Origin of the sequence: Chelativorans sp. J32 (genome assembly GCF_000518985.1) — a bacterium.
In the GTDB taxonomy this organism is placed as follows: Bacteria; Pseudomonadota; Alphaproteobacteria; order Rhizobiales; family Rhizobiaceae; genus Chelativorans.
Map to the genome: position 1 here is coordinate 1 of NZ_JAEQ01000012.1, position 56,558 is coordinate 56,558.

Genomic DNA, 56,558 nt, shown 5'->3' on the forward strand with positions numbered 1-56,558 from the left:
GCCATGCGTGCCGACAAAACCGACCAGAGCTTCAACGCCATCATCCATCTCGCAGCAGCCGTCATAAACTCCCGATGAATCTCAACAGGCCTTAGCACATCGGCCAGAAAGCCGAACCTGGACAACGCGGCTTGTGCGTCCTTATGGGCGCACAGCCCTGTAGATCGGAAACGCGGAATGGAACGGGACGAGCATCGTACGGCCTCTGACGCCGTTCACCGCTCCTCTTTCTCGGCATCGTAGGCGTAGAGCCAGTCCAGATCGGCGGCGAGGCTCTGCTGGCTTTTGAGCTTCAGCGCAAGATTGCGGGCGAATGCCACCACACCGCCGGCGTGCCAGACGAGCCGGTTGAAATTTCCGCGCCGGATCACCTTCTGGACGCGGGCTTTGCGCGTGCGTTCGAATGCGGTCAGTGCCTCCGGTAGGCTCTCCCTGGTGACCAGAAGCGTGGCCAGAGCCGCCGCATCCTCTATCGCCATCGCTGCGCCCTGTGCAGCATAGGGCGTCAGCGCATGGGCTGCATCGCCGATGAGGACGAGGCCTTGGCGATCGACCCAGGGACCGCCTTCCGCAGCGGCGTAAATGGGCCAAGCCGTCCAGCGACCGGAATCTCGTATAAAATCCAAAAGAGCAGGCGCGGCCCCTTCCATTTTCTTCAGTAGGTGATCGGTATCCACGTTGTTGGACCAGCCGCGCGCGGTCTCGGCGCCCCGCGTCACCGCTACCAGATTGGTGGCTGCACCTCCGCGCAAGGGGTAGGCGACAAGGTGGAAGCCGGGCGAAAGAAAAGCGTTGACGGCACCCGGGCTGAGCGCGCCGTGACTGGAATGGGTAAGGATCGCGCGGTAAGCGATATATCCGGTGAAGTGACTGGCAGGCCCGCCGACGAGCTCCCTAAGCTTTGACCACACCCCGTCGGCAGCAACGAGGAGATCGCCCTCGACTCGCCTCGTGCCGCCCTGTTCACGGATTTCCACCATTACGCCGCTTCCGGTGAATTCAGCCCTGCATATTTCAGCGCCGGTAATGAGCTTGATGGAAGGAAAACGCTGCAGGGTCCGCAAAAGCGCGCCTTGGAGATCCGCCCGATGGGCCACCAGATAGGGTGCGCCCCATCGCTCCTCGGCTGAAGGCCCAAGGGGAACGCGCGCCAGCTTCGCAAGGCTGGCCGCATCCTTCAGAATGACCGCTTGCGGTCGGACTGCTTCTTTCTCCAAATGGTCGAGCACCCCCAGTGAGCGGAGGACGCGGGTCGCGTTTGGGGAGAGTTGCAGGCCGGCTCCTGCTTCCTGCAGGTCTTCAGCCTTTTCGAATACGGTAACGGCGAACCCCTTGGCTGCAAGGGCAAGCGCAGCCGTCAAACCGGCGATGCCGGCACCGGCGACAACGGCGCTTGTCACCGCTCGATCACACCGCTTCTTGCTGGAAGAGGCAGTCGGCCGGCACGCTTTCCTCGGCCTTCAGGTTGGGGTTGTAGCGGTAGAGCGTCGAGCAGTACGGGCAGACGCGCTCGCTGTCGTCACCCATATCCAGGAAAACGTGCGGATGGTCGAAGGGCGGCTTGGCTCCGACGCACATGAATTCCTTCACGCCGATTTCGATAGACGGGTATCCGTTGCTGTTGTGGAAGTGCGGTGTCGGATGGCCGGCCATGATTGTCTCCGCGGCTGCTTCAAAGCTGTCGCGCCCGGTTTGTAGGCATTATTGGCGTCTTTGCAAGCCACGCTTTGGCAGCGGCACCCGGAATGCCGGCATCAAAAAGGAACATCAACCATTCCGTGATATGAAACTGTCGTAAAATGCTGCCAACACATACATTATGTGAGCGGGAGAAAGCCCGTGGGCGGGAGCAAGCGGAAAACCATGAACGAACTGAAGCCGGTCAAGACTGAGTTTCCGAGTACGCCGGAAGGTGCGGATCAGATCGCCCTCACGAGCCCCGATCGCTTCGTCAACCGCGAGTTCTCATGGCTTCAGTTCAATCGGCGCGTATTGGAGGAGTCGCAAAACGCGTGCCATCCGCTGCTGGAGCGCGTCCGCTTCCTTTCCATTTCAGCCGACAATCTTGACGAGTTCTTCATGGTCAGGGTTGCGGGCCTTGCAGGCCAGGTGCGCCAGGGCATTCTGGAGAAGAGCGCCGATGGCCGCACGCCGGAAGAGCAGCTGGAACACATCCTGCGGGAAGTGAGCAGGCTTCAGGTCGAGCAGCAGCAAAGCCTGGTTCAACTCCTGGAACTTCTGAAGAAGGAAGGCATCGCCATCGTTGGACCCGAGGCGTTATCCAAGGATGACCGCGCCTGGGTCGAGCAGCAGTTCATGGAGGAAATCTATCCCGTACTGACGCCGCTCTCCATCGATCCGGCCCACCCTTTTCCGTTCATCCCCAATCTTGGTTTCTCGATAGCGCTGGATCTTGAGCACCTGTCGAACAAGGAGACGATGACGGCGCTCCTGCGTCTTCCCGTGACGCTGCAGCGCTTCATTCCGTTGCCGGAGCGGCCCGGCCTCGTGCGGTTCATCACCCTTGAGGATGTCGTGGAGATGTTCATCGGCAAGCTCTTTCCGGGTTACAAGGTGAATGGCTCCGGAACCTTCCGCATCATCCGCGACAGCGATATCGAGGTGGAGGAGGAGGCGGAGGACCTGGTCCGCTTCTTCGAGACGGCATTGAAACGCAGACGTCGCGGCTGGGTGATACGCATTGAATTCGAGAGCTCGATGCCCGAGGAACTGCGTCATTTCGTGGCGACCCAACTGGGTGTCGCAGGCTCCCGCATCAGCGTTCTGGAGCGGCCGCTCGCAATCAATCAGATCTCCGAAATCGTCAAGCTGCCCCGCGACGATCTGAAGTTTCAGCCCTACAATCCGCGCTTCCCCGAGCGCATCCGCGAGCATGGCGGCGATTGCTTTGCGGCGATCCGGGAGAAAGACATGATCGTCCATCACCCGTATGAATCGTTCGACGTGGTGGTGCAGTTCCTGCGGCAGGCCGCGCAGGATCCCGATGTGGTGGCGATCAAGCAGACCCTCTACCGAACCTCCAATGACAGCCCCATCGTGCGTGCCCTCATCGATGCGTCGGAGGCGGGTAAATCCGTTACCGCGCTGGTGGAGCTGAAGGCCCGTTTCGACGAGGAAGCAAATATTCGCTGGGCGCGGGATCTGGAGCGTGCAGGCGTTCAGGTCGTCTTCGGGTTCCTCGAGCTCAAGACGCATGCCAAGATGTCTCTGGTGGTGCGCAGGGAAGACGGGCGCCTGCGCAATTATGTGCATCTCGGCACGGGCAATTACCACCCGATCACCGCGCGCATATATACCGATCTCTCCTTCTTCACCGTGGATCCGGCCATCGCCCATGATGTGGCGAAGGTTTTCAACTTCATCACCGGCTACGCCGAGCCGGATGTGAACATGAAGCTCGCGGTATCTCCGTTCACTCTGCGCAACCGCATTTTGGAGCACATTCGCGGCGAAATCGAACACGCAAAGGCAGGACGGCCTGCCCAGATCTGGATGAAGATGAATGCCCTCGTCGACCCTGAGGTGATCGATTCCCTCTATGAGGCGGGCCGGGCTGGCGTTGAGATCGATCTTGTCGTGCGCGGCATCTGCTGCCTGCGCCCGCAGGTGCCGGGCTTGTCCGAAAACATCCGCGTGAAGTCCATCATCGGCCGCTTCCTCGAGCACAGCCGCATCTATTGCTTCGGTAACGGACACGGCCTGCCTTCGGACGAGGCAATCGTCTATATCGCCTCGGCGGACATGATGCCCCGCAATCTGGATCGTCGGGTGGAATGCATGGTGCCGATCACGAATCCGACTGTGCATGAGCAGGTCCTGGGGCAGATCATGCTCGGCAACATCATGGACAACCAGCAAAGTTTCGAAGTATTGCCAGACGGAACCTCCCGGCGAATGATGCCTGAGGAGGGTGAGGAAGCGTTCAACGCCCAGGAATATTTCATGACGAATCCCAGCCTCTCAGGTCGCGGCGAAGCTTTGAAATCTCACGCCCCAAGACGGATTGCCGCTTTCAAGCGGCGAAGGAAAGCCGTTGCCGTCGGCTGACCGCGTGGGAATCGAGAGCTCGCAGGGCCGGCTGCAAGACCGGCGTCCCGTATCCGTCATCGACATCGGCTCCAACTCGATCCGTCTCGTGATCTATGAGGGGATCGCACGGTCGCCGACGGTGCTGTTCAACGAGAAGATGCTCGCAGGCCTCGGCCGCGGCATCGTCACGACGGGCGAACTCGACCCGCAGGGCACGCGCCGTGCCCTTGAGGAATTCCGCCGCTTCCGCGCGCTTTCCGAGCAGGCGGGGGCTCAATCCCTCCACGTCGTGGCGACGGCCGCGGCTCGCGAGGCGAAGAACGGGCCTGATTTCATCCACCGGGCGGAAGAGATCCTGGGAACTCCGATCAAGGTGTTGTCCGGGCGCCAGGAGGCGTATTACTCGGCGCTCGGCGTCATTTCGGCCTTCTATAAGGCCGACGGCATCGTGGGAGACCTGGGCGGCGGAAGTCTCGAACTGGTCGATGTGAAGGCCGAGACAATCGGCGAGGGCATCACCCTGCCGCTCGGCGGGTTGAGACTACGCGACATGGCAGGCGAATCCCTCAACGCATCCATCGAGATCACGCAAAGGGAAATCGCCCGCGCCACCTGGCTGGACCAGGGCGAGGGCAGGCCCTTCTACTGCGTCGGCGGGACCTGGCGAAATCTTGCCCGGCTTCACATGTGCGCCAACCATTATCCTCTCGAAGTGATGCATCATTACGAAATGGATCCCGCCGGATCCATCGCGTTCCTGAAACGGGTGGCGCGGGGCGACATCGACAAGATGCGAGGCATCGAAGGTGTCTCGAAGAGCCGCAGAGCCTTGCTTCCCTACGGCGCTACGGTTCTTCTGGAAATCATCCGTGTCGCCAAGCCCTCGAAGATCATCCTTTCTGCGAATGGAGTGCGCGAAGGCTATCTCCATTCCCTCCTTTCGGAGGAGGAGCAGAAGGCCGACCCCCTGATTTCCGCTGCCGAGGAACTGGCGCTTTTGCGTTCGCGTTCCGTAACCCATGCGCATGAGCTTGCAGAATGGGCTGGAGAAGCCTTCAAGGCACTTGGGATCGAGGAAACCGAGAACGAGGCTCGCTACCGCAGGGCCGCCTGCCTCCTGGCAGACATCGGTTGGCGCGCGCATCCGGAATATCGTGGTACCCAATCGCTCAACATAATCGCGCATGGATCCTTCATCGGTATCGACCATCCGGGCCGCGCCTTCATCGCCCTCACAAATCTCTTTCGCCACGAGGGTGTTTTCGACGACTCGCTGTCGCCGGAATTGCGCAAGCTCGCCACTCCGGTCTATGCCGAACGGGCACGCCTTCTGGGCGGATTGATGCGCGTGGTTTATCTGTTGTCGGCTTCCATGCCGGGCGTCATACCGCGCCTTAAGTGGCAGCACAGACCCGACGGGTCTCTGGCGCTTTTGGTGCCGCGCGATCGTGCGGACCTGATGGGGGAACGCCCGCATGGGAGAATGGCGCAACTTGCCAAGTTGACGGGCAAGAACCTCGTTCTGGACGTGGCGGAGGAATAGCTACTCCGCCGCGCTGCGCAGATGTTCAGCCGGCGTGAAGGTTTCGATCCGGCGGTTGGCGAAGCGCAGCGCGATTTCACCGCGCAGCAGTTTTAAGGCTTCCCCGCCGAAGACCTCGTGCCGCCAGCCATGAAGGGCTGGGACGTCAGCCTTCTCGCCTTCTGCCGCAATTTTTTCGATGTCATCGGTAGAGGCGAGCATCTTCGGGGCCACGCCTTCTTTTTCCGCTACCAGCTTGAGCAACACCTTGATGAGCTCGGCCGCGGCTGCTGCCCCCTCGGGGGCCTGATGATGCTTCGGTAATTTCGGCAATGCCTCCTTCGGCAAGGCCAATGCATCATTGACTGCCTTGAGGAGCGCAGCGGCGGAGGCGGATCGCTCCCATCCCTTGGGAATGGTCCTGAGCCGGCTCAGCGCCGTGACATCCCGCGGCTGCTGCTGCGCGACCTCGTAAAGCGCGTCGTCCTTCATTACGCGGCCGCGGGGCACGTTGCGTTCACGTGCCTCCCTCTCGCGCCAAGCCGCAATGTGTTGCAGGACAGCCAGTTCGATTGGCTTGCGAGCGCGCATTTTCAGCCGCTTCCAAGCGTCGTCGGGATGCGGATCATAGGTCTCCCGCGCCGTCAGCACGTCCATCTCTTCCTTTAGCCAAGCTTCGCGGCCTTCCCGCGCCAGCTTGTCCCTCAGATGTTCGTAGACCGGGATGAGATGCGTAACGTCCGCCAGCGCATAGCGAAGCTGCTTTTCCGAAAGCGGGCGGTGCCGCCAATCGGTGAAGCGCGACGTCTTGTCGATGTGCTCGCCCGTGATCCGGTTCACCAGTTGGTCGTAGGAGATGCTGTCTCCGAAGCCGCAGACCATCGCGGCAACCTGGGTGTCGAAGATTGGGTTAGGGATCAGGCCGCCGCGATTGTAGATGATCTCGATATCCTGCCGAGCGGCATGGAAGACCTTGACCACTTTTCCGTTCTCCATGAGGCGGAAAAATGGAGCAAGGTCCATGCCTTCGGCGAGCGGATCCACCAGTGCCGTGACCCCTGGAGCAGCCATCTGGATCAGACATAATTCCGGCCAGAAGGTCGTCTCGCGGATAAATTCGGTATCGACAGTGATGAAATCGGATTTCTCGAGCGCGGCGACCGCTTGTTCCAGCTCTGAGCGCGATTTGATCAGGTCCATGCATCTTCTTTAGGCGCTGGAGGAGCAAATGTGAAGAATATCTATGGTGGCTTTCTCGCTTCGGCGGCGGCACTTGGCCGACACTCGGCTTGTGCGCCTTGACAAAAGCGGACGCACATGCGCTTTTCGCGCCGGATTTTGGACGGGCAATCGGGCCCGCTTCCGGTCACCTTTCAGGATACGGAAAAGAATAATGCACCGTTATCGCAGCCACACCTGCGCAGAGTTGAGGCCATCGGATGTGGGTATGACCGTCAGGCTCTCGGGCTGGGTCCACCGCGTGCGCGATCATGGCGGCCTGCTTTTCATCGACCTGCGCGACCACTATGGCATCACCCAGATCGTCGCGGACCCAGATTCGCCTTCCTTCAGCACCGCAGAGAAGGTGCGCAGCGAATGGGTCATCCGCGTCGACGGCGAGGTCAAGGCGCGTACGCCGGAGACGGTCAACCCCAATCTGGCGACCGGCGGCGTGGAGGTCTTCGCCCGCGAGATCGAGGTGCTGAGCCAGGCCAAGGAGCTTCCGCTGCCCGTCTTTGGCGAGCCCGATTATCCCGAGGATATCCGCCTCAAATATCGTTTCCTCGATCTGCGCCGCGAAACTCTGCACAAGAACATCGTCACGCGCACGAAGATCATTGCCGAAATGCGTGAGCGCATGGCGGCCGCGGGGTTCACGGAATTCTCGACGCCTATCCTGACAGCCTCGTCACCCGAGGGCGCGCGGGACTTCCTGGTTCCGTCGCGGCTTCACGAGGGCAAGTTCTATGCCCTTCCGCAGGCGCCGCAGATCTACAAGCAGCTCATCATGGTTTCCGGCTTCGATCGTTATTTCCAGATCGCGCCCTGCTTCCGCGACGAGGACCCGCGGGCCGACCGGCTTCCCGGCGAGTTCTACCAGCTCGATCTCGAAATGAGCTTCGTCACGCAGGAGGACGTGTTCTCCACGATGGAGCCCATCATGCGCGGCATCTTCGAGCGTTTTGCCGAAGGAAAGCCGGTCACGCAGAACTTCCCACGCATTCCCTATGACGAGGCCATGCGGAAATACGGCTCCGACAAGCCGGATCTGCGCAACCCGATCGTGATGGAGGAAGTGTCAGAGCATTTCCGCGGCTCCGGCTTCAAGGTCTTCGCCAACATCCTGGCGAACGATCCGAAGGCGGAGGTCTGGGCCATTCCGGCGAAGACGGGCGGCTCCCGCGCCTTCTGCGACCGTATGAATTCCTGGGCGCAAGGCGAGGGGCAGCCTGGCCTCGGCTACATCTTCTGGCGCAAGGAGGGTGAGGCGCTGGAAGGCGCCGGTCCCATCGCAAAGAATATCGGTCCTGAGCGGACCGAAGCCATCCGTAGCCAACTTGGCCTGGATGACGGCGACGCATGCTTCTTCGTGGCAGGCGACCCCAAGAAATTCGTTTCCTTCGCGGGTTCTGCGCGCACGCGTGCCGGTGAGGAGCTGAACCTTGTGGATCGCGATCGGTTTGAGCTCTGCTGGATCGTCGACTTTCCCTTCTACGAATGGAACGAAGACGAGAAGAAGATCGATTTCGGGCACAACCCCTTCTCGATGCCGCAGGGCGGAATGGAGGCGCTCGAAAATCAGGAGCCCTTGTCCATCAAGGCCTTCCAGTACGATATGGTCTGCAACGGTTTCGAGATCAGCTCCGGCGGCATCCGCAACCATATGCCGGAGCTGATGGTCAAGGCGTTCGAGATCGTGGGATTCGACCGGCAGACGGTGGAAGAGCGTTTCGGTGGCCTTTACCGCGCCTTCCAGTATGGCGCACCGCCCCATGGCGGCATGGCGGCCGGCATCGACCGCATTGTGATGTTGCTCTGCGGCGCCCAGAATCTGCGCGAGATCACGATGTTCCCGATGAATCAGCAGGCAATGGATCTGCTGATGGGGGCACCCTCGGAGGCGACACCGCAGCAACTGCGCGAACTGCACCTGCGGCTTGCTCCGAAGAAGGATTAGAAGGCGGCCTGCGGGCGATCCTGCCCGCAGGCGGTCAATCAAGCCTACTGGTTGGCCCTTACCGTCAGCCCGATCTGCTTCACGAGCATCTCCGGTGACGCCATGGCGGCTGCTGCCAGCATGGCAAAGGGCACGGGATTTTCCGGCCTTGCGCTGATCTCGATGTTCCCGGGATTCTCAAGGAACGTCCCGACCGCCTGAGCGATCGAGTCCGCGGTGTCTGCGCCGACATAGGGGCCAAGCTGCGCCGGGATCATGGCCTTCACCTGCGCGATCAGAGCATCGGGGGAACTGCCCATCTGCTCGGCCTGGTAGTCGAGCAGCTTGCCCGTGAGCGAATCATCCGTAAAGCGAATGGCCGTGCCGTGGAATGTGAGCTGCTGCAGCAGCCCCAGCATCGCCATGCCCTGGGCGGCTTGTTGCTGGTCGCCCTGGTTCTGTTCCATTTGCTTGGCAATCTCGGTGGCCGCTTTGATGAATTGCGGTGTGTAGCCGCCGAGGTCGAAGAGCAGGCTCAGCGTCCCGGCATCATCGATCACCGCTTCGTAGCGCGATAGCGTGAGCCTGCCGTCGGATGGTTGCCACCGGCCTTCCATGAAAGCGCTGCCAGTGATCTGCTGGTAGCCCAAATCCTCAAGCGCGCCCGCACTGCTGCCGCTTTTGACGAGCGAGTGGAGATTGAGGCTGAAGGATTCGGCCGTACCGTCGAAATCCACCACGCTGTTGTCGTCAGCGACCTCAAGATCGGCAGTGATGTTCTCGATCGTGGCAAGGGGGCCGGTTTCGTTCTCGACATCGATTCGCGAAATGGACGCGTGATCGTAGCGCATGAACCCGCCGAAGGGGTCAGAGGCTTCATCCTGCGGCAACACCAATCCCTCGATCGTGGGCTCCACCATCGAAATTTTGAGGTCGCCTTCCTGATGCTCAAATGCATCGAGGGCGAATTTCCCCACGCGATATGTTCCGTCGGGCTCTTCCGTCACCTCCTCCAAGGTAATGTCGCCGAGGTTGACGGACTTGCCGGCCTCAGGCGCCTTGATGGCCGTGCCCGTAAGGGTCACGTCGCCGCCGGCGATCTGTGCGTCCTGATAGGTGAGATCGATGCCCTGATTGGCGAGCAGTGTCTTCAGGCGCTCCCCGACCGCCTGTGCCTCGACCGCGAAAACATGGGACGAGGTTGCCGTAACCAGAAGGCCGGCGAGGAGGAGAGGGCGAAGGCGAGGGCGTTCCATGGTCTTTCCCATGTTGATGGCTGGTCTTGAGACGAGCCTTGTTGCGCGAAATCCGCGCCAGAAGATGGCGGTGGGCCGGTGGGCTGTCAATTTCTCCGCTTGGATATCCTAAGCTCATAAGCGCACCGCTGATCGCGCCATTTGGCCGTGGACAGGCTATGGCCGCGCCACAACGCGCACTTGTCCTGGCGGGCGATGTCCGTTAACCCCAAACCATGGGAAAAGAGGTGCTTCCGCCCGGAGATGGTGATTCGGCGCTTCCGGTCGACCTGAAGAAGGCGCTGGAGGAGCGTTACCTTGCCTATGCGCTTTCAACCATCATGCACCGGGCGCTGCCCGATGTGCGCGATGGCCTGAAGCCCGTGCATCGGCGCATCATGCACACGATGCGGCTCCTGCGTCTCAACCCGGAGCAGGGTTTCGCGAAATGTGCCCGCATCGTGGGCGACGTGATGGGTAAATTCCATCCGCATGGCGACCAGTCGATCTACGACGCCCTGGTTCGCCTCGCGCAGCCCTTCGCTATGCGCTACCCGCTGGTCGACGGGCAGGGCAATTTCGGCAATATCGACGGCGATAACGCCGCTGCCATGCGCTACACCGAGGCACGCATGACGGAGGTGGCGGCGGAGCTGCTTTCCGGCATCACCGAGGATGCGGTCGATTTCCGGCCCACCTACAACGAGGAAGACGAGGAGCCGATCGTGCTCCCCGGCGCCTTCCCGAATCTGCTCTGTAACGGCTCTTCCGGCATCGCGGTCGGAATGGCGACCTCCGTCCCGCCGCACAATGCTGCCGAAGTGTGTGACGCCGCGCTCGCCTTGATCGATGATCCCGATGTGCCGGTCTCCCGCCTGCTCGATTTCGTCCAGGGTCCGGATTTTCCGACCGGCGGTATCATCGTGGAAAGTCGGTCGTCGATCCGCGAAGCCTACGAAACCGGACGGGGCGGTTTCCGGCTGCGCGCTCGCTGGTTCAAGGAGGATCAGGGCCGCGGCACGTGGCATGCCGTGGTTACAGAAATTCCGTATGGAGTTCAGAAATCGCGGCTAATCGAGAAGATGGCCGAGCTGATCCTGGCCCGTAAGCTGCCGCTTCTTGAGGATGTGCGCGACGAAAGCGCCGAGGACATCCGCATCGTGCTGGTCCCCAAGAGCCGGACGGTGGAACCCGAATTGCTGATGGAATCGCTCTTCCGGCTCACCGACCTGGAGACGCGCTTCCCACTCAATATGAACGTTCTCTCGCGCGGCAAGGTGCCGGCGGTGCTGTCGCTCAAGGATGTGCTGCGCGAGTGGCTCGACCATCGCCGTGAAGTGCTGATTCGTCGGTCGAAGCATCGCCTGGCCGAGATCGAAAGGCGGCTTGAGATCCTCGCGGGCTATCTCATCGCCTATCTGAACATCGATGAGGTGATCCGCATCATCCGCGAGGAGGACGAGCCGAAGCCGGTGATGATGGAGCGCTTCAACCTGACGGACAATCAGGCCGAAGCCATCCTCAATATGCGCCTGCGCGCTCTGCGCAAGCTCGAGGAGTTCGAGATCCGCACCGAGTTCGACAAGCTCTCGGAAGAGAAGGGCGAGATCGAGCAGCTGCTCGGATCCGAAGCCCGCCAGTGGAAGACCGTGCGCTGGGAAGTGGCCAAGGTTCGCCAGACCTTCGACCCGGAAAAGAACCCGACACTCGGACGCCGCCGCACCACTTTCGGCGACGCACCTTCGCATGACCTTGAAGACGTGCAGCAGGCGATGATCGAGCGCGAGCCGATCACCGTCATCCTCTCGGAGAAGGGCTGGCTTCGCGCGATGAAGGGCCATCTGACGGACCTTTCCGCCGTGGCGTTCAAGGAGGGAGATAGTCTGAAGCTGTCCTTCCACGCCCAGACGACGGACAAGATCCTGCTCCTCACCACCGGAGGCAAGTTCTACACGATCGGCGCCGATAGGTTGCCGGGCGGCCGTGGCCATGGTGAGCCCGTGCGCATCATGGTCGACATGGAGAACGACCAGGCGGTCGTCACCGCTTTCGCGCATGACCCCGAGCGCAAGCTGCTGCTCGCCTCCCATGCGGGTAACGGTTTCGTCGTGCCGGAAAAGGAAGTCGTGGCGAACACCCGCAAGGGCAAGCAGATCATGAACGTCAAGGCGCCGGACGAGGCTCGGCTATGCGTTCCCGCCACGGGCGACCACGTCGCGATCGTGGGCGAGAACCGGAAGCTTCTCGTTTTCCCCTTGTCGCAGATACCAGAGATGGTGCGCGGCAAGGGCGTGCGCCTCCAGCGCTACAAGGATGGCGGCGTCGCCGACATCAAGACCTTCGCCATGACCGACGGGTTGACTTGGCTCGATTCGGCCGACCGCACCTTTACGCGCGGTCAGGCGGAACTCGCAGAATGGCTGGGTGACCGTGCCTCCGCTGGTCGTATGGCTCCCAAAGGTTTCCCCAGGACGGGCAAGTTCGGCTAAGCCGCTTCGGCATAACGTCTGATCGCAGAATATGGACCTCCGCCGTAGCGGAGGCCCAAAGCTTAGTCCTGTATATGCAGGTCGGTGCGCGTTCAGCACTGGCCAGCTTGCTGCGCCTGCGGCGTGCATTCCCCGGCAGGCGCTTGTTGTCCGCCCTCCGCCGGAGACTGCGCACCGTCGCCAGCTGGCTGTTCGGCCTGACCGGGAGACTGTTCCGACTGTCCGCCGGCAGGAGATTCCTGCTCGGCTGCTCCAGCAGGCGTCTCCTGGGTCGGCGCCTGCTCTGCCTCGCCTGAGGGGGCTCCCTGGGCTGGAGTTTCCTGAGCGGGAGCCGATTGCTCCGCTGGCTGCTGCCCCTCGGACGTGTCGCTCTCCGCCGGCTGGCCTTCTGCTGGAGCTTCCTCGGACTGCGGCTGAGCCGCGGAACCTTGACCGGAACGCTCGCCCGCAGGCGCCTCTTCTTGTGCCGGCTGTTGCTCGGCAGGCTGTTCGGCAGCAGGTTCTTGATCCGAAGGCTGCTCGGTGGATTCTTGTCCTGCCGGTGCCTGCTCGGTCTGCCCATCCGGTGCCTGGTCCGATTCTTGGCCGGTGGATTGCGCACCTGCATCGGGTGCCTGTTGGGTGTCGCTGGCGGGTGTTTGCTCGCTCTCACTTGGCGAGGGTTGCTCGGTCGTCTGGGCCGGTGCTTGCTCCGTGCCCTGGGCTGGTGTTTGGTCCGTGGCAGTGCCTGGAGCCTCGCCCGTTGCCTCTATCTCCTGGCCTTTGGTCGGCGATTCGACCTGCGCCGCCTCAACGGCCTCCGTAGGCGCCGCATCCTGTTCAGCTGCAATCTCACCCGTGAACGCGACGACGCTGTCGCTGCCGGCGGCTTCGGACGGATCCTGCACCTCCTGCACTTGAGTGACCTGGATATCCCGATCGACATGCTCGCGGACGAAATCCACGTCGATCACATTGTTGACGACGATATTGTTTTCGACTTCGACTGGGCCCAGAACTTCGGTCCGCTGATAGATGACCGGTACCTCCTGCCGGTCGATGACCACGACGGTCAGATCCGGAGCAACGAACTCTTTGACGGGCACGAAGACCCAATATCCTTCGGGCGGCTCGGCCGAGGAAATTTCGACGCTGACGGCAACGCCGTCCCCTTCGGGCGGGAGGGGTGCCCAGCCGACATAATCGTTGCTACGTCTCCAGGACACCCAGGCCGGAGCCCAACGGGTTCCCGGTACCCAGTACCAGCCGATCTCCGGGTCATAGCCCCAGCGGCCATAGTGATAGACCGCCCATCCGAAAGGTTCGTCGGACGCGAAGTACCAGCCATATTGCTCGGTGTAGACCCAGTGGCCGTGTGAATAGGGAACCCAGCTTGCATCGACATCGGTCGGCACCCAGACATAATGGTGCCGGGGGTGGCTCACCCATGACCCGTGCTCGGCCAGCCGGTCATAAAACACGCTGATGCTGATTTGAGCGTCCTGCGCATGCGCCTGTTGAATGCCCGGAAACGAGATATGCGGAGCGAGAACAGGGGAAGAGAAAAGCGCGGCAGCCGCTACGCCGACAAGAAATTTGTTCACGAGAGTATTCCTCCAGGATTCAGACTGCTGTCGAACTCTCCAGAAGAAGATTTGTTCCACATGATCTGATCGTAATTCGCCGCTGCATAGCAGAAGAAAGAATATGGGGAGATGTCATCTTGTGCTGTCTAAACTGCGATTAATATTGAGGCGTGAAATCAAGATAAAGCTGGGGTGTATCCATGGGCGAGATTCGCTCCTCCTAGCAAGCAGACAAGGGACGAGCGCTAGTTTTTTTGTTGGGTGTGTCGGATCGACCGTGAGAGGATCGTCCTCGGGGCACGACAACGACGGAGTGACAGATGACCGCCCATCCAACCGCGATTCCTTCCGAAGAGCGTGAACTCGTTCTCACCCGACTTTTCGATGCGCCGCGCGAGAAGGTCTATCGCGCCTGGACCGATCCGGAGCTTTTGAAGCAATGGTTTGTGCCGAAGCCCTGGACGATCGCAGAGGCCGAGACCGATGTGCGGCCAAGCGGCGCGAGCCGCATCGTCATGCGCGATCCGGACGGTAACGACTATCCGAACGAGGGGGTCTATCTGGAGGTGGTGGAAAACGAGCGGCTCGTCTTCACCGACGCCTATACCGCAGGCTGGCATCCGACCGAGAAGCCATTTTTTACCGGCATCATCACCTTCGAGGATGAGGGCGGCAGGACCCGCTACACCGCCCGTGCCCGTCATTGGCGGGTGGAAGACAAGAAGGCTCACGAGGAAATGGGTTTCCACGAGGGATGGGGCCAATGCGCCGACCAGCTGGCGGAGCTGCTGGAGCGGATCTGATGCCTGCAGCATCGGCGCTCGGAACAGGGGCGGCAAGTGACTGAACCTCTGCGCTCCTGCCGAAACGGCTTCGGTTTTTCGTCCTACGCGCTAAGTGGGGTGGCGCAGCGCGGCTATTTCGCGCTGCTTACGCCCTGAGTGAAGCTGCCAAAGCGAATGGGCTATCAGCGCCGCGACAAGAATGGTCCCACCGACCAGACTCTGGCTTGTCGGCACCTCCGAAAAGATCATCCAGACCCAGATCGGCGCAAGAACAGTTTCCAGAAGGTAGAACATCGCCACCTCTGGACCGGAGAGATATTTCGGCCCGTTCGCCAGGCAGAAGAACGAGAGCGGCATCACGACCGCACCATTAAGGATGATCCACCAGGGATGATCGATGCGATAGCCTGTCTTTGCCGTCATGAACACGGCGAGCAGGAAGGGCAGCGCGACGGCGACGAGAGCAGCAAAACCCATGTCTCGCCCACTCGCGCGCGAGATGGTGATTGCGCTGGCGACCAGAAATGCCGAGCAGAGTGCCAGCACATCCCCGAACAAATTGCCCGTGCCGACGCTGCTTCCGACGATGATGAGCACCCCGACCAGCATGGCCGCCATGGCCAAAAGCGTTGCCGGCTTTGGCCGCTCTCGAAGGAAAATCCATGAAAGCAGTGCGGCGAACATGGAGTTGAACGCCAGGATAAAGACGATGTTGGCGGTGGAGGTGTTGTAGACCGCGCCGATGAAGCAGATCGACGAAATGCCATAGAGCAAAGCCACCACCAGCCCACTCTTGCCCGGGATGAGCGCCGGCACATCGCGTGAAAAACGCCGCCAGATGAACCAGACGATCAGTGCGGTAAAAACGGTAAGGCCGCTTCGCCACATCAGGATCGGCCAGTGATCACCATTGGCAAGGCGGATGAGCGGTATGTCGATCGTAAGAACCAATCCGCCGGCAGCGGTCAGCAACAAGCCTCTGGAATAACCGATCTCGCGGGTGGACAAGGTGGAGGAGCCCGCTACCGGCTATTCATAGCGTTCCCAGCCGTTCGGGCCGAGATGCTCCTGGGGCGTGAAGCGCACCTTGTAAGCCATCTTGCGCGAGCCGTTCACCCAGTACCCGAGATAGACATGCGGCAGCCCGGCTGCATTTGCCCGCCTTATATGATCCAGAATCATAAATGTGCCGAGCGAGCGCTCCTGCATCTCCGGATTGTAGAAGGAATAGACCATGGACAGACCATCCGCCATCTGATCGGTCAAGGCAACCGCAATCAGCTCGCCTTCGCCCTTGCCGGTGACAAAGGAATCCGGACCCCGCCGCCGGTATTCGATGATCTTGGTATCCACATGGCTGTCCTCGACCATCATCGCGTAATCGAGCACCGTCATATCCGACATGCCGCCACGCCGGTGGCGTGCATCGAGATAGGCGCGGAAAAGTGAATACTGCTCCGTCGACGGCTCGGCCCGGTGCGCCGTACCTATCAGGTCGGCGTTGACCTTGAGGACCCGCTGCATGTTCTTCGACGGCTTGAACTGCTGGGCGAGGATGCGCACGGAAACACAGGCACGGCACGTCTCGCAGGCGGGCCGATAGGCGATGTTCTGCGAGCGCCGGAAACCGCCCTGCGTCAGAAGGTCGTTGAGTTCGGGAGCCTTTGCACCCACGAGGTGGGTGAAAACCTTTCGCTCAAATTGTCCTTCGAGATAGGGGCAGGGCGAAGGTGCGGTGAGAAAGAACTGCGGCGATTGCGTCGGGTGCTGCGTCATCGTTTGCGGGCGTTCTCCTGTGCCCCTTAGCTGGTGGATCCGATCCTAAAGCCTCCCGGAACGGATCCAGGGTCTTTCTCCTACAAGACCGATATTACCATGAACTCTAGCTCAAAAAGGTCAATGGGATTGTTGCGGCCCTGCCGGGCTGCAACAGGGTTTCCCAATCAATTCGCGCGCACGACGACGGTTCCAAGCAGGATATCGTGCAATGTCCGCTTGTAATCGGTGAAAAGGGCGACCAGCAGGATGAAGGGAGTGAGGATCGCGTTTCCGGCCCAGAAAAGCACCGTGTGCACCACGGCAAGCATCCAGTCGACCCGTTCGCCGTCCATCCGCTCAAGCCGGATTCCCATCATCCTCATTCCAAGCGTTGACTGGTGCCGGCCTCCGAGGGTCCATGCTACGTAAAGGAGTGCCGTGAGAGGGCCAAGAATGCCGAACAGCAACCATCCAAGCCCGATGGTGAAGACACCGAGGACGAAAACAAGAAGCCCGACCGGGATGAGTAGCAAGCCGATCAGCAGGTAATCGATAAAAAATGCCACGGAGCGGCGCGTCAGCACCCCGCTGAAACTCCGCGCGTCGAAACGCTCCTCCCGGGGAGCATGATCAATTGTTTTTGCAACCATAATTACGCCTTTAAAAACCAATGCAACGCGGAAGAAATGGTGATGCCGCGGGCGTTTTCAAGGCGCTAGTCGCGAAGAAGCTGGGCCACCTCGGGGGCGAAATAAGTAAGAATGCCGTCGCAGCCCGCGCGCTTGAAGGCAAGCAAGGTTTCGAGCATCGCCTTCTCGCCGTCGAGCCAGCCATTCGCGGCGGCAGCCTTGATCATCGAATACTCGCCCGACACCTGATAGGCGAAGGTGGGGATGGAAAATTCGTCCTTGAGCCGGTGAATGATATCCAGATAGGGCAGGCCGGGCTTCACCATAAGCATGTCCGCGCCCTCGAGCAGATCTTGCTCGGCCTCCCGCACCGCCTCGTCCGTATTGGCAGGATCGACGTAATAGGTCTTCTTGTCGCCCTTGAGCAGCCCGCCGGTGCCGATCGCTTCACGATAGGGACCATAGAAGGCGGATGCGAACTTGGTCGCATAGGACATGATCGCCACGTCCTGGAACCCGTTGGCATCCAGTGCGTCGCGGATAGCGCCGATCCGCCCGTCCATCATTTCCGAAGGGGCGATGATATCGGCGCCGGCCGCCGCCTGGAGCACCGCTGCTTCTGCTACCTGAGCCACCGTCTCATCGTTGACGATGATGCCGTCGCGCAGGATGCCGTCATGGCCATGGTTGGTGAAGGGATCGAGCGCCACGTCCGTAATGATGCCGATCTCCGGCACGGCAGCCTTGATGCTGCGGCTTGCCTGGTTAATGAGGTTATCGGGATCAAGGATGGCGGATCCTGTGGCATCGCGCTTTCCAAGGCCGATATTCGGGAAGGTCGCAATGGCGGGAATCCCGAGCTTCGCCGCGCGTTCGGCTTCACGAACGGCCAAATCGACCGAGTAACGGAAAACGCCGGGCATCGCCTCCACCGGTTCTTTCCGGTCTTCGCCTTCCACAAGGAAGATCGGCCAGATGAGGTCATCCACACGCAGGTGGTTTTCTTGCACGAGCCGGCGCGACCAAGGCGCCTTGCGCATTCGTCTCAGCCGCCTGCTTCCGGTAATCTCGTCGACACTGCGGATTGTGTCTGTTTTGATGCGGCTGAATTTGTTCAAGGCACTACTCCTGCTTGCGTGGCTTTTATCACGCTCCCGCGGCGACGAACAACAACAGCCGTGGAACGTTTTTGCCGCAGGAAGTGAAAGGAAGGGATCGGATTGACGCGACTCGGCCCCGCCCCTAATCACCTTCTATGATAACCTGGCGTCGCGGGGAGGAAATCTGATTTGGCCCAGGAATTCGTCAGTGACGATGAGGTGCTCTTTGAGCGACGGGGTGGAACGGGCCTCATCACGCTCAACCGGCCTGCTGCGCTGAATGCTCTGAACCACAACATGATCAACGCCCTGAGCGGGAGGCTTTCCGAATGGGAGGCTGACGAGTCCATCCGATTTGTCGCCATCCGGGGCAACGGGCGCGCTTTTTCGGCGGGCGGGGATATCGTCGAGGTCCACAAGGCAGGTCTTGGCAACGCTTCGGCTGCATTCTTCGCCGACGAATACCGCCTCAATGCCTATATTGCCCGCTACGCCAAGCCCTATGTGGCCCTGATCGACGGTGTCGTGATGGGCGGAGGCGTGGGAGTGTCGTGCCACGGCTCGCACCGGGTGATGACCGAAAAGGCCGTCTTCGCCATGCCGGAAGTGGGCATAGGCTTCTTTCCGGATGTTGGAGGCAGCTATCTTCTTTCGCGCCTCGGCGCATATGGCATGTATCTCGGGCTGACGGGTAACCGCATCGGTTATGGTGATGCCCTAAGGGTCGGGATTGCCACTAATGCGGTGGCTTCGGCCGATATGCCCGCTCTGCTTGAGAAACTCGTCCAAGCGGGGGATGTGGAGGGGGCGCTGGCTGAATTCTCGAAGGACGTTCCCGCCGAAGGCGACGAGGCGAGCTTCCATGCCATCGAGCGGCATTTTTCCCTGGGCTCCCTAGAGGACTGCATCCTGAGCCTTGAAGGGGCTGCGGGCGAAGGCGAGGAATTCGCTAGCGAAACGCTCCGCATCATTCGAATGCGCTCGCCGACCAGCTTGCATGTGGCGTTTCGTGCTATCAATTACGGCGCGATGCTCTCCATGGACGAGTGCATGCGCATGGAGTTCAGGATTCTGAACCGTATGCTGGCGAACCGCGATTTCTATGAAGGGATTCGTGCCGCCGTCGTCGATAAGACCAAGGATCCGGACTGGAGTCCGGCTTCCATTGACGAGGTCGATCCGGCGGTCATCGAAGGCTTCTTTGCGCCTCTGGAAGAAGGAGAACTGGAACTGTGAGCGACGAGGTCGCCACCCGGCTGCTGATCCGGCCATCCCCTTATGAAAGTGCGCTGGAACTGCTGCAGCGTACTGTGGCGCTCGCCTGCCTGGTCGAAGGCATCGGCTATTGGGTGCGGCTGCTCGGCTTCTTCGACGGCCCAGCCTGGCGGTTCGATTTGATGCCATATTATTGGCAGGTGGCAGCAGTTCCCCTTGCTGTCCTTTTTCCTTTTGCCGCTGTCGGGCTGTGGATGCTTGCATCCTGGGGGCCGGTCGTCTGGTTCATTTGCGCCGCGGCGGAAATCGTCATGTACGGGTTTTTCCCGGAACTATACGGGCAGCATTATCTCGTCCTTGTGCTCCACCTCGCCGTGGCGCTCTGCTATACCGCCCTGCGGATCCTTTATCACGTGGAGCGGCGGCGGATTAACCCAGGTTAACGCCTTTTTAGCCCTATATGCAGGCTTCCTGGTGTAATGCGTTGTTAAGCTTGGCGTTTAAGTCGAATTTTAGGTGCCCTCGCTACGGTGGCCCCAGGTGAAAAACAAAAAAATCACCGGCGTCAAAACGAAAGGCACCAGTTATGATCAACTCGCGATCCGCGACCCAGGACGGGTCTATCCATGAAGAGCGCGAAACAGGGCTGCGCTCCCTCTATCTCGAAGCCCTGCACCTCGTCGAGAAGCTGCATCGTCGCCTTCTCGATGTCATCAAGGACGAGTTCGAGCGGCAGGGCCGCAGCGACATCAACGCCATTCAGGCGCTGTTGCTCTTCAATATAGGCGATGCGGAACTGACTGCCGGGGAACTGCGCTCGCGCGGTTACTATCTCGGCTCCAACGTCTCCTACAATCTGAAGAAGCTCGTAGACATGGGTTTCATCCATCATCAGCGCTCGCGCGTCGACCGGCGTTCGGTCCGCATCAGCCTGACCCCGAAGGGCCAGGAGATCGCGGATGTCGTCTCGCGCCTTTACGATCGGCATATCGGCTCGATCGAGCAGGTGGGCGGCATCAAGGTGGAAGAATTCCAGCAGATGAACAAGGCGCTTCAGCGGCTCGATCGCTTCTGGAACGACACGATCGCATATCGCATGTAACCGGGTGCCTGTTTGACAGCCGGGGGCGACCGGTTACTGCAACTTGTGATCATTGATTTAAGGCCGGTGTCCGAAAGGCGCCGGCCTTCGATTTGCTGCGGGGAACCGCGTTTGGCTGGGGGAGTTGTCCCGCGCGTCACGCTAATAACACAATTGAGCGAAATGGAGGAATACGCCGTCGCTGATGGAATGTCGCAGTTCCAAGTCGCCACGCGGCACTCTGTTGGCGAAAAATTAACCTTATTTCGGCGAGTCTCGGCCGCAGGCCATTGCCCCTGAGTTAGAGGATCGGAGATGAAGACCAGTCGCCGTGTATTCCTGAGCGGAGCCGGAGCTGCTGCAGCTGCGGCTGTTGCGGGTTCTGCGAGTGCGCAGTCCGCTTTCGACGCCATCATCAACGCCCCCCGCAGAGGCGCGTGGGACGATCAGTTCGATGCCCAGGTGAGCAGCGGCAGGGACAGGGTGGTGTCCACTCTCCCGGTCCTCAGCCCGGAAACGGCGAGCTATGTTGAGCAGGCCATCGTCGCCTATTCCAACATCGTTGCAAGCGGGGGCTGGCCTATGGTCCCTGCGACAAAGAAGCTGCAGCTCGGCGTCATCGATCCCGACGTGGAGGTGCTGCGCCGCCGCCTGATGGTCTCCGGCGACCTTTCGCCGCGCGCCGGCATGTCGCCTGCCTTCGACTCCTATGTGGATGAGGCGTTGAAGCGCTTCCAGGTTCGTCACGGCCTTCCGGCCGACGGTGTCACGGGAAGATACACCTTCTCGTCCATGAACGTCTCCGCTCCGGTGAGGCTTGGTCAGCTTCAGACCAATCTCGGCCGCCTGCGGGAGATGACGACGAAACCGCTGGGTCAGCGCTTCGTGATGGTGAACATCCCGGCCGCGCAGATCGAGGCCGTGGAAAATGGCCGTGTCGTTTCGCGCCACACTGCCGTGGTGGGCAAGATCGATCGGCAGACGCCGGTCCTCAGTTCCAAGATCAATGAGATTATCCTCAATCCCTACTGGAACGCGCCGGTCTCGATCGTGCGCAAGGACATCATTCCGCTGATGCGGAAGGATCCCAATTATCTGACCAACAACAATATTCGCATGATCGCGCCGGACGGGCGCGAGGTCGATCCGCTGACGGTGGATTGGTCGACGGAAGAGGCGGCTAAGTACCGGTTCCGCCAGGATCCTGGCAAGATCAACGCCATGGCTTCAGTGAAGATCAATTTCCCGAACCAGCATGCGGTTTATATGCACGACACGCCGCAGCAGAACCTGTTCCGCGATCAGGAGCGCTTCCACTCCTCCGGTTGCGTGCGCGTCCAGAACGTGCGTGACCTCGTGGCGTGGATCCTGCGTGACACGCCGGGTTGGGATCGCCGGCAGATCGAGACCACCATCCAGTCGCAGGAAGACATTCACATCAATGTGGCCGAACCGGTGCCGGTCTATTTCTCCTATGTCTCCGCATGGTCGACCGGCGATGGGGTGGTCCATTTCCGCGATGACATCTACGGGTTTGACGGCGCCGCGGAACTGCAAATCTCGACCGCGATCTGATCGCCCGACCCATCGGGTTTTTTCGGGAAGGCCGCCGATAGGGCGGCCTTTTTGCCAGGCGCCGAACCCCACCAAAGGTGAAAAAATACCGCTCGGGGACGTGGTTACCGGCGCGGAAAAATGCTAATGCCCGGGCTCCGCCCATAGAAGAGCCTCACAAAGGGTGATTGCAATGGCACACGCATCGACCGCAGCGGCCGAGACCGAAAGCTTTTTTTCCAGGCCACTCGAGCAGGCCGATCCCGAGATCTTTTCGGCGATTCGCAACGAACTCGGCCGTCAGCGGCACGAAATCGAGCTGATCGCGTCGGAGAACATCGTTTCGCGTGCGGTGCTTGAAGCCCAAGGTACAGTGCTTACGAACAAATATGCGGAAGGCTACCCGGGCAAGCGTTACTATGGCGGTTGCCAGTTCGTGGACGTGGTGGAGGAGTTGGCGATCGAACGCGCCAAGAAGCTCTTCAACTGCGAGTTCGCCAATGTGCAGCCCCATTCCGGCAGCCAGATGAACCAGGCCGTGTTCCTGGCGCTGCTCCAGCCGGGCGACACCTTCATGGGGCTCGACCTGAATTCCGGCGGTCACCTCACCCACGGCTCGCCCGTCAACATGTCGGGAAAGTGGTTCAACGTCGTCTCCTACGGCGTTCGCCGCGACGATCACCTCCTCGACATGGACGAGGTGGAGCGCTTGGCCCAGGAGCACAAGCCGAAGCTGATCCTGGCTGGCGGCACCGCCTATTCGCGCATTTGGGATTGGAAGCGCTTCCGGGAAATCGCCGACAGCGTCGGCGCCTACCTGATGGTCGATATGGCCCATATTGCGGGGCTCGTGGCAGGCGGCGCGCATCCTTCTCCATTGCCCCACGCGCATGTGGTTACCACGACGACGCATAAGTCGTTGCGCGGCCCGCGCGGCGGCATGGTGCTGACCAATGACGAAGCGATCGCCAAGAAGGTGAATTCCGCTGTGTTCCCCGGCCTGCAGGGCGGACCGCTCATGCATGTGATCGCAGCCAAGGCCGTGGCCCTGGGCGAAGCGCTGCAGCCTGGATTCAAGACCTATGCACATCAGGTGGTGGCAAACGCCCGCGCTCTCGCTGCCAGCCTTCAGGAAACCGGATTGGAAATCGTCTCCGGCGGAACGGATAACCACTTGATGCTGGTGGATCTGAGGCCGAAGAACGCCACCGGCAAGCGCGCCGAGGCTGCTCTGGGCCGCGCCAACATCACCTGCAACAAGAATGGCATTCCTTTCGATCCCGAAAAGCCGTTTGTCACATCGGGCATCCGGCTTGGCACGCCCGCGGGTACGACGCGCGGCTTCGGCGAGGCGGAGTTCGGCGAGATCGGCAAACTGATTGCCGAGGTTCTGGACGGGCTTAGGGCAGCCAATTCCGACGACGGCAATCTCGCCGTCGAGGAAGCTGTGAAGAACAAGGTGATTGCCCTTACCGAACGCTTCCCGCTCTACCCATATCTGGGATGAGCCCGCGAAGGGTATTACCGACAAAGGGACGAGATGCGCTGCCCCTACTGCCAATCCGAAGACACGCAGGTGAAGGATTCGCGGCCCGCTGAAGACGGCGCCGCGATCCGCCGCCGCCGCGCCTGCCCGGTTTGCGGAGGTCGCTTCACCACATTCGAGCGCGTGCAGCTACGTGACCTCGTGGTGGTGAAGAAAACGGGCCGCAAGGTGCCCTTCGATCGCGACAAGCTGCACCGCTCGTTCGAAATCGCGCTCAGAAAGCGCAATGTGGACCCCGAGCGGATCGAGCGCGCGGTGACCGGCATCGTGCGCCAGCTCGAAAGCTCGGGCGAGAACGAAGTGAACACGGGCGAGATCGGCCTGCTCGTTATGGAGGCGCTCAAGTCCCTCGATGACGTGGCTTATGTGCGCTACGCTTCCGTCTACCGTAACTTCCGGGAAGCCAAGGACTTCCAGGACGTGCTGGGCGAGCTGCGGGGCGAGCCGGAATTGGAATAGGCGGGCGTTCGCCCCGCCAAATCGGGGCTTCTAGGATGTCGGGTGTTTCGGGAAACGAGAATGACCGCCGCTTGATGGCGGCAGCGATCCGCCTGTCACGCCGGCATTTGGGCCTGACCGGAACCAATCCGTCCGTGGGTTGCCTGATCGTCAGAGACGACGGGAACGGGCAGCAGATCGTCGGGCGCGGTGTGACGGCCCTGGGTGGCCGGCCTCATGCCGAAACGCAGGCGCTCGAAGAAGCGGGCGAGGCAGCGCACGGCGCCACCGCATATGTCACTCTTGAGCCCTGCGCGCATCATGGCCGCACGCCTCCATGTTCGGAAGCCTTGATTACCGCAGGCATTGCCCGCGTGGTGGGCGCTGCCAGCGATCCCGACCCGCGTGTGAGCGGAAAGGGCTATGCGATGTTGCGCAACGCCGGGATCCAAGTGCTGGAGGGGATACTGGCCGAAGAAGCAGCCGATCTTCTGGCCGGGTACCTCATCAGATCTATAAAGAAGCGGCCAGAAGTAACTCTGAAACTTGCGCTTTCCGTAGACGGAAAGATCGGGCGGGCAGGGCAGGGGCAGGTGCGTATCACTGAGGAGACCGCCCGCCGCCAGGTCCACCTCATGCGCGCCGAGGCCGACGCCATCCTGATCGGCATCGGCACGGCGCTTGCCGACGATCCATTGCTCACCTGCCGCCTTCCCGGACTGGAGGGGCGCTCTCCCACAAGGATCGTGCTCGACCGTGACCTGCGTTTGCCGCCGGCCTCGACGCTTGCGCGCAGTGCGCCCGAGGTGCCGCTTTGGGTCACCGCTGCGAAGGACGTAAGCCCTGAACGACGTGCGGCGCTACTGGCGGCGGGCGCGGAGCTTCTGGGCGTGGAAACCTTTGAGGGCCATATTGCTTTGCCCGAACTGCTGGAGGATCTGGCCGCGCGCGGCATTTCGACACTCATGGTGGAAGGTGGCGCCTTCACCGCGGGCGAATTCCTGGGCGAGGGTTTGGTGGACCGCCTGTGTCTTTTCGTCGGCCCAGGCGAAATCGGGGGACAGGGGATTGCCTCTCCGATAGACCTGGACCATATCCCGTCGGGCTTTGCAAAGCGGCGCGAGGCACGCTTCGGCGGCGATCTCTATTTCGAATATGTGAGGGCTTGATGTTCACGGGCATCGTGACGGATGTGGGTACCGTTCAGCGGATTGCATCGCTTCAGAAGGGCCTGCGGATCAGGATCGAAACGAACTACGATCCGGAGACGATCGCGATCGGCGCCTCCATCGCTTGTGCCGGCGTGTGTCTGACGGTCGTGGAACTCCCGGACGGCGGTTCTAACCGGCGCTGGTTCGAGGTAGAGGCGTGGGACGAGGCGCTTCAACTCACCACCGTCAGTCAATGGCGTGAAGGAACGCGCGTCAATCTGGAGCGGGCGCTCAAGATCGGCGACGAACTCGGGGGACATATCGTCTCAGGCCATGTCGACGGCACGGCAGTGATTCTGGAGAGAAGGGATGAAGGGGACGCGGTCCGCTTTGTTCTTGAAGCGCCGAAGGAATTGTCGAGGTTCGTCGCCCCGAAGGGCTCAGTTGCCCTTGATGGCACATCACTTACGGTGAACCGCGTCGACGGCGACCGTTTCGATGTGCTCCTGATCCATCACTCGCTCGCGGTGACGACCTGGGGCCAACGGCAGGTGGGCGACAAGGTCAATTTCGAGGTCGACACCATGGCGCGCTATGCTGCGCGTCTTGCGGAGGCGGCCAAAGAGGCCTAATCGGGCTCCTCTCGCCCGGAGTGAAAGATGACAGACAAGACAAGAATCCTCATCGTCGAAGCGCGTTTTTACGACGACCTCGCCGATGGCCTCCTCCAATCGGCCAAGGAAGCGCTGGACGAAGCCGACGCAACCTATGATGTCGTGACCGTGCCGGGCGCTCTGGAAATCCCCGGAGCCATAGCGCTCGCCCATCAGGCCGCGCAGAAGGGTGCCAGGGCCTATGACGGCTTTGTCGCGCTTGGCTGTGTGATCCGCGGCGAGACCTATCATTTCGAGATCGTTTCGAACGAATCCGCACGCGGGATCATGGATCTCGCGCTGACCCGCGGGCTCGCCATCGGAAACGGCATCCTCACCGTCGAAAATGAGGAGCAGGCCTGGGCGCGCATAAAGGGACGTCCGGAGACTGGAACCATCGAAGGGGTGGGAAAAGGGCGCGGCGCTGCAGAGGCTGCGCTTCGCATGATCGAACTCAAGAACGCCTTGGAGCGTAAGCCTTGACCAAACCCGCCGAACAAGGCCGCATCGGCAACTTCCGTCCTGCCAACAAGCGGGGCGCGGCGCGTCTTGCGGCCGTGCAAGCGCTTTACCAAATGGATGTGGCTGGCACGGGTCTTCTGGAGACCACCGCTGAATACGAGGCCTTCCGCCTCGGCAAGGAAATCGACGGCAATCTCTACCGGGAGGCGGACGCGCAATGGTTCCGCGCGATTCTTTCCGGCGTGATTGAAAACCAGACCTTCATCGACCCGGTCATTCGCCAGTCGCTTACGGAGGATTGGCCCCTCTCGCGCCTCGATTCGACGCTGCGTGCGATCTTGAGGGCTGGCGTCTATGAATTGACCAAACGCTCGGACGTGCCTGTCGCGGTTGTGGTTTCCGAATATCTCGATATAGCAAAGGCGTTCTATGGCGAGGAGGAGGAGCCCAAGCTTGTCAACGCCGTTCTCGACCGTGTCGCGCGCCGGGTGCGGGGCGAAGGCAGGGGCAAGGATGCTTCGTGACCACCGACGTCCTCTATCGTGAGGCCAGGCACACCGCGCTGATCCTGGCGGCCGCGCAGGCGGTTGTCGGCTCCTCCGCCCCGATCGCGATCTCGATGGGAAGCCTGGCCGGGAGCTATCTCCTCGGCGCAGACAAGTCGCTGGCCACCACACCCATAACCGGCTTCAATATCGGCGTCGCGCTGGCGGCCATACCGGCAGCGATGCTGTTGGGTGCGTTGGGACGGCGCAAAGGTTTCATTTCGGGAACGGGTGTCACTGCGCTCGGGGCTGCGATCGCGGTCTTCGCCCTGTTGCAGGCGAGCTTCTGGTTCTTCACGTTAGGACTGCTCTTCATCGGTGCGGGGAATGCATTTCTCCAGCAATATCGTTTCGCGGCGGCCGACAATGCTCCAGCAAGTTTCAAGCCGCGCGCCATTGCGTGGGTTCTCGGCGGTGGGGTGATATCCGCAATCCTCGGGCCCCAGCTCGCCATTCACACCCGCGAACTCTTTGCGCCCGTGATGTTCGCCGGCGCTTTTGCATCGATCATCGGGCTGTCGCTTATCGGCGCTGTTATTCTTTCGCGTCTGCAAATCAGCAACGACAAAGTGAAAACCGGCGCACCGGTGCAAGGCGAGCCGGCGCGGAAGCTAAGCGAGATCCTCTTGCAGCCGCGATTCCTGACGGGCCTCTTCTGCGGTGTCAGTTCCTTCGCGCTCATGACCTTTGTCATGACCGGCGCGCCGTTAGCGATGGTGGGCTGCGGCTTCTCACCGGACCAGGCAACGCTTGGGATTTCCTGGCACGTACTCGCCATGTTCGCTCCGAGTTTCTTCACCGGAAATTTGATCTCGCGATTCGGTAAGGAGACGATCGTCGCGGCCGGACTCGTGCTGCTCATCGCTTGTGGGCTCGTGTCGCTCTCGGGCATCGAGCTTTGGCAATTCTGGCTTGCGCTGGTGCTTCTCGGGATCGGCTGGAACTTCGGTTTCATCGGCGCCACCGCCATGGTGGCCGAGTGCTATCGCCCATCCGAAAAGAACAAGGTGGAGGGCATGCACGATTTCCTGCTGTTCTCGACTGTGGCCTTCTCTTCCTTCATGTCGGGGCGGGTTTATCACGGCTTCGGCTGGGAGACGCTGAATTGGGTGATCTTCCCCGTGGCCGGTTCCTGCCTCGTGATTCTGGCTGCTCTGGTGCTGCGCCGCAGACGGTTGGTCAGCTCCGCCTGAAAAAGCACCTGAAAAGGTGCGGCGTTTCGTCCCTGGCCGGCTCCTGCGTATATTCGTCGCACGAAGACCTTGACGGGGCGCGGTGTCTTTCACAAAGTCAGCGCCCTGGGCTGCGGCATGTACACGCTTCAGCCTTTCTCTAGGCCCGGGAGGGGTTCCAGCGGGCCGAAATCAAGGGATTGTTTTGGCATGACCATGCTTTACGTTGTCATCGCCTGCGGCCTGCTCTCTGTCCTCTATGCCATCTGGGCTACGCAATCGGTGCTCGCCGCCGATCAGGGCAATGCGCGCATGCAGGAAATCGCCGGCGCCATTCGGGAGGGAGCGCAGGCTTATCTTACGCGGCAATACACGACCATCGCCATCGTCGGCGTGGTCGTCTTCCTCCTCGCCTGGTGGCTGCTGACCGGGGCAGCGGCAATAGGCTTCCTCATCGGTGCAATACTTTCCGGCATGGCCGGCTTCATCGGGATGCATGTTTCCGTCCGGGCCAATGTCCGCACGGCGCAGGCGGCCTCGAAGAGCCTTGCGGCCGGGCTTGATCTCGCCTTCAAGTCGGGGGCGATCACCGGCATGTTGGTGGCAGGCCTCGCGCTGCTCGGTGTCGCCGTCTATTACTGGGTGCTGATCGGGCCCATGGGCTACGCGCCGGCCGATCGCCAGGTCATCGATGCGCTTGTCGCGCTCGGCTTCGGCGCTTCGCTGATTTCGATTTTCGCCCGTCTCGGCGGCGGTATTTTCACCAAGGGCGCGGATGTGGGCGGCGACCTCGTCGGCAAGGTGGAAGCGGGCATTCCCGAAGATGATCCGCGCAACCCGGCCACGATCGCCGACAATGTGGGTGACAATGTCGGCGACTGTGCCGGCATGGCCGCCGACCTTTTTGAGACCTATGCGGTGACCGTCGTCGCCACGATGGTTCTCGGCGCCATCTTCTTCGCCGGAACGGACGTGCTGGGAAGCGTGATGCTTTACCCGCTCGCCATCTGCGGCGCCTGCATCATCACCTCCATCATCGGCACCTTCTTCGTGAAGCTCGGCACGAACAACTCGATCATGGGTGCTCTCTACAAGGGCCTTATCGTGACAGGCCTGCTCACCATCCTCGGCATCGGCGCAGCTACCTCGCTCACGATCGGATGGGGCGATATCGGCACGGTCAACGGCATCACCATCAACGGAACGAATTTGTTCGTGTGTGGTCTTGTCGGGCTTATCGTCACCGGGCTGATCGTCGTGATCACCGAATACTACACCGGCACCAACAAGCGTCCGGTGAACTCGATCGCGCAGGCCTCCGTGACCGGTCACGGGACGAATGTGATCCAGGGGCTGGCCGTATCGCTGGAAGCGACGGCGCTTCCGGCAATCGTGATCGTAGGCGGCATCATCACAACCTATCAGCTCGGCGGCCTCTACGGCACGGCGATCGCCGTGACCACCATGCTGGGTCTTGCCGGCATGATCGTCGCTCTCGATGCCTTTGGCCCTGTGACGGACAATGCCGGCGGTATCGCAGAAATGTCAGGCCTGCCGCCGGAAGTTCGTCAATCGACGGATGCGCTCGACGCAGTGGGCAACACCACCAAGGCCGTCACCAAGGGGTATGCAATCGGCTCCGCCGGTCTCGGTGCGCTCGTCCTTTTCGCGGCCTATTCCTACGACCTGCAATATTTTGCAGCCAATTCCGCGGAGTTCCCCTATTTCGCGAATGTCGGCGATATCTCCTTCTCACTCTCCAACCCCTATGTGGTGGCCGGCCTGATCTTCGGCGGTCTCATTCCTTATCTCTTCGGCGGCATGGCCATGACGGCCGTGGGTCGCGCCGGCGGAGCCGTAGTGGAGGAGGTGCGCAAGCAGTTCCGGGAGAAGCCGGGAATCATGCAGGGCAAGGAACGCCCCGATTACGCGCGGGCGGTGGACATGCTCACCAGGGCTGCGATCCGGGAAATGATCATCCCCTCGCTCCTGCCGGTGCTTGCGCCGCTGGTCGTCTATTTTGGCGTTCTTCTGATTTCGGGCTCCAAGGCTTCGGCCTTCGCGGCGCTCGGTGCCTCGCTTCTTGGCGTGATCGTCAACGGGCTGTTCGTCGCCATCTCCATGACATCGGGCGGCGGCGCCTGGGACAATGCCAAGAAGAGCTTCGAGGACGGGTTCGTCGATAAGGACGGCGTGAAACACATGAAAGGGTCGGATGCGCATAAGGCTTCCGTGACGGGTGACACTGTCGGAGATCCTTATAAGGACACCGCCGGCCCGGCCGTGAACCCTGCCATCAAGATCACCAACATCATGGCATTGCTTCTGCTTGCCGTGCTTGCGCACTGAAGCAGGGGCAGGTCCCGAAAAAAGAAGGCCCGCGGTTTCCGCGGGCCTTCTTCTTGAGAAGGGGCACTATTGACCGCCACCACCCACGGCGCTCAGCGGGTTTGAGGGCGGAGCACCCTTGGCTACACCGGAAATCATCTGCGCGATGAAGTTCTGGTCGCGGCCGCCGGTCGGCGTCGTGCGCGAGATGAAATCGAACACCTTGCCGTCCTTAAGGCCATAATGGGCGATCTGCTTCACGCGCTGGTCTGGCCCGAAATAGACCGCGAGCACCTGCTGGTCGACCAGCCTCGGGTTCATGAAGGCCGCCCCGCGGACGCGTTTTTGCGATATGTAATAGAAAACTTCATTGTCGAAGGTGGCCGTTGTCGACGGCGTGCCCAGCGCCAGCATCACCTGCTCGCGGCTCGAACCCACCGGCACCAGCTCCAGCGCCTGCGGATCGATGACATAACCTTGCGTCAGAGTCTCTCCCGCACTGAGCGTCGAGGACACGCTGCCGCAACCAGAAACCGCCAAAGCGGCACCACCGACCGCCGCGGCGAGAAACGCCCGGCAGGCAAGGCTCCCATTGATTTTCCGTACCCGCAACGACATCTCCTTGCTTTGTTGGCCCGTCTGGAGAAAGGCCGTCACCTTGCACAGGTCGGCAAAACCGGTAAACCAGCTTTCGCGCCGATGCAACTGGACGAGGCTTCCGTTCGCGCTGCATCGGACATTAACCCCCAGCCGAAGGAGGCGACCTCATGTTCCAGTGGCCGTTCGGCGCGCAACGGCGCGCCCGCCGACTCATTGTGGAGGCGCTCTATGCGGAAATCGTGGCGGCAGCGCGGCGTCCCCAGTTCTATTCGGAGTGGCAGGTGCCGGACACGCCTCTTGGCCGCTTCGAAATGGTCGCACTGCACGTCTTTCTCGTTCTCCACCGGCTGCGCGGGGAAACCGGCGCGCCGGCGGACTTGGCACAGGAGTTGACCGACTATTTCTTCCGCGAAGTCGATCATTCCTTGAGAGAATTGGGGATCGGCGATCTTGGCGTCCCCAAACGCATGAAGAAGCTGGCGCGCATGTTCTACGGCAGGCTATCGGCTTATGGAAAGGCGGTGGACGCGGGCGACGAGGCCGGCCTTGCGGATGCCTTAAGGCGGAACATCGCACCAGAGCGCGCCGTCTGGAATGAAGCGGCAGCGATCGCTGCCTATGTAGTGGAGGCTCATCGCCTGCTTTCGGGAGTGTCGAACGAGGATCTCCTTGCAGGCAGGCTTTCGTTCCCGCCTCTGTTGCAGGAGAGATCATGATGGAACCTCACCCGGAGAAGAGTCCCGTCTCTTACTCGATCAATGTACGGAACCTGCCCGCCAAAGGAATCACGGCGACATTTACAGCCGATCCCGAGCAGCGCCGACAGCTGGCGGAGGCGCACGGGCTTCTTTCCGTCGAAGAATTTTCGACCGAGCTTCTCGTGCGCCCCTGGAAAAAGGACGGGATCCAGGTCTCAGGCCGTGTAAAGGCGGAAATAACACAGGCCTGTGTGGTCACGCTCGAGCCACTGGCGGCACGGATAGACGAGGATGTCTCTGCCATCCTCGTTCCGGAGAACTCGCGACTCGCCCGTATCGAGGGTGAAAATGCCGAAATCATCCTGCAAGCCGAGGGCGATGATCTGCCAGAAATCTTTTCAGGCGATTCGGTCGATGTGGGCGCACTGGCCGAGGAGTTTTTCGAACTCGCCATCGATCCCTATCCCCGCAAGGAAGGATCGGAACTGGATCGCCCGGCCGAAGGCGGGGAGGAAACCGGGGGCGGCCCGCTTTATGAGGCACTCAGGAAGCTCAAGGGAAATGGGTAACGAAGTGAAAAGCGGTGAAATCGAGGTTGTGCCGGCGCGCAAAAACGCTATTTTCGCCGGGCTTTCCGGGGGCTCCGCTCCGTTCGACAGCTGAGGCACGCCGCGTGATACGCATATCGATAGATGCAATGGGCGGAGATCATGGACCCGAAGTGACGCTTCCGAGCCTGCTTCGGGTTTCAGAACGCCGCCCCGATGCGAGGTTTCTCATCTTCGGCCGCGAAGATGAGGTGCGGCCCGTTTTGGAGCGGCTGCCACGCCTCAAGGAGATAAGCGATTTCGTCCATTGCGAGGTCGCGGTGCGCATGGATGACAAGCCGAGTCAGGCGCTGCGCAACGGACGCTGGAAATCCTCCATGTGGAAGGCCATCGAGGCGGTGAAGGATGGCGAGGCAGATGCCTGTGTCTCGGCCGGCAATACCGGCGCGCTGATGGCCATGTCCAAATTCTGCCTGCGCACGATGGCCGATATCGAAAGGCCCGCGATTGCAGCCATATGGCCCACGATCCGGGGCGAGAGCATTGTGCTTGACGTGGGCGCGACGATAGGTGCCGATGCCCAGCAGCTTGTTGATTTCGCGATTCTCGGGGCGGCAATGGCGAATGCACTCTTCGATATAGAGCGGCCGACAGTCGGTCTGCTCAATGTCGGGGTCGAGGAGATCAAAGGCCAGGAAGAGGTCAAGGAGGCCGGTCGCATGCTGCGCGAGGCCGCCCTCGATACGATGCAGTATCACGGGTTCGTCGAGGGCGACGACATCGGGAAGGGGACCGTTGACGTCGTCGTCACTGAAGGATTCGCGGGGAATATCGCGCTCAAGACCGCCGAAGGAACGGCACGCCAGATAGCGGAATATCTGCGTGCCGCGATGAGCCGGACACTGATGGCGAGGATCGGCTATCTGTTCGCACGTGACGCATTCCAGCGGCTGCGCGAGAAGATGGACGTGCGCAGGACCAATGGCGGGGTGTTCCTTGGTTTGAAGGGCATTGTGGTAAAGAGCCACGGCGCTGCCGATGAAGAAGGATTCGCCGCGGCCGTCGAGCTCACTTACGAGATGGTGAAGAGCGGCTTGTTCGAGAAGACACGTGCCACGCTCGATCTCTATCATGCGCGCTACCCGGTTGCACCGACCGGAGCCGTCTCAAATGCGTAGGAAAACGGGATGATCAGATCCACCGTGCGTGGCGTTGGTGCGGCTTTGCCGCGCCGAATCATGACGAACAAGGATTTCGAAAAGCTTCTGGAAACGTCCGACGAGTGGATCGCGCAGCGGACGGGAATTCGCCAGCGTCATATCGCATCGGATGACGAAACGACGGCCTCGCTCGGTGAAGCGGCGGCACGTCGCGCGTTGGATGCCGCAGGCCTTACCCCCGCCGACATCGACCTCATCGTGGTGGCGACGTCCACGCCGAACAACACGTTCCCTGCCACCGCCGTCGAAATTCAGGAGCGGCTCGGGATGCGCCAGGGCTTTGCCTTCGACATGCAGGCAGTCTGTAGCGGCTTCGTCTATGCGATCACCTCTGCTGACCTGCATATCCGGGGCGGGCTTGCCAAGCGTGCGCTGGTGATCGGGTCGGAGACCTTCTCCCGCATCCTGGACTGGACGGACCGCACCACCTGCGTGCTCTTCGGCGACGGCGCAGGTGCCGTCGTCCTGGAAGCGCGGGAAGGGCAGGGAACCATGAGCGACCGCGGCATCCTGGCCGAGGCGCTGCGCTCGGACGGATCGCACAAGGACAAGCTCTATGTCGATGGTGGCCCGTCGACAACCCAGACCGTCGGCCATCTGCGCATGCAGGGGCGCGAGGTGTTCAAACATGCTGTCGGAATGATTACCGATGTGATCGAGGACGTCTTCGGTCAGGCGGGGATAACCGCCGAGGATATCGATTGGTTCGTTCCGCACCAGGCCAACAAGCGCATCATCGACGCTTCAGCCAAGAAGTTGGGTATCGCCGAGGAAAAGGTGGTCATCACCGTGGATATGCACGGGAACACTTCCGCCGCCTCCGTACCGCTAGCGCTCAACCAGGCCGTTTCCGAAGGGAAGATCAAGGAAGGCGATCTCGTACTGCTGGAAGCGATGGGTGGCGGCTTTACCTGGGGTGCGGTGCTTCTTCGGTGGTAGCCGGACAACTATTGCTCCGCGCATAGGCCCGAAAATCGGTACCGATTTTCGGAATGCAGGATGCGCAGATCCTGTAAGTCTTTGTGCGTTCTAAAGGACACGCGGCACTGCAGGGTTCTTGACCTCGGTCGCCCAATTTCTTAACGTTCCGCTCTCGCTGTATTTTCAATAGTTTCGAATGGATTGGGAAGGGCCGAATGGGGGGTAAGACGGTGACACGTGCCGATCTCGCCGAGGCTGTCTATCGAAAGGTGGGCCTTTCGCGCACCGAGTCGGCCCAGATCGTCGAGATGGTGCTTCAAGAGGTTTGCGACGCGATTGTACGCGGTGAGACCGTGAAGCTTTCGTCATTCGCCACCTTCCAGGTGCGCGAGAAGAACGAGCGGATTGGCCGTAATCCCAAGACCGGCGAAGAGGTGCCCATTTCTCCCCGGCGGGTGATGACCTTCAAGGCCTCGAATGTGCTGAAGAGCAGGATATTGCAGGCACATCAGGAGCGGGACCTGAAGCGGGAAGCCTCTTAAGACGCCAGCTGGTTCGATCGACAATTCACCGGTTTTGAACAGTCCGGCTTTTTCACCGGCTGTGTCAAAGCCACGTATCATGGCGCGTTCCCCTTGCGTTTCTGGCCCAAGCCGCGAAAATTGAAGCCCTGAGTCGCAAGAGGATCGATACCGGATGGATAAAAGCCCGGACGCATTCCGCACCATCAGCGAGGTTGCCGAGGAGCTCGATCTACCGCAGCATGTGCTGCGTTTCTGGGAGACGCGGTTCTCTCAGATCAAGCCGCTCAAGCGTGGCGGCGGCCGTCGCTACTACCGGCCGCAGGACGTGGAACTGATCAAAGGCATCCGGCATATGCTCTATGATCAGGGATACACGATCAAAGGGGTGCAAAAGCTCCTTCGCGAAAACGGGAACCAATTCGTCGCCGCCGTCGGACGTGGTGACGTCGCCGCGGTCGAAGTCATCGCGCAACAGAAGACCGCGGACAGGGCGCCTGAAGAAGAGCTCGTGCTCGGAAAGCCGAAGGTGAAGCCCAGCCTCCGCTTTTTTGGAATCGGGCGCGGTGATGAAGAGGGGCCGATCTCGCCGGACGACAGCCGACTCTCGCGGGATAACCGGGCACTCCTTCAGGAAGCGCTGTTCGATCTCCTGGAATGCAAGCGCTTGCTCGATCAGGTAAGATAGCAGCATGAAAAAGGGGCACGTCGTGCCCCTTTTTTGTTGCATGATTCAAGTGCTGCGCAGCCTGAAGGCCTTGGCTGCGAATACGACAGAAATACAGATAGAGCAGGGCGCGCGAGCGACTGCCAGCGCATCCCCTCTACGTCACTGCGCAGGTGCACTCGTGCCGCCGGTGCTAGGCGGTGTCGTTGTCGTCGTGCCCGTTCCGGTGTTGCCGGTCGAGGGGGCGGGCGTGGCGCTCGTCGTCCCGGTGTCCGCACCGCCGCTCTGCGAGCCCTGGTTGTTGTCGCAAGCTGCAAGAGTCAAAAGGGCCACGGTCGAGATCGAGGCAAAAATCAGTTTTCTCATCGGTCAGTTATCCTTGACTAGGCCAGGTAAAATTCGCCCGGCTACACCCCCAACCTGGATTTCAGCATGCGGTGACAAAATGACAAGATTTTGATCGAACGTTTCCGACGTATTCTGCTTCAAAAATATTTAAAAGAGGAAGAAACCGTGATGCATAGGGCGCATTCTGCATAAAAATTAATGCAATAAACATTGAGTGATATAAGACAATATTGTTAAGCCCGGAGTTAGCGTCATCCAGAAGGAGAGGTGGCGCTGTCGGAACCATCGCTATGGCGGCAGCGTTTGGTTGTCTTCACCAAGGGAGAGTGAGTTGGCGACGCGTGCTTCCTGGAAAGGGTTTCTCAAAATCTCCGAGTTGGCCTTGCCCGTGGGGCTTTATGCCGGCGCTACCACGTCGAGCCGGGTGTCGTTCCACATCCTGAACCGGAAGACGGGGCACCGGGTGCACCGGCAGTATTTTGACGAGGAAACGGAAGAGCCGGTCGAGCCCGATCAGCAGGTCAAGGGTTACGAGACGGGAGACCATCAGTACATCATCCTCGAACCGGAGGAGATCGCCGAGACAGTTCCCGAAAGCGACAAGACGATCAGGATCGATGCTTTCGTCCCGCTTGATTCGGTCGATGCCGTCTATTTTGACCGCCCCTACTACCTCGCCCCTTCCGGCGCCGTCGCGACGGATTCCTTCGCGGTGATCAGGGAAGGTATGCGGCGCAAAAAGGTCGCTGCGCTCGCCCGTGCCGTGCTGTTCCGCCGCGTGCGCACGCTTGTGCTGCGGCCGGAGGGACCGGGGCTCGTGGCCAGTACGCTCAATTTCGACTATGAGGTGCGTCCTGCCTCCGAGGTGTTCGACGATCTGCCCGACATCAAGATCGAGGGCGAGATGCTCGACCTCGCCAAATACATCATAAAGACCAAGAGCGGCGAGTTCGATCCCCATACCTTCGACGATCGCTATGATCAGGCCTTGGCTGAGCTGGTGCGGGCCAAGATGGAAGGCCGCGAAATCAAACCGCCGAAGCCGCCCAAGGAGACCAAGGTGGTCAATCTGCTCGACGCGCTGCGCAGAAGCGCAGGAGCCGGCGCGGATAAGGCCCCGAAGAAGGCGCGCGCTGGCACGCGCAAGAAGACCGCGTCCGGCGAGCGCCGCAAGGCTGGCTGATGGCCCTCTCCACTTATCGTAAGAAGCGCAACTTCGCAGCCACTCCGGAGCCCAAGGGCGAGGAGAAGAGTTCGCCCGGCGGCAACAGTTTTGTAATCCAGAAGCATGCCGCGCGCCGCCTGCATTACGACCTCCGCCTTGAGATGGACGGAGTGCTGAAAAGCTGGGCGGTGACACGCGGCCCAAGCCTCGTTCCGGGCGAGAAGCGGCTTGCCGTGCATGTGGAAGACCACCCGCTCGACTACGGCGATTTCGAAGGAACCATTCCCAAGGGGGAATATGGCGGCGGCACCGTGATCGTGTGGGACCGCGGAACGTGGTCGCCGCTTGGAGACCCCAAAAGAGGCTTGGCCAAGGGCCATCTGGAATTCGAGTTGCATGGCGAGAAGCTTCACGGGCGCTGGCACCTTGTTCGCATGGGGAAGAAGCCGCGCGAGAAAAAGGAAAACTGGCTCTTGATCAAAGGCGAGGACGACTTCGCCCGCGAGGAAAGCGATCCGGACATCCTGGAGGAGCATCCTGAGTCTGTGAAAACGGGGAGGATGATTGAGGAGGTCGAGGGCGAGGCGCCGGGCTGGTCCTCCAAGACGGGACGAATAGACAGGCCTGAAGCGGTGGATGAGCCAGAGGCGAAGAGCAAGACCAAGACAGCGGGCTCCCGGGAAAAGAAGTCCGGGGGAACGCTTCCGGTACCGAAGCAGGCGAAGAAGGCTGGTTATCCCGGCTTTATCGAGCCTGAGCTTGCCACGCTCCGCAGCAAGCCTCCCCCTGGCGCGCGCTGGCTGCATGAGATCAAGTTCGACGGCTATCGCCTTCAGGCGCATATCCGCGACGGCAAAGTGCAGCTCTTCACGCGCGGCGGTCTGGATTGGACCGAAAAGTTCGGCGGCGCGATCGCGGGAGCCCTGCGCGGTCTCCCGATCAAGCAGGCGATTATGGATGGCGAACTGATCGTGGAAGGAGCCGGCGGGGCTTCGGACTTCTCTGCGCTCCAAGCAGCGCTGTCAGAAGGCCGTACCGAGGGGATGGTATTCTACCTTTTTGATCTTCTCTATCTGGATGGCCAGGATTTTCGCCCCGTGCCGCTGATCGAACGGAAAGCCATTCTGCAGAAGCTCCTGGACGGCGGACCGTCTGTCCTGCGCTATAGCGAGCATTTCGAGGAAGACGGGAAACTCGTATTCGATCATGCCTGCCGCCTGAGCCTGGAGGGCATCATATCGAAAGTCGGGGATGCGCCTTACCGATCCGGCCGCAGCAAGGACTGGATCAAGACCAAATGCTCGAAAGGGCAGGAATTTGTCATTGCCGGATTCGTTCCGTCGAGCACTTTTGACCGGGCGATCGGCTCCCTGGTGCTCGGTTATTATGACGGGGGCCGATTGGTGCACGCAGGCCGTGTGGGCACCGGGTTTAGTCACGCGCTTGCGCAGGACCTGTTCAAGCGCCTTGACAAGATGCGGATTCCAAAAAGCCCCTTTGCCAAGAAGCTGACCGCGGAAGAAGCTCGCGGCGTGAAATTCGTGCGGCCGGAACTGCTCGCGGAAGTTCAGTTCCGCACCTGGACAGCGGACAATCTGATCCGTCATGCCTCATTCCAGGGGCTCAGGGATGACAAGGATCCGAAACAGGTAGTTCGCGAGACGGACGGCGCCAAACCAACCGAGCGCCCGGCCCCCAGTTTCAAGCTGACACATCCCGATCGGGTCTATTGGCCGGAGGCGGGCGTCACCAAGCAGGGACTTGCCGAGTATTACGCCGAGGTCTGGCCGCGCATGGGACCTTTCATCGTCAATCGTCCGCTCGCGCTTGTTCGCTGCCCGGATGGCATAAGCGGCCAGTGCTTCTTTCAGAAGCATGCCTGGCGTGGCCAGTCGCAGGAGATCCTCAAGGCGGTCGATCCGGAGGATGACGAGCCCGTCATCGCCATCGACGATTTTCCCGGCCTCATTGGCCTGGTTCAGGGTGGCACGCTTGAAATCCACCCCTGGGGCTCGCGCCTGGGCGACCTGGAGCGGCCTGATCTGATCAATATGGACCTCGATCCCGGACCGGGGGTCGCCTGGGAGGAGGTGATCGAGGCGGCAAAAGAAGTGCGGGAAAGGCTGGTGCATGCGGGTCTTGAAAGCTTTGTGAAGACGTCCGGCGGTAAGGGATTGCATGTGGTAGCCCCTCTTAAGCCCCGCGCGGACTGGGCGGAGGTAAAGGCCTTCGCCAAGGGAATCGCCGATGCCATGGCTTCGGACGCGCCCGAGCGCTTCGTCGCCACCGTGACCAAGGCCAAGCGCAAGGGAAAGATCCTGATCGACTACCTGCGCAACGGCAGGGGCGCGACGGCCGTGGCGCCGTATTCGACCCGTGCCAGAACCGGCGCGGCGGTATCCATGCCGCTCAGTTGGGAAGAATTGAACCCGGCCATTACAGCCGATTATTTCACCGTCGCCAATGCGCCGACGCGCATCGCGGCACTTACGACAGATCCCTGGGCCGATTTTTGGCGGGCCGCCGCCCCTCTTGGAAAGAAGGTTCGCCGCGCTGCATAGCGCGCTCTTCAGCCGCTCCTCTTCTTTTCCTCGGCAATCGAGCGTTTGAGCGCATCCATAATGCTGACCACATTATTCGCGGGCTCAGGTTCCTCCTCCTTCTTCTTGCGCGGGGCGGTCTTCTTCCTCTTCTTCTGTTTGCTTTCGATGATCTCCTTGAGCCGATCCTGGACGGGATCGCGCACCATGTCGGGATTCCAGGGCTGGGTCAGGTCCTCGATCAGGGTCTCGATGAGGGATACCAGACGCGATTCCACTTTTTTGTCTTCGAGACTGCCGAAAACGTCCTTCGGGTCGCGAACCTCGTCACCGTAACGAAGCGTCCAAAGCACGATGCCTTTGCCGCGCGGCTGAAGAAGAACGGCGCGCTCCCTGCGCGAGAGGACCAGGCGGGAGATGCCGACTGTGTTGGTGGCCGCCATCGCCTCGCGAATCACGGCGAAGGCTTCCTGGGCGACTTCGTCGTCCGGCATCAGGTAATAAGGCTTGTCGAACCAGACCCAGTCTATCGAATCGGCTGGCACGAACTCGTCGATATCGATGGTGCGAGTGCTCTCCAGGCCGACGGCCTCGAGTTCCTCGTCCTCGAAGGTGATATATTTGCCTTCCTCGGTTTCATAGCCACGCACTTCATCTTCGTCGGAGACCGGTTTTCCGGTTTCCGCATCGACATACCGGCTGCGAACCCGGTTTCCTGTTTCACGGTTGATCGTATGGAAGCGGATCTTCTCGCGGTCGCTCGTGGCGGGCGTCAGCGACACGGCGCAGGTGACGAGCGAAAGCTTTAGATAACCCTTCCAGTAAGGACGTGGCGCCATCGATGCCCTCCAAAGGCCCCGTGGGGAAACGCATTGAAGGGAAAATGGTTTCGCCGGGCGCAGAGGAGGAGGGCAGATCGCGGCATTGTTATCTTGATTCTGTCATCGACAAGCCGGACAACGGCAGTTAAGAAACCCTCACTCTGCTTTCAGCTGCAAGCGTGGGGCGCAGATGGATATCTTTACGGGAGCTGGCCTCGCGGCGCTGCTGCAGGTCATCGTGATTGACCTTGTGCTCGCGGGCGACAATGCAGTCGTCATAGGTCTCGCTGCAAACGGACTGGCCCCCTCGCAGAGAACAAAGGCGATCCTGGTCGGAATTCTCGCCGCAACCGTCCTTCGGATCATCTTTGCGACAATCGCCGTTGAGCTCCTACAGATCGTCGGGCTCGTCCTCGTCGGCGGCTTCCTGCTTCTGTGGGTGTGCTGGCGGATGTGGCGGGAACTTCGCTCCTCACACACCCACGTGCCTCAGGCGGAACCTGCCGAAGGAAAGGCAGGCAACCCCGGGGAAGGGGTGCCGCGCAAGACCTTTGCCCAGGCGGCGACTCAGATCGTCGTTGCGGATGTATCTATGTCGCTTGACAATGTTCTCGCTGTGGCCGGTGCTGCGCGCGAGCATCCTTCGGTCCTGATCGTAGGCTTGGCTCTTTCCGTAGCGCTCATGGGACTGGCGGCCTCGCTGATCGCGCGCCTGCTCGATCGTTATCGCTGGATCGCCTATGTGGGGCTTCTGATCATTCTTTATGTGGCTTTGGAGATGATCTATCGCGGTTCGATGGAGGTTTCTGGTCCGCTGGCTTCGGCCTTGTGAGGGAGGCGAAGCTCCGTCCCCGTGGCAGCGGCACACGGGCACCTGCCTTTTGTTGGTCGACCCATTTTAATCCTTGCGTGCGGAGCGTTGACTATATATGGGTTCACGCGGTTCGGAGCGTAGCGCAGCCCGGTAGCGCACTTGACTGGGGGTCAAGGGGTCGTGGGTTCGAATCCCGCCGCTCCGACCATTTTTCCTTCCTTGGCTATCCTAGACTTGGCGCCGTTGTTCCAGCGCCATAATCCCCCAGATTATGCCCAGCAAAAGATAGAAATGCCGCCAATGGTCGGTATCGATCACCCATCCGAGCAGGAGGTGACCGACAAAGACGACGAAGGCGCAAAGGAGATAAGGTTGCCACGGGCGGGCACGGAAGAGGATCCGGAACGCTCCCGCCAGCGTCCAAATCATCAACGTCAGGAAGGCCGCAAAGCCAAGCCACGAATAGTCGAGAAGCGCCTTCAGCCAGATATTGTGCGTGTCGACGCCGTAGACAACGCCGAATTGCAACGGCCCGATGCCGAGCGGGCTTTCCGTCGCCAGCATGAAGCCGATCGCATGGCGGGCGAACCGCCCGAGCCGGTTCGCGTCGTAATCCTGCACGAGCTGCGCACGCTGGGAAAACAGCTCCGCAACCGCCGGAATGTTGAGCGCGATGATGAGTGCAATTGCAGCGATGGCAAAAGCAGCGATGCTCATGCCGAGGATTCTCAATCGAACCGTTCCGCGCTGGTTATGGATGAAAAGCGCCAGCGTGAGCATGGCGGCTGAGACCAGGAACAATCCCCATGCGCCGCGCGAGAAGGATAGGAAGATGCCGAGGGTGATCACCAGGAAGAAGGGTATCGCAAGCAGAGCCGATGTAGACTGGCCGGTCAGGATGCGGTGCAGAAGATAGATGCCGGGAAGTGTGAGAAAGGGCCCGAACACGTTCGGATCCTCAAAGACACCGGCCGCGCGACCATAGCGCGTGAACATCTCCGATCCGGGGAAGGCATTGAAATAGCCCAGAATGCCGACGAAGGCGGTTATCACCGCTGCTGCGAGCCAGGCGCGGAAGATGAGGGGCAACAAGCCAGGCTGCTGCTCTACCACCGAGGCGAAAAAAACGGCGGTGAAGGCCAAGAATAGGGAGACGGCGAGATAGAGCGGTGCATCGCGGAGACCAGGGTCGGGAATCTGGCTCAGAGCGATGAGCCCGCCAAGATTGAAGAGAAGAAGAAGCACCAGAAGCGGCATTACATGGCGGGAGAGCCTCAGGCCGAACAATGCCCACAGGCCGATGAGGCCCGCCATGTAAAGCTCGTAGGGTGCGGGCTCCCGCACGACAAATCCGCAGAGGAACACGCCAAGGGCCACAGCACTGGCGCGGATGATCTCGATCAGCTTGTGATTGACAGCTGCGCGGGAAAGCGTTGCGCCGGCTGCCTCCCTATGATCGAGCGTGCTCAATAGGCGTTTCTCGTGTCAAGCAGCCGAATGGGCGTCAGGAACAGGATCTTCAGATCGAACCAAAGTGACCAGTTCTCTATGTAATAGAGGTCATACTCGATCCGTTTGCGGATCTTTTCCTCCGTATCGAGTTCGCCGCGCCAGCCATTGATCTGTGCCCAACCGGTCACGCCGGGCTTCACGCGGTGCCGGGCGAAATAGCCATCCACCACTTCGTCGAAGAGCCTGTTATGGGCCTCTGCCGCCACCGCATGGGGGCGCGGTCCCACCAGCGACAGGCTGCCGAACAAGGCGTTGAAGAATTGCGGCAGTTCGTCAATCGAGGTCTTGCGTATGAAGCGGCCGACCCGGGTCACGCGTGGATCGCCCTTCGTGACCGGCTTTCGGGCGGTCGGGTCGGTATGCTCCACATACATGGAGCGGAATTTATAGACCTCGATCTCCTCATTGTTGAAGCCATGGCGCTTCTGCTTGAAGAGAACGGGACCCTTGCTGTCGAGCTTGATGGCGATCGCCGTGGCCAGCATGATTGGCGAGAAGACCACAATTCCAATCAGGCTGAAGACGATGTCGAACGCCCTTTTGGCAACGGAATCCCAGTCGTTGATCGGCTTGTCGAAAATGTCGAGCATCGGCACGGCGCCGATATAGGAATAAGCGCGCGGCCGGAAGCGCAGATGGGTCGAATGGGCCGAAAGCCGGATGTCGATGGGCAGCACCCAGAGCTTGCGCAGGAGAGAAAGCACGCGGGCTTCCGCCGTGATCGGGAGGGATACGATCAGCATGTCGATGCGCGCGATGCGTGCGAACTCGATGAGTTCATCGATATTGCCGAGCTTCGGATAACCTGCCACGACGGGAGGAGAGCGGGTCTCATCCCGATCGTCGAAAATGCCGCAAATCCGGATGTCGTTATAGGGCTGCTGCTCGATCGAGCGGATGAGTTGCTCGGCGTTCTTTCCGCCGCCCACGATCACGGCACGCCTTTCCATGCGCCCGTTGCGTGCCCAGCGACGGATGAGCCTTGATGCGACGAAGCGCAGGGCGAGCATGAGCCCGAGCCCGCTTGCGTACCAGACCCCGAGCCAGAACCGGGAAAATTCCTCCGAAATCTTCAGGAAGAACAGCGCCACCGTCAGCAGCGCGAAGGTCGCCGACCAGATGAGAATTATGCGCCCCAGCTGTGAAACGGGATTGCGCAACGCCGGTATCTGGTAGCAGTCGGAAAACTCCATCAGCACGACCGCCACCAGCGAGACGGCGATGATGATCACGGGATAGTGCCAGGAAAGATGGGTGTTGAGCCCCACATGCCCGGCATAGATCTGCAGCCCCGCCAGCAGCAGTATGCCGAATTCAACAATCCGCATGACGCCGCTCACCATGACGGGAGGCATGGTGTCGCGGCGATATTGCTGTGCAACCTGCCGCGCGATCGAACTCAGCACCGGGCGTGGGCGCCTTCGGCGCGGCTCTTCGATCGGCCGGCTGACGTCGGTGAAGCGATGTTTGCGTTCGGCGCTGTTCATGTCCCCCAAGCCCCGGTTCATGCCGCCGTTAGCATCAAGAGGCTAAAAAAAGCCTTGAGAATTCGCCCTGCAGTTGAAGCTTTTTAGCAAATTAAAGCCCAAGCGTCTCGCGATAGACACGATCGATGTGCTCAGCCATGACATCCGCGCCAAAGCGGCCCTTGAGTTCGCGCGAACTAGGCATGAGATCGCGATAAGCAGCTTCGTCCGAAAGCACCGCAACCATCTTCTCCGACAGCGCGGCGACGGACGGCCAGACGAGGGCAGGGGAGTTATCTCCGAAAATCTCGGGGATGCCGCCAACGGCAGTTGCGATCAGAGGCTTTCCGGCCGCAAGTGCCTCCAGAACGATATAAGGCATTGCTTCCGCGCGCGACGGCACGACCATGGTACGACCAAGCGCAAAGGCCTTGCGGGCAGGCATTGCGGGATAAAAGACGATACGCTCTGCAAATCCGAGCGCCTTGGCCTGAGCTATGTATTTTGGCAGATCGTCGCCATCCCCAACCATCACTGCCCTGAGGTGCCGCCCTGTTCTGTTCTCGGTTTCCTTCAGCGCGTTGATAAACAGATCCGGCCCCTTCAGGTCGCGCATCATGCCGATATAGAGAAAGTCCGCCGCACCGGGAGCATCCATGACCGGCGTGAACTCGGCGATCTTAAGCCCGTTATAGACCAGGCTCGACTGCGCGCGGGTTCTGCCGATCTTCCATTCATAAGCCCGCTGTTCGTAAAGGGAGACGAAGAAGAGGTGGTCGGTGACGCGCCCCATCAGCCGCTCCAGGCCGAAGAAGAAGCGGCCCGCGGGGCTCTTTGCATCATAGTGCAGGCTGCCGCCATGGGGAGAATAGATGCGGGCGACCTTCCGCCCCGAAGCCCTGAGTGCTGTACCGAAGAGACGGGCATAAGCGCCGCCTTTCGCCCCATGGCCATGCAGGACGTCCGGCTTCAATTGCCGGATGATTTTCAGGGTTCGAAGGGCAGCCGCTATGTCGCCCGGGCCAAGATGCCTCTGCATGGGAGTTCGGAAGACCCCGAGCGGCAGTTTCGCCGAAATCTCCGCGAAGAACCGGTCTTCATAGGCCCCGCCGGTTGTGGAATCGCAGACGATCCCGACCTCATGCCCGGTGGCGACCTGAGCCTCGCTGAGATCTCTCACGTGCCGGAAAATACCGCCAACCGGCGAACGAAAGCAGTGGACGATGCGCAAGAGCTTAAGTCGTGGCTGGAGTGAAGGTCAGAACAGCCGCTCTCTGATATAGACGGTATCGCCGGGAAGCAACGGGTCCGAGATGAGCACCGTGCCGGTCATCACACGGCCGTTGATTTCACGGGTGATGTCGACCGTGCCTTGGTAAGCCCGAGGGGAGAATCCGCCGGCGGCCGCGATCGCTTTCTGCACCGTCATGCCCGGCACGTAGGAATACTGGCCCGGTGCACCGACTTCGCCCATGATGAAGATCGGGCGGTAGCGATCGATCTCTACCGTCACGTCGGGGTCCCGGAGAAAGCCGGCACGCAGCTTATCGGCAATTGCCTGCTGCACCTGGATCACCGTGCGCCCGCGCGCCGGAACGGAGCCGACCAGCGGAAACGAAATGTAGCCCGCCTGATCGACGCTGTAGGTATTGGAGAGGTTGTCCTGATCGAAGACCGTGACGCGCACGCGGTCCCCGGCATCGAGGATATAGGGCTGATAGAGCGCCTTATGGAAGGCGGGGGGCGCCGGCCGGTAGCCGGTACAGGCTGCCAACAGTCCAGCGGCGAGCAGCATCGTCAGGAGTGGAATGCGATTTTCCATGGGCAATGGCCAAATTCGAGCAACGCTCGCTCAATACCGAGCTTCCATACTTCCTCCTTATCCGATCATTAGGGTTAATGGCGGGTTAAGCGAATACTACTCCCGGCTTAACCTTGCGGTTACCATGTGCATTTACCATTAGCACGTTGCGGCTCGGAGTTTCGCATATGAAGAGGGGTGAGGTAATGGCCGACGACGTCGATGTCGATCTGCAACGGCTGTTCTCAAGTCTGCGCCGCGATTGGCCACGCATTCTTATCGTCGCACTGATCGTTGCAGCCGTGGCTTTTCTCCTGCTTTCGCTTGCCACACCGCTCTATCGCGCCGAAACGCGCGTGCTGATCGAATCGCGCGAGTCCGTTTACACCCGGCCGCAAGGCGCCGGTGCCGATGAGCGTGCGATCCTCGATCAACAGGGCGTGGCGAGCCAGGTGCAGGTCATCACCTCGACCGATATTCTGACGGAGGTCGCGCGCGAGCTTGATCTTGCAAGCCATAGCGAATTCGCTGGCACGCAACCCTCGCTCCTTGACCGTTTGCTGATGTCGGTGGGCATCAAGAGCGGGGCCGAGACACCGCCAGAGCAGCGGCTGCTATCGAAATTCCGCGAGAACCTGACCGTGTATCAGGTCGAAAATTCCCGCGTCATCGTCATCGAATACTCCTCTTCCGATCCCGATCTGGCGGCCCGCGTGCCGAACGCGGTCGCAGACGCCTATGTGGCAAGCCTGAAGGCTGCCGAATCCCAATCGAACGCTGCCGCCACGCGCTGGCTGGAGCCGGAGATCGCGGATCTGCGCGAGAAGGTGAAAGAGGCTGAAGCAAAGGTGGCGGATTTCCGCGCCAAATCCGATCTTTTGATTGGGCAGAACAATACCGTTCTCGCCACACAGCAACTGGCCGAACTCTCCAGCGAGCTTTCGCGCGTGCGGGCCGATCGCTCGGCAACGGAAGCGAGGGCTGAGGGCGTCCGCGTGGCGATCGAGCGCGGCGCTTCACTGGACACAGTCCCGGAGGTTCTCGCTTCGCCGTTGATCCAGCGGCTCCGCGAAAGGGAAATCGACCTGCGCGCGCAGATCGCCGACCTCTCCACCACGCTATTGGGAAATCATCCGCGCATCCGCGCCCTGCAATCGCAGCTGGCCGATCTGGATGCCCAGATTCGAGCAGAGGCGCGCAAGGTCCTGGACGGGCTGGAGGCGGAGGCGGAGACCGCACGCCGCCGCGAGACGGAACTGACATCCGAGCTGAACAGGCTGAAGGCCGAATCCGCTCGTGCCGGAGAACAGCAGGTCGAGCTCCGCGCCTTGGAGCGGGAGGCTACGGCTCAACGTGAACTTCTGGAATCCTATCTGACACGTTACCGTGAGGCCGCAGCCCGTGGCGAGCGGGATTATCTGCCCGTCGATGCACGAGTGTTTTCGCGCGCCATCGCTCCGCAGGAGCCTTACTTCCCGAAGATCCTCCCGCTTACCTTCGCTGCTTTCGCCGCGGGACTTTTGGCGATGGTGATCTTCACCCTTCTACGGGAGCTGTTTAGTGGCCGTGCCATGCGTCCTGCCACATCCTTTGTCGAAGCTGACAGCGGTACGGTGACCGTGCCCGACCCGGCTCCGGCCGCTCGGGCGGCCGCAGCACCGCCCGCTGCCGAGGTGCCGACCGCTTCCCCCGTCGTGGTTTCGCCGCCGCGGGCGGAGATGGCTCCTACGGCCTCCAAAAAGCTGACCAAGCTTGGCGAACTCGATATAGAGGGAGCGGCGGAAGCCCTCATTTCCAAAGGTGTTTCCCGTGCCATCTTCGTGTCGCCCGAAGGTGATGATGCCGCGGCCACGGCTGTGCTGGTGGCGCGTGAGGTGGCCGATGCAGGCCTGCGTGTGATCCTGCTGGACCTCACGGTTTCAGGAGCCGCGACCACACCCATGCTCGAAAGCGGCTCTTATCCGGGCATTACGAATCTCTTGTCCTCCGAGGCGCAATTCGCCGAAGTCATACACAGCGACCTATATTCGAATTGCCAGGTTATCCCGATTGGAACGGCTGACCCGGAAAAAGCTATGCGGGCGTTTGACCGGTTGCCCATCATCATGAACTCGCTTTCCATCGCATATGACGTCGTGGTGGTGGAATGCGGGCCGGCGGAAGCCGGCGTGGTCCAGACGCTTATGGATGAGGATGCGCAGGTGCTCGTGAGCTTCCTCGATCCCGAGGAAAAAAGCGTCGTAGAGGCTGCCAAGGAGATCAAGGATCAAGGTCTCGGAAGGCCGATCCTTGTCACCCCCGTTGGCTACTTGCCGCCCGCGGCCCCACCGGATCGGGATGCCGCCTAGGGCACAAAGATCTCGATCCGAAAGCCTTTCAGCTTTTCGCCGCCAGGCGGCGCGCACGCCGGGCGAGCCGGGCGATGGCCGGATTCTGTTTGATCATGCGCTTGATCCCGGCGAGGGCGGAACTGGTATGGGCGGCAAGCCGTCCCACCCGTGTCAGGCCGATAAAGACGTCGGCATGTTTTGTTTCGACGTCGCACCACAGGCGCTTGTAGGGGTCGTCTCCTACACCAAAATCATAAAAAGCCAGGCCTTCCGAGGCTGTTTCCGCGATGTTCTCGTAAAACAGGAACTCCCCGGGGCTTGCATGGGCGAGTTCGTCATCTGCGAAGGTGCTGAACTCGCAGATGATGCTGTCCTGCGTCCTGCTTGAGCCAGTGATGGCGCGGATCTTCCCGCCTGCCTCCAGCGCGTGAAGGAAGAAGGGCGGCTCAGCCTCGTCGAGGGCGGTGAGGAAGAGCCGGCGGAAACTCGCACGAACGCAAGCTGGCGCAAAAATATCCTGGACGCCCATGCGGTTCAGGCGCTTGCTCTTCAACGAGAAAAACAGGTCGAGGAGTTCCTCGACCTCGCTCGGGGTCGTCGCGATGAACCGACGGTAGCCGCCCGCAGCCTCCAGCCTCTTGAGTTGGATGCGACGCCTTCTGCGGCGCCGCTTGCCGCTGCCGTCGCGGAGGAGTTTTTCGAATCCCATCGAAAGGTCGACGGCTAGCGATAGGTTGGGGCTCGTTTGATATGGAAGGGTGAGCAGGGGGTTAGGATATTGCTGAATGCGATCCCGCTGTCGCTCAAGGGCCAGAATGTCGATATCCGGCCGCTCGGCCCGGATGGCCGAGAGCAGGGCAGGGAGCGCAGCCGCCCAATGTGCCTTCTCCGCCATGCCGTCAGGATGGAGCGCAGGGAAATTGCCATTCGCATGCCGCCCTCCGGCGAAGCGCGCAAATGTAAGCGGGCCCATTTCTACTGCTTCCAAGGCAAGCGCCAGGGCCGGCACTCCATCGCAGGAGAGAAGGGCGATGAGGCCATCGGCGCCCCTGTCCTCCAGCCATGCCCTTATCCAGAGTGGGCTTTGCGGAGGGGCATAGATCGCACCGCGACAAAAGCACTGGTAGGCTTCCAGCGCCTGCCGGTCCGCAGGCAGAACGCGGATGGAATAAGCAGCCGAGCCAGCCAAGGCAGGCTCTCCAGGTACATCTTTTCCCTCTCGGCGTTCGGCTCGCGCCATTCTCCCACCCCGAAAATCCGGTCGCTTAGCCAGTCTGTCAGCAAATGACCAGCAAATGATGAACAGGGAAGTCGAGGGGCAGCGCCGGAAAGCGCTAATTGCCAGCACGTTTCGGCTTACCTTCCATCCATTTCACCAGAAGCATTGCCGGCAGGACCCAGAGCAGCCCAGTGACAAGATAGAAAGCAAGGTGAACGAGCGCGCTTTTGTCGGCAAGCTGTGCCACAGCGAAAGCTGTCGAGACGATCGCATAGACGATGACCAGCAGGACGAGCAGAAACGTGCCGATCAGTTTTTTCAGCCTTATTGGCATAGCAGTACCTTTTAGCCCGTCCATAAAACAATCGGGTGCTCTTCGACAGCCCCATATTGCTCGCTTTTACCGAGGGCGACCGCATGTCGCGCGTAGAAAACTTGCAAGCAGGACGGGTTTGGTCCACCTACCGCATCGGCGCGAAAACCGGAAATGGTTTTCAGAAAGCACGAGTGCGAGACACAATGAGCTACGGCGTCCTTCGTGCGTGTTGAAGGATGGCAGCAGAACCGCTTGGACATGCAGATGGTTGCCGCGACTGAGTATCAGGTTTCCCCAACCCCGACCGAAAGTGCAAGCCGCAATCGGCTATGGGTGCGCGTCTGGCTCTATTTCGTCCTTGTGGTTCTTTTTGCGCTTGTGCTCGTAGGCGGCGCAACCAGGCTTACCGACTCCGGGCTTTCCATCACTGAATGGAAGCCGATCCACGGCGTCATCCCGCCGCTCAACGATGCGGAATGGGCGGAGGAATTCGCGAAGTATCAGCAAATTCCCCAATACCAGCACATCAACGAGGGGATGAGCCTGGAGGAGTTCAAGTATATCTTCTGGTGGGAGTGGGCGCATCGGATCCTTGCCCGCGGGGTAGGCTTCGTCTTCGCCTTGCCGCTTCTCTTCTTCTGGGTCACGGGCCGTCTGGAGCGTCAGCTGAAGCCGAAGCTTCTGGGCATCCTGGCCCTTGGGGGCCTTCAGGGCGCGGTTGGTTGGTGGATGGTCGCTTCCGGCCTGTCGGAGCGCGTGGATGTGAGCCAGTACCGGCTTGCCACGCATCTCACCATCGCCTGCCTCATCTTTGCCGCCACCACGGCGGTGGCAAGAGGCCTTGCACCGCACACCGGCGGTCCGGCTCTCGACTCGACGCGCCGCTTTGCGGGCTGGCTGGTGGTTGCCGTGCTCGTCCAGATCTATCTTGGAGGTCTGGTTGCCGGCCTGAATGCCGGCATGGCCTATAATACCTGGCCGCTCATGGACGGTGCGCTCGTGCCCTCGGGCCTGTTCACCCATGCGCCGGCCTGGATCAATCTCTTCGAAAACCCGAAAACCGTGCAATTCGCGCATCGGCTGGGCGCTTATATCGTCCTGCTTCTGACGTTGTGGCATGCGATCGCGACCTTACGCGCCGAGCCGGCTACAACCCATGCGCGCCGCGCCATCTTCCTCTTCCTGCTCGTCGCCATGCAGGCGGTGGTGGGCATAGCTACGCTTCTCATGGTGGTCCCGCTGGACATGGCACTCTTCCATCAGGGCGTGGCCCTGGTCGTGCTCGGCTTCGCCACGGCCCACTGGCGCGCGGCAAGAGGTCCTTACCCAGTGGAAAGCGTCTAGCTCGGGACAAACGGGGGGCGGATCAAGACTCCTGCTGGAGCACTGCCTGCGCCGCCCGGGCGACCGCCAGGCTTCTCTCCGCCTCGTCCAGATTTCCATCCTCCACATGCCATGAGGCCGAGAGGCAGGCGTGGGCGAAGGCATATTCGAGGATCCCGCACCGGTCCCATCCGAGCCTGCTTTCAAGCAGCCGCGCCAGGGAAGAGGCACGCGCCGGGCTCGCTCGAAGGTCCATTCGGTCGAGAGGATTGTAGAACAGGTTCGCTGTATCGAAGAGCGGATCGCCGATCACCCCCTTCAGATCGATCACCAGCCAGCCGCGCACATTCCGGATAAGATTTTCGTGATGCAGGTCGGCATGGAGCGGCCTGATATTGCGCTGGTTTGCCAGAAGCCGCTCGGCGGTTTCCGCCGCGTGCATGAAAATGCTTTGAATGCCGCTTTTCCGGTCGCTCGTCGCTTTTTCGAACAGGCTCTTGAAGCGCTGGCGCAGAGGCTGCAGGCCTTCTGGTGCCGGACGGGGAACATCGCCGTGGAACCGCAGGATGGCCTCGGCCGCGATTTCGCTTGCGGCATCGTCGCCATGGATATTCAGATGATCGAGGAGCGTGTACTCGCCTGCATGCTCCATGAGAACGCGATGACCATCCCGGCCTAGAACCCGGACCGCGGCGTCACCGTCGCGCCATTCGAGCGTTTCTATGCCGGGGAACTCGTCCTCGATCCCCGCCGGCTTGAAATCTTTGACGATGGCAAGCCCGTGGCTGCCTTGCGTCACCTCCCACACATGGCTGGTCGGTGTGTCGGCGAGCAATCGTGCTGAGCGGATATCCCAGGATTCTGGAAATACTGGCGGAGCGACCGTCCGTCTCTCTTCAATCATCGCATCCCGGAAAGCATCAGATCGAGGTTCTGTACAGCCGCCCCCGAGGCACCTTTGCCGAGATTGTCATAGACGGCGAGGAGAACCGCCTGCGCCCTCGCATCATTGGCAAAGACATAGAGCCGCATCGTGTTGGTGTTGTTGTAGCGCTCGGGTTCGATCTCCGGCGAGCGCTCGATCGTCTGCAGCGGCGCAACTTCGATGACACTGTTTTCGATGCCGGCGAAGTGATCCGCGATCGCAGCATGCAATTCTTTGCCCTTCGGCACGCGAGGGAGATGGCCAAGCTGGAGCGGCACCGTCGTGATCATGCCCTGCGCGAAGTTACCGACCACCGGTTGCATCAGGGGATCGCGCGAAAGTTTCGCATACGCGCGCAGTTCCGGCAGGTGCTTGTGATTGAGCGTGAGCCCGTAGGGCAGGTATTCCGGCGCATCCTCGCCCTTGGCCTCATAATCCTCGATCATCGAGCGGCCGCCGCCGGAATAGCCGGAGATGCCATTGATGGTGACTGGGAAATCGGCCGGCACAAGCCCGGCCGAAACGAGGGGGCGAAGAAGGGCAATCGGCCCCTGGGGCCAACAGCCGGGATTGGCGACACGCTTTGCCTGCGCGATTGCCCGTGCCTGCTCACGGTCCATTTCGGGAAAGCCATAGGCCCAGCCTTCCGCGACACGATAGGCCGTGGAAGCGTCGATTACGCGGGTAGTATTGTTCTCGATGAGCGAGACGCTTTCGCGTGCCGCATCGTCCGGCAGGCAGAGAATGGCAATATCGGCCGCGTTCAGGAACTCCGCCCGTGCGGCCGGATCTTTGCGCCGCTCCACTGGAATCGAGAGCAATTCAATATCAGGACGTTCCGCAAGGCGCGCGCGGATCTGAAGCCCGGTGGTGCCGTGTTCGCCGTCGATGAAGATCTTTGCCGTCATGTGTCGCGCCCTGATAAAAGAGTCAGCTTTCAAGTGGTTAGGAAAGGTTCCGGAATCAATCCGGAAGCTTATTGAATCATTGGATGAGGATTATGGCCGTCGCTTCTCCGCCAGAAGCCCCAGATAGTGCATGGCGATGGAAGCGCCAGCAATGGCTGTGACGTCGGCATGATCGTAGGGGGGCGACACCTCCACGACATCCGCGCCGACGATGTTGAGCCCGCCGAGCTGCCGAAGGATGGAAAGCATTTTTGCCGTCGATGGGCCGCCTGCCACAGGCGTGCCGGTGCCCGGCGCGAAAGCCGGGTCCAGGCAGTCGATATCGAAGGTGATATAGACCGGCGCGTCGCCTACGCGCTCTGCGATCATACGGGCCACCTCCGCCGCCCTAATCTCCTCCAAATCGTAACCGTGGACGATCTTGAGACCGCAATCCTCCGGCGCATGGGTGCGGATGCCGACCTGAATGGAACGTGCGGGATCGACTACGCCGTCGCGCACTGCCCGCGCAACGAAGGAGCCGTGGTCGATACGCTTGCCGTCATCCTGCCACGTGTCCTGATGCGCGTCGAACTGGACCAGGGCGAGGGGGCCATGTTTGGCCGCGTGCGCGCGCAGCAATGGCCAGGTGACGAAATGATCACCCCCAAGCGTGACGAGGAAGGCCCCTGACTGGAGGATTTTCGAGGCTTCTCGCTCGATCATGGCCGGCGTCTTGTCGTGCCTGCCATAGTCGAGCAGGCAGTCGCCATAGTCCACCACCGCCAGGGTATCGAAGATGTCGAGGTGAAAGGGATACTGCGGATCATTGTCGAAGATCACGGAGGCGCGGCGGATCGCCTGCGGCCCGAAGCGCGCGCCGGGACGGTTCGATACCGCCGCGTCGAAAGGAATGCCCCATACCACCGCATCCGCCCTCTTCACGTTCTTGGTGAATTTCCGGCGCATGAAGGAAAGGGCGCCCGCATAGGTGGGGTCGCTGGCTGCGCCTGTGATCTGCCGCGCGGTGAAAGCGTGGTCGATGGTTTTGGATGGCATGGCGCTGTCTTCCTCCAAAAAGGCCGCATATCGCTATGGGCGATAATATTCAGGCGCAACAAAAAAGCGGGCCAGAAGGCCCGCTTTTCCCCGTCCCGTATCGGAAGCGCTTAGCGCTTGGAGAACTGGAAGGAGCGGCGGGCCTTCGCGCGGCCGTACTTCTTGCGCTCCACCACGCGAGCGTCGCGGGTGAGGAAGCCGCCCTTCTTGAGCACAGCGCGAAGCTCCGGCTCGTAGAAGGTGAGCGCGCGGGAGATGCCGTGGCGCACGGCACCGGCCTGGCCCGAGAGGCCGCCGCCGGTGACGGTGGCGATGATATCGTACTGGCCGCTGCGGTTCGTCGCTTCGATGGGCTGCTGCAGGATCATCTGCAGAACCGGCCGGGCGAAATACTGGGTGAACTCCTTGTCGTTCACCGTGATCTTGCCGGAACCAGGCTTCACCCAAACGCGGGCGATGGCGTTCTTGCGCTTGCCGGTGGCGTAGGCGCGGCCGTGAGCATCGAGCTTCTGCACATGGACCGGAGCGGCGGGCTGCTGCGTTGCTTCGCGCGTCGCCGCACCCAGCTCCTGGAGGGAATTGATTTCAGCCATTGGGGCTAGCCTCTCGCATTCTTCTTGTTCAGGGCCGCGACATCCAGCTTCTCAGGATTCTGTGCGTCGTGGGGATGTTCGCTGCCTGCATAGACACGCAGGTTCTTCATCTGGCGGCGTCCGAGCGGCCCGCGCGGGATCATGCGCTCCACAGCCTTCTCTACCACACGCTCGGGGAAACGGCCCTCGAGGATCTGGCGCGCCGTGCGCTCCTTGATGCCGCCTGCATAGCCCGTATGCCAGTAGTAGGTCTTGTCCTGGTACTTCTTGCCGGTGAAGACCACCTTGTCGGCATTAACGACGATGACATTGTCGCCATCATCCACGTGGGGCGTATAGGTGGGCTTGTGCTTGCCGCGCAGGCGGGTTGCGACGATGGTGGCGAGACGGCCGACGACCAGACCTTCGGCGTCGATCAGCACCCACTTCTTCGTCACTTCCGCAGGCTTCTGCGAGAAGGTTTTCATGATTCTTTCCGCTTCTGTTGGACCTTGCCCCGAAGGCAAGGCTTTTCTTGTTGCTTGCCGATGGCCCGAAGACCCTCGCGCCGGGCTGAATGCCACGGTCGCGCGCTTATACGGGCGATGCCCTCCGAAGTCAAGCGAAGCGAAACATGCTTCGTGCAAAAATATAAATTAAAATCAATATGTTGGCAAATAGGTAATATGATACCGCATCACTTTCGGTGCGGCGGTAGGGAATAAGTCCCTGTTGCGTGGGCGATCAACTCCCCCGACAGCCCGCCGGTGATGGCGACGTCGAAGACCATCAGGTTCTTCCCAAGCTTCAGGATGCGGCAGAGACCATCCACCGCGCCCGCTTCCGCCTTGCGCATGAAATTGATGTTCAAGTTGGTGGTGACCGCGAATGCCTCGGGCCCGATATGGGAGAGGGCGCAGACATAACCGCCGATGTCGGCGAGCGTGAAGAGCGAGGGTCCGGATACCGTATTTCCCGGCCTGAGGTGGCGTTCCGCCGCGTCGAGCCGCACCGTGCAGCCGCCCGGCCGTATTTCGACGGCGTGGTAGGCCCGCAGCCCCTCGTTCAATTGCGGGTATGCGTCGTCCAGAAATGCGTTGACCTCGTCCACGGTCATAACCGGCCGCAATTCGGCGGGATCGGCAATGGTCATTCGGGCCTCCGTTCCGCGAGGGAAGTGGGGCGACGATGGCTTTTTCTCGGCTGATCTTCAAGCAGCCCTATGTTAGGACAGTGTCGAAGAGGAGAAGAGCCATGGGTGATGTGATCGCGCCTGCCCGGGGCGAAGCGGGAGCGCTGGTGGCAAGCAGCCTCGAACACGGCGTGCTTACCTTGACCCTCAGGAACCCACCCGCCAATGCGCTCTCCCTCGCGACGATGGAAGCGCTCAAGGCAACGCTTGAGGACGCTCGCGAGGACAAGGCCGTCCGCGTTGTCGTGCTGACGCATGAGGGCAAGGTTTTCTCCGCCGGACACGATCTCAAGGAGATGACTGCGCACCGTGGCGATTCTGACCGCGGCAGGGCGTTCTTCGCCCGTACCATGGCGATCTGCGCGGATCTGATGCAGGCCATCGTCCGCCATCCGAAGCCCGTCATCGCCGTGGTGGACGGCGTCGCGACTGCGGCCGGCTGCCAGCTCGTCGCTTCCTGCGACCTCGCCTTGGCAACGACCAGGGCGCGTTTCGCAACGCCGGGCGTGAATATCGGACTGTTCTGCTCTACACCTATGGTGGCGCTTTCCCGCAATATCTCCCGAAAGCATGCGATGGAAATGCTGCTTACCGGCGAAATGATTGACGCCGAGACCGCGTTCGCCTTCGGGCTCGTCAATCGCGTTGTGGCGCCTGA

Annotated in this window: 53 protein-coding genes and 1 tRNA gene (1 of these 54 running past the window's edge); 30 read left to right on the top strand and 24 right to left on the bottom strand. The window is 60.9% G+C overall.

The window, feature by feature from the left end; all coding sequences use genetic code 11:
- Positions 1–215 precede the first annotated feature (215 nt).
- Together CHEJ32_RS0115315 and CHEJ32_RS0115320 are read right to left on the bottom strand one after the other, a co-directional pair.
- Positions 216–1,400 (bottom strand): FAD-dependent monooxygenase, encoded by a 1,185-nt coding sequence (locus CHEJ32_RS0115315; protein ID WP_028034577.1) that lies wholly within the window; start codon positions 1,398–1,400, stop codon positions 216–218.
- Positions 1,401–1,407: 7 nt separating this feature from the next.
- Positions 1,408–1,653, bottom strand: coding sequence for a zinc-finger domain-containing protein (locus tag CHEJ32_RS0115320; RefSeq protein WP_028034578.1), 246 nt, complete (start codon positions 1,651–1,653; stop codon positions 1,408–1,410).
- 210 nt (positions 1,654–1,863) lie between these two features.
- Between CHEJ32_RS0115320 and CHEJ32_RS0115325 the strand changes: the two genes are divergently transcribed.
- Together CHEJ32_RS0115325 and ppx are read left to right on the top strand one after the other, a co-directional pair.
- Positions 1,864–4,068, top strand: coding sequence for an RNA degradosome polyphosphate kinase (locus tag CHEJ32_RS0115325; protein ID WP_028034579.1), 2,205 nt, complete (start codon positions 1,864–1,866; stop codon positions 4,066–4,068).
- Between the two features lie 4 nt (positions 4,069–4,072).
- A complete protein-coding gene (gene ppx / locus CHEJ32_RS0115330; RefSeq protein ID WP_028034580.1) occupies positions 4,073–5,593 on the top strand; it encodes an exopolyphosphatase in 1,521 nt (506 codons plus the stop codon).
- On the opposite strand, the gene rnd is transcribed toward ppx, so the two are convergent.
- Positions 5,594–6,772 (bottom strand): ribonuclease D, encoded by a 1,179-nt coding sequence (gene rnd / locus CHEJ32_RS0115335; protein ID WP_028034581.1) that lies wholly within the window; start codon positions 6,770–6,772, stop codon positions 5,594–5,596. It abuts the gene before it with no gap.
- Between the two features lie 193 nt (positions 6,773–6,965).
- On the opposite strand from rnd, the gene aspS reads away from it, so the two are divergent.
- Positions 6,966–8,750 (top strand): aspartate--tRNA ligase, encoded by a 1,785-nt coding sequence (gene aspS / locus CHEJ32_RS0115340; protein WP_028034582.1) that lies wholly within the window; start codon positions 6,966–6,968, stop codon positions 8,748–8,750.
- A gap of 44 nt (positions 8,751–8,794) precedes the next feature.
- On the opposite strand, the gene CHEJ32_RS0115345 is transcribed toward aspS, so the two are convergent.
- Positions 8,795–9,985, bottom strand: a complete 1,191-nt coding sequence (locus CHEJ32_RS0115345) for a hypothetical protein (RefSeq protein WP_028034583.1) — start codon at positions 9,983–9,985, stop codon at positions 8,795–8,797.
- A 215-nt stretch (positions 9,986–10,200) separates the two neighbouring features.
- Between CHEJ32_RS0115345 and parC the strand changes: the two genes are divergently transcribed.
- Entirely contained in the window at positions 10,201–12,453 is a 2,253-nt protein-coding gene (gene parC / locus CHEJ32_RS0115355) for a DNA topoisomerase IV subunit A (RefSeq protein ID WP_028034584.1), read from the top strand.
- 92 nt (positions 12,454–12,545) lie between these two features.
- Here the strand turns inward: parC and CHEJ32_RS26340 are convergent, their stop codons facing one another.
- The gene (locus tag CHEJ32_RS26340) at positions 12,546–14,036 is read right to left on the bottom strand and encodes a DUF6600 domain-containing protein (RefSeq protein WP_051469701.1); all 1,491 of its coding nucleotides are present in this window, start codon (positions 14,034–14,036) and stop codon (positions 12,546–12,548) included.
- 302 nt (positions 14,037–14,338) lie between these two features.
- Between CHEJ32_RS26340 and CHEJ32_RS0115365 the strand changes: the two genes are divergently transcribed.
- Positions 14,339–14,821 carry an SRPBCC family protein gene (locus CHEJ32_RS0115365; protein WP_028034585.1) on the top strand — a complete coding sequence of 161 codons (483 nt, stop codon included), beginning with the start codon at positions 14,339–14,341 and terminating at the stop codon, positions 14,819–14,821.
- Positions 14,822–14,911: 90 nt separating this feature from the next.
- Here the strand turns inward: CHEJ32_RS0115365 and CHEJ32_RS0115370 are convergent, their stop codons facing one another.
- From CHEJ32_RS0115370 to hemB, 4 genes are all read right to left on the bottom strand, one after another.
- The gene (locus CHEJ32_RS0115370) at positions 14,912–15,775 is read right to left on the bottom strand and encodes a DMT family transporter (protein WP_371179808.1); all 864 of its coding nucleotides are present in this window, start codon (positions 15,773–15,775) and stop codon (positions 14,912–14,914) included.
- A gap of 57 nt (positions 15,776–15,832) precedes the next feature.
- Complete coding sequence (locus tag CHEJ32_RS0115375; protein WP_028034587.1) at positions 15,833–16,579, bottom strand: arginyltransferase; 747 nt, start codon at positions 16,577–16,579, stop codon at positions 15,833–15,835.
- A 167-nt stretch (positions 16,580–16,746) separates the two neighbouring features.
- Positions 16,747–17,211, bottom strand: coding sequence for an RDD family protein (locus CHEJ32_RS0115380; RefSeq protein ID WP_028034588.1), 465 nt, complete (start codon positions 17,209–17,211; stop codon positions 16,747–16,749).
- 65 nt (positions 17,212–17,276) lie between these two features.
- Positions 17,277–18,308: a porphobilinogen synthase gene (hemB, locus tag CHEJ32_RS0115385; protein WP_028034589.1), complete on the bottom strand. Its 1,032-nt coding sequence runs from the start codon at positions 18,306–18,308 to the stop codon at positions 17,277–17,279.
- Between the two features lie 171 nt (positions 18,309–18,479).
- Between hemB and CHEJ32_RS0115390 the strand changes: the two genes are divergently transcribed.
- The 12 genes from CHEJ32_RS0115390 (at position 18,480) to CHEJ32_RS0115445 (ending at position 30,456) form a co-directional block, all read left to right on the top strand.
- Positions 18,480–19,526: an enoyl-CoA hydratase/isomerase family protein gene (locus CHEJ32_RS0115390; protein WP_028034590.1), complete on the top strand. Its 1,047-nt coding sequence runs from the start codon at positions 18,480–18,482 to the stop codon at positions 19,524–19,526.
- Positions 19,523–19,948 carry a DUF6163 family protein gene (locus CHEJ32_RS0115395; RefSeq protein ID WP_028034591.1) on the top strand — a complete coding sequence of 142 codons (426 nt, stop codon included), beginning with the start codon at positions 19,523–19,525 and terminating at the stop codon, positions 19,946–19,948. The genes CHEJ32_RS0115390 and CHEJ32_RS0115395 overlap by 4 nt, the downstream gene beginning before the upstream one ends.
- Positions 19,949–20,091: 143 nt before the next feature.
- Positions 20,092–20,607: a transcriptional regulator LdtR gene (ldtR, locus tag CHEJ32_RS0115400; RefSeq protein WP_028034592.1), complete on the top strand. Its 516-nt coding sequence runs from the start codon at positions 20,092–20,094 to the stop codon at positions 20,605–20,607.
- A 294-nt stretch (positions 20,608–20,901) separates the two neighbouring features.
- A complete protein-coding gene (locus CHEJ32_RS0115405) occupies positions 20,902–22,161 on the top strand; it encodes a murein L,D-transpeptidase (protein ID WP_028034593.1) in 1,260 nt (419 codons plus the stop codon).
- 172 nt (positions 22,162–22,333) lie between these two features.
- Entirely contained in the window at positions 22,334–23,647 is a 1,314-nt protein-coding gene (glyA, locus tag CHEJ32_RS0115410; RefSeq protein WP_034658590.1) for a serine hydroxymethyltransferase, read from the top strand.
- 33 nt (positions 23,648–23,680) lie between these two features.
- Entirely contained in the window at positions 23,681–24,145 is a 465-nt protein-coding gene (gene nrdR / locus CHEJ32_RS0115415) for a transcriptional regulator NrdR (RefSeq protein ID WP_028034595.1), read from the top strand.
- A 35-nt stretch (positions 24,146–24,180) separates the two neighbouring features.
- Positions 24,181–25,293, top strand: a complete 1,113-nt coding sequence (gene ribD / locus CHEJ32_RS0115420; RefSeq protein WP_028034596.1) for a bifunctional diaminohydroxyphosphoribosylaminopyrimidine deaminase/5-amino-6-(5-phosphoribosylamino)uracil reductase RibD — start codon at positions 24,181–24,183, stop codon at positions 25,291–25,293.
- Positions 25,293–25,907 (top strand): riboflavin synthase, encoded by a 615-nt coding sequence (locus tag CHEJ32_RS0115425; RefSeq protein ID WP_028034597.1) that lies wholly within the window; start codon positions 25,293–25,295, stop codon positions 25,905–25,907. The genes ribD and CHEJ32_RS0115425 overlap by 1 nt, the downstream gene beginning before the upstream one ends.
- 27 nt (positions 25,908–25,934) lie before the next feature.
- Positions 25,935–26,411, top strand: coding sequence for a 6,7-dimethyl-8-ribityllumazine synthase (gene ribH, locus CHEJ32_RS0115430; RefSeq protein ID WP_028034598.1), 477 nt, complete (start codon positions 25,935–25,937; stop codon positions 26,409–26,411).
- Complete coding sequence (gene nusB, locus CHEJ32_RS0115435; protein WP_028034599.1) at positions 26,408–26,914, top strand: transcription antitermination factor NusB; 507 nt, start codon at positions 26,408–26,410, stop codon at positions 26,912–26,914. Before ribH ends, nusB begins: the two co-directional genes overlap by 4 nt.
- Positions 26,911–28,128: an MFS transporter gene (locus tag CHEJ32_RS0115440; protein ID WP_028034600.1), complete on the top strand. Its 1,218-nt coding sequence runs from the start codon at positions 26,911–26,913 to the stop codon at positions 28,126–28,128. Before nusB ends, CHEJ32_RS0115440 begins: the two co-directional genes overlap by 4 nt.
- Positions 28,129–28,317: 189 nt before the next feature.
- Entirely contained in the window at positions 28,318–30,456 is a 2,139-nt protein-coding gene (locus tag CHEJ32_RS0115445) for a sodium-translocating pyrophosphatase (RefSeq protein ID WP_028034601.1), read from the top strand.
- Positions 30,457–30,522: 66 nt separating this feature from the next.
- Here the strand turns inward: CHEJ32_RS0115445 and CHEJ32_RS0115450 are convergent, their stop codons facing one another.
- Positions 30,523–31,053, bottom strand: a complete 531-nt coding sequence (locus CHEJ32_RS0115450; protein WP_028034602.1) for an outer membrane protein assembly factor BamE — start codon at positions 31,051–31,053, stop codon at positions 30,523–30,525.
- Between the two features lie 149 nt (positions 31,054–31,202).
- Between CHEJ32_RS0115450 and CHEJ32_RS0115455 the strand changes: the two genes are divergently transcribed.
- The 6 genes from CHEJ32_RS0115455 to CHEJ32_RS0115485 all read left to right on the top strand — a co-directional run bounded on the left by CHEJ32_RS0115455 (position 31,203) and on the right by CHEJ32_RS0115485 (position 35,631).
- On the top strand, positions 31,203–31,751 hold the full coding sequence (locus CHEJ32_RS0115455) for a ubiquinol-cytochrome C chaperone family protein (RefSeq protein ID WP_028034603.1): 549 nt from the start codon (positions 31,203–31,205) through the stop codon (positions 31,749–31,751).
- On the top strand, positions 31,751–32,302 hold the full coding sequence (locus CHEJ32_RS24980) for a DUF177 domain-containing protein (RefSeq protein ID WP_034658592.1): 552 nt from the start codon (positions 31,751–31,753) through the stop codon (positions 32,300–32,302). The genes CHEJ32_RS0115455 and CHEJ32_RS24980 overlap by 1 nt, the downstream gene beginning before the upstream one ends.
- A 104-nt stretch (positions 32,303–32,406) precedes the next feature.
- The gene (plsX, locus tag CHEJ32_RS0115470) at positions 32,407–33,459 is read left to right on the top strand and encodes a phosphate acyltransferase PlsX (protein ID WP_028034604.1); all 1,053 of its coding nucleotides are present in this window, start codon (positions 32,407–32,409) and stop codon (positions 33,457–33,459) included.
- 9 nt (positions 33,460–33,468) lie between these two features.
- Entirely contained in the window at positions 33,469–34,440 is a 972-nt protein-coding gene (locus tag CHEJ32_RS0115475; protein WP_028034605.1) for a beta-ketoacyl-ACP synthase III, read from the top strand.
- Between the two features lie 197 nt (positions 34,441–34,637).
- Positions 34,638–34,964: an integration host factor subunit alpha gene (locus CHEJ32_RS0115480; RefSeq protein WP_028034606.1), complete on the top strand. Its 327-nt coding sequence runs from the start codon at positions 34,638–34,640 to the stop codon at positions 34,962–34,964.
- A gap of 154 nt (positions 34,965–35,118) precedes the next feature.
- The gene (locus tag CHEJ32_RS0115485) at positions 35,119–35,631 is read left to right on the top strand and encodes a MerR family transcriptional regulator (protein WP_028034607.1); all 513 of its coding nucleotides are present in this window, start codon (positions 35,119–35,121) and stop codon (positions 35,629–35,631) included.
- Positions 35,632–35,772: 141 nt separating this feature from the next.
- Here CHEJ32_RS0115485 and CHEJ32_RS0115490 read toward each other — a convergent pair whose 3' ends face one another.
- Positions 35,773–35,976, bottom strand: a complete 204-nt coding sequence (locus CHEJ32_RS0115490; protein ID WP_028034608.1) for a hypothetical protein — start codon at positions 35,974–35,976, stop codon at positions 35,773–35,775.
- A gap of 313 nt (positions 35,977–36,289) precedes the next feature.
- On the opposite strand from CHEJ32_RS0115490, the gene CHEJ32_RS0115495 reads away from it, so the two are divergent.
- Both CHEJ32_RS0115495 and ligD read left to right on the top strand, forming a co-directional pair.
- A complete protein-coding gene (locus CHEJ32_RS0115495; RefSeq protein WP_028034609.1) occupies positions 36,290–37,141 on the top strand; it encodes a Ku protein in 852 nt (283 codons plus the stop codon).
- Positions 37,141–39,684 (top strand): DNA ligase D, encoded by a 2,544-nt coding sequence (ligD, locus tag CHEJ32_RS0115500; RefSeq protein ID WP_034658593.1) that lies wholly within the window; start codon positions 37,141–37,143, stop codon positions 39,682–39,684. Before CHEJ32_RS0115495 ends, ligD begins: the two co-directional genes overlap by 1 nt.
- An 8-nt stretch (positions 39,685–39,692) precedes the next feature.
- On the opposite strand, the gene CHEJ32_RS0115505 is transcribed toward ligD, so the two are convergent.
- The gene (locus CHEJ32_RS0115505; protein ID WP_028034611.1) at positions 39,693–40,502 is read right to left on the bottom strand and encodes a Ku protein; all 810 of its coding nucleotides are present in this window, start codon (positions 40,500–40,502) and stop codon (positions 39,693–39,695) included.
- A 172-nt stretch (positions 40,503–40,674) separates the two neighbouring features.
- Between CHEJ32_RS0115505 and CHEJ32_RS0115515 the strand changes: the two genes are divergently transcribed.
- On the top strand, positions 40,675–41,316 hold the full coding sequence (locus CHEJ32_RS0115515; RefSeq protein WP_028034612.1) for a TerC family protein: 642 nt from the start codon (positions 40,675–40,677) through the stop codon (positions 41,314–41,316).
- 113 nt (positions 41,317–41,429) lie between these two features.
- Positions 41,430–41,506: transfer RNA gene (locus CHEJ32_RS0115520), tRNA-Pro, on the top strand.
- A 20-nt stretch (positions 41,507–41,526) separates the two neighbouring features.
- On the opposite strand, the gene CHEJ32_RS0115525 is transcribed toward CHEJ32_RS0115520, so the two are convergent.
- The 4 genes from CHEJ32_RS0115525 to CHEJ32_RS0115540 all read right to left on the bottom strand — a co-directional run bounded on the left by CHEJ32_RS0115525 (position 41,527) and on the right by CHEJ32_RS0115540 (position 46,098).
- Positions 41,527–42,768 (bottom strand): O-antigen ligase, encoded by a 1,242-nt coding sequence (locus CHEJ32_RS0115525; protein WP_028034613.1) that lies wholly within the window; start codon positions 42,766–42,768, stop codon positions 41,527–41,529.
- Positions 42,765–44,297 carry an undecaprenyl-phosphate glucose phosphotransferase gene (locus CHEJ32_RS0115530; protein ID WP_028034614.1) on the bottom strand — a complete coding sequence of 511 codons (1,533 nt, stop codon included), beginning with the start codon at positions 44,295–44,297 and terminating at the stop codon, positions 42,765–42,767. The genes CHEJ32_RS0115525 and CHEJ32_RS0115530 overlap by 4 nt, the downstream gene beginning before the upstream one ends.
- Positions 44,298–44,388: 91 nt before the next feature.
- On the bottom strand, positions 44,389–45,507 hold the full coding sequence (locus CHEJ32_RS0115535; RefSeq protein WP_028034615.1) for a glycosyltransferase family 4 protein: 1,119 nt from the start codon (positions 45,505–45,507) through the stop codon (positions 44,389–44,391).
- Between the two features lie 27 nt (positions 45,508–45,534).
- A complete protein-coding gene (locus tag CHEJ32_RS0115540) occupies positions 45,535–46,098 on the bottom strand; it encodes a polysaccharide biosynthesis/export family protein (protein ID WP_028034616.1) in 564 nt (187 codons plus the stop codon).
- A 167-nt stretch (positions 46,099–46,265) separates the two neighbouring features.
- On the opposite strand from CHEJ32_RS0115540, the gene CHEJ32_RS0115545 reads away from it, so the two are divergent.
- Positions 46,266–48,425, top strand: coding sequence for an exopolysaccharide transport family protein (locus CHEJ32_RS0115545; RefSeq protein WP_028034617.1), 2,160 nt, complete (start codon positions 46,266–46,268; stop codon positions 48,423–48,425).
- Between the two features lie 28 nt (positions 48,426–48,453).
- Here CHEJ32_RS0115545 and CHEJ32_RS24985 read toward each other — a convergent pair whose 3' ends face one another.
- On the bottom strand, positions 48,454–49,596 hold the full coding sequence (locus CHEJ32_RS24985; protein WP_051469702.1) for a GNAT family N-acetyltransferase: 1,143 nt from the start codon (positions 49,594–49,596) through the stop codon (positions 48,454–48,456).
- Between the two features lie 145 nt (positions 49,597–49,741).
- Complete coding sequence (locus tag CHEJ32_RS0115555) at positions 49,742–49,960, bottom strand: DUF2842 domain-containing protein (RefSeq protein WP_028034618.1); 219 nt, start codon at positions 49,958–49,960, stop codon at positions 49,742–49,744.
- A gap of 246 nt (positions 49,961–50,206) precedes the next feature.
- On the opposite strand from CHEJ32_RS0115555, the gene CHEJ32_RS0115560 reads away from it, so the two are divergent.
- A complete protein-coding gene (locus CHEJ32_RS0115560) occupies positions 50,207–51,286 on the top strand; it encodes a COX15/CtaA family protein (protein WP_028034619.1) in 1,080 nt (359 codons plus the stop codon).
- 22 nt (positions 51,287–51,308) lie between these two features.
- Here the strand turns inward: CHEJ32_RS0115560 and CHEJ32_RS0115565 are convergent, their stop codons facing one another.
- From CHEJ32_RS0115565 to CHEJ32_RS0115590, 6 genes are all read right to left on the bottom strand, one after another.
- Entirely contained in the window at positions 51,309–52,169 is an 861-nt protein-coding gene (locus tag CHEJ32_RS0115565) for an aminoglycoside phosphotransferase family protein (RefSeq protein ID WP_028034620.1), read from the bottom strand.
- Positions 52,166–53,098, bottom strand: coding sequence for an N-acetyl-gamma-glutamyl-phosphate reductase (gene argC / locus CHEJ32_RS0115570; RefSeq protein WP_028034621.1), 933 nt, complete (start codon positions 53,096–53,098; stop codon positions 52,166–52,168). The genes CHEJ32_RS0115565 and argC overlap by 4 nt, the downstream gene beginning before the upstream one ends.
- Before the next feature lie 90 nt (positions 53,099–53,188).
- Positions 53,189–54,136, bottom strand: coding sequence for an agmatinase (speB, locus tag CHEJ32_RS0115575; RefSeq protein WP_028034622.1), 948 nt, complete (start codon positions 54,134–54,136; stop codon positions 53,189–53,191).
- A 110-nt stretch (positions 54,137–54,246) separates the two neighbouring features.
- Entirely contained in the window at positions 54,247–54,729 is a 483-nt protein-coding gene (rpsI, locus tag CHEJ32_RS0115580) for a 30S ribosomal protein S9 (RefSeq protein WP_034658594.1), read from the bottom strand.
- 5 nt (positions 54,730–54,734) lie between these two features.
- Complete coding sequence (gene rplM, locus CHEJ32_RS0115585) at positions 54,735–55,196, bottom strand: 50S ribosomal protein L13 (RefSeq protein WP_028034624.1); 462 nt, start codon at positions 55,194–55,196, stop codon at positions 54,735–54,737.
- A gap of 209 nt (positions 55,197–55,405) precedes the next feature.
- Positions 55,406–55,861, bottom strand: coding sequence for a PaaI family thioesterase (locus tag CHEJ32_RS0115590; protein WP_028034625.1), 456 nt, complete (start codon positions 55,859–55,861; stop codon positions 55,406–55,408).
- Positions 55,862–55,962: 101 nt separating this feature from the next.
- Between CHEJ32_RS0115590 and CHEJ32_RS0115595 the strand changes: the two genes are divergently transcribed.
- Positions 55,963–56,558: the 5' portion of an enoyl-CoA hydratase gene (locus tag CHEJ32_RS0115595; protein ID WP_028034626.1), read on the top strand. The gene runs 226 nt beyond the window's last position; 596 of the gene's 822 nt are visible here — the first part of the coding sequence; its start codon is at positions 55,963–55,965; its stop codon lies off the right edge, out of view.

Excerpts from the sequence above, each read along its gene's own strand:
- CHEJ32_RS0115540 (WP_028034616.1), bottom strand. The coding sequence starts at position 46,098 with ATGGAAAATCGCATTCCACTCCTGACGATGCTGCTCGCCGCTGGACTG.
- CHEJ32_RS0115380 (WP_028034588.1), bottom strand. The coding sequence starts at position 17,211 with ATGGTTGCAAAAACAATTGATCATGCTCCCCGGGAGGAGCGTTTCGAC.
- CHEJ32_RS0115505 (WP_028034611.1), bottom strand. The coding sequence starts at position 40,502 with ATGGCGCCACGTCCTTACTGGAAGGGTTATCTAAAGCTTTCGCTCGTC.
- argC (WP_028034621.1), bottom strand. The coding sequence starts at position 53,098 with ATGACGGCAAAGATCTTCATCGACGGCGAACACGGCACCACCGGGCTT.
- CHEJ32_RS0115455 (WP_028034603.1), top strand. The coding sequence starts at position 31,203 with ATGTTCCAGTGGCCGTTCGGCGCGCAACGGCGCGCCCGCCGACTCATT.
- rplM (WP_028034624.1), bottom strand. The coding sequence starts at position 55,196 with ATGAAAACCTTCTCGCAGAAGCCTGCGGAAGTGACGAAGAAGTGGGTG.
- CHEJ32_RS0115365 (WP_028034585.1), top strand. The coding sequence starts at position 14,339 with ATGACCGCCCATCCAACCGCGATTCCTTCCGAAGAGCGTGAACTCGTT.
- CHEJ32_RS0115480 (WP_028034606.1), top strand. The coding sequence starts at position 34,638 with ATGGGGGGTAAGACGGTGACACGTGCCGATCTCGCCGAGGCTGTCTAT.
- speB (WP_028034622.1), bottom strand. The coding sequence starts at position 54,136 with ATGCCATCCAAAACCATCGACCACGCTTTCACCGCGCGGCAGATCACA.
- CHEJ32_RS0115320 (WP_028034578.1), bottom strand. The coding sequence starts at position 1,653 with ATGGCCGGCCATCCGACACCGCACTTCCACAACAGCAACGGATACCCG.
- CHEJ32_RS0115475 (WP_028034605.1), top strand. The coding sequence starts at position 33,469 with ATGATCAGATCCACCGTGCGTGGCGTTGGTGCGGCTTTGCCGCGCCGA.
- ribD (WP_028034596.1), top strand. The coding sequence starts at position 24,181 with ATGTCGGGTGTTTCGGGAAACGAGAATGACCGCCGCTTGATGGCGGCA.
- CHEJ32_RS0115325 (WP_028034579.1), top strand. The coding sequence starts at position 1,864 with ATGAACGAACTGAAGCCGGTCAAGACTGAGTTTCCGAGTACGCCGGAA.
- rpsI (WP_034658594.1), bottom strand. The coding sequence starts at position 54,729 with ATGGCTGAAATCAATTCCCTCCAGGAGCTGGGTGCGGCGACGCGCGAA.
- nrdR (WP_028034595.1), top strand. The coding sequence starts at position 23,681 with ATGCGCTGCCCCTACTGCCAATCCGAAGACACGCAGGTGAAGGATTCG.
- ribH (WP_028034598.1), top strand. The coding sequence starts at position 25,935 with ATGACAGACAAGACAAGAATCCTCATCGTCGAAGCGCGTTTTTACGAC.
- CHEJ32_RS0115530 (WP_028034614.1), bottom strand. The coding sequence starts at position 44,297 with ATGAACAGCGCCGAACGCAAACATCGCTTCACCGACGTCAGCCGGCCG.
- CHEJ32_RS0115555 (WP_028034618.1), bottom strand. The coding sequence starts at position 49,960 with ATGCCAATAAGGCTGAAAAAACTGATCGGCACGTTTCTGCTCGTCCTG.
- CHEJ32_RS0115565 (WP_028034620.1), bottom strand. The coding sequence starts at position 52,169 with ATGATTGAAGAGAGACGGACGGTCGCTCCGCCAGTATTTCCAGAATCC.
- CHEJ32_RS0115515 (WP_028034612.1), top strand. The coding sequence starts at position 40,675 with ATGGATATCTTTACGGGAGCTGGCCTCGCGGCGCTGCTGCAGGTCATC.
- CHEJ32_RS0115560 (WP_028034619.1), top strand. The coding sequence starts at position 50,207 with ATGGTTGCCGCGACTGAGTATCAGGTTTCCCCAACCCCGACCGAAAGT.
- CHEJ32_RS0115405 (WP_028034593.1), top strand. The coding sequence starts at position 20,902 with ATGAAGACCAGTCGCCGTGTATTCCTGAGCGGAGCCGGAGCTGCTGCA.
- glyA (WP_034658590.1), top strand. The coding sequence starts at position 22,334 with ATGGCACACGCATCGACCGCAGCGGCCGAGACCGAAAGCTTTTTTTCC.
- CHEJ32_RS0115485 (WP_028034607.1), top strand. The coding sequence starts at position 35,119 with ATGGATAAAAGCCCGGACGCATTCCGCACCATCAGCGAGGTTGCCGAG.
- rnd (WP_028034581.1), bottom strand. The coding sequence starts at position 6,772 with ATGGACCTGATCAAATCGCGCTCAGAGCTGGAACAAGCGGTCGCCGCG.
- ligD (WP_034658593.1), top strand. The coding sequence starts at position 37,141 with ATGGCCCTCTCCACTTATCGTAAGAAGCGCAACTTCGCAGCCACTCCG.
- CHEJ32_RS0115375 (WP_028034587.1), bottom strand. The coding sequence starts at position 16,579 with ATGACGCAGCACCCGACGCAATCGCCGCAGTTCTTTCTCACCGCACCT.
- CHEJ32_RS0115445 (WP_028034601.1), top strand. The coding sequence starts at position 28,318 with ATGACCATGCTTTACGTTGTCATCGCCTGCGGCCTGCTCTCTGTCCTC.
- CHEJ32_RS24980 (WP_034658592.1), top strand. The coding sequence starts at position 31,751 with ATGGAACCTCACCCGGAGAAGAGTCCCGTCTCTTACTCGATCAATGTA.
- CHEJ32_RS0115345 (WP_028034583.1), bottom strand. The coding sequence starts at position 9,985 with ATGGAACGCCCTCGCCTTCGCCCTCTCCTCCTCGCCGGCCTTCTGGTT.
- aspS (WP_028034582.1), top strand. The coding sequence starts at position 6,966 with ATGCACCGTTATCGCAGCCACACCTGCGCAGAGTTGAGGCCATCGGAT.
- CHEJ32_RS0115545 (WP_028034617.1), top strand. The coding sequence starts at position 46,266 with ATGAAGAGGGGTGAGGTAATGGCCGACGACGTCGATGTCGATCTGCAA.
- ldtR (WP_028034592.1), top strand. The coding sequence starts at position 20,092 with ATGATCAACTCGCGATCCGCGACCCAGGACGGGTCTATCCATGAAGAG.
- parC (WP_028034584.1), top strand. The coding sequence starts at position 10,201 with ATGGGAAAAGAGGTGCTTCCGCCCGGAGATGGTGATTCGGCGCTTCCG.
- CHEJ32_RS0115450 (WP_028034602.1), bottom strand. The coding sequence starts at position 31,053 with ATGTCGTTGCGGGTACGGAAAATCAATGGGAGCCTTGCCTGCCGGGCG.
- CHEJ32_RS0115425 (WP_028034597.1), top strand. The coding sequence starts at position 25,293 with ATGTTCACGGGCATCGTGACGGATGTGGGTACCGTTCAGCGGATTGCA.
- CHEJ32_RS0115590 (WP_028034625.1), bottom strand. The coding sequence starts at position 55,861 with ATGACCATTGCCGATCCCGCCGAATTGCGGCCGGTTATGACCGTGGAC.
- CHEJ32_RS0115490 (WP_028034608.1), bottom strand. The coding sequence starts at position 35,976 with ATGAGAAAACTGATTTTTGCCTCGATCTCGACCGTGGCCCTTTTGACT.